This window comes from Longimicrobium sp. (genome assembly GCF_036388275.1).
Classification (GTDB): Bacteria; Gemmatimonadota; Gemmatimonadetes; order Longimicrobiales; family Longimicrobiaceae; genus Longimicrobium.
The window spans coordinates 57,672-106,557 of the sequence record NZ_DASVSF010000102.1; the positions used below are offsets into that span (position 1 = coordinate 57,672).

General features: G+C 68.7%; 47 protein-coding genes and 2 pseudogenes (1 of these 49 running past the window's edge). 45 read left to right on the forward strand and 4 right to left on the reverse strand.

What is annotated here, in order from left to right; genetic code table 11:
• Positions 1 to 308, reverse strand: the 5' portion of a protein-coding gene (locus tag VF632_RS22625) for an RNA polymerase sigma factor (protein ID WP_331025203.1). The gene continues 232 nt to the left of window position 1, outside the view; only the first 308 of its 540 coding nucleotides appear in the window; the start codon lies at positions 306 to 308; the stop codon falls past the left edge of the window.
• 232 nt (positions 309 to 540) lie between these two features.
• Here VF632_RS22625 and VF632_RS22630 point away from each other — a divergent pair, with 232 nt between their 5' ends.
• From VF632_RS22630 to VF632_RS22725, 20 genes are all read left to right on the forward strand, one after another.
• Positions 541 to 1,674, forward strand: a complete 1,134-nt coding sequence (locus VF632_RS22630; protein WP_331025204.1) for a citrate/2-methylcitrate synthase — start codon at positions 541 to 543, stop codon at positions 1,672 to 1,674.
• Positions 1,675 to 1,774: 100 nt separating this feature from the next.
• Complete coding sequence (gene icd, locus VF632_RS22635) at positions 1,775 to 3,031, forward strand: NADP-dependent isocitrate dehydrogenase (protein ID WP_331025205.1); 1,257 nt, start codon at positions 1,775 to 1,777, stop codon at positions 3,029 to 3,031.
• 116 nt (positions 3,032 to 3,147) lie between these two features.
• Positions 3,148 to 4,668, forward strand: coding sequence for a leucyl aminopeptidase (locus VF632_RS22640; RefSeq protein ID WP_331025206.1), 1,521 nt, complete (start codon positions 3,148 to 3,150; stop codon positions 4,666 to 4,668).
• Complete coding sequence (locus VF632_RS22645; protein ID WP_331025250.1) at positions 4,668 to 6,602, forward strand: TonB-dependent receptor plug domain-containing protein; 1,935 nt, start codon at positions 4,668 to 4,670, stop codon at positions 6,600 to 6,602. The genes VF632_RS22640 and VF632_RS22645 overlap by 1 nt, the downstream gene beginning before the upstream one ends.
• 517 nt (positions 6,603 to 7,119) lie before the next feature.
• Positions 7,120 to 8,013 (forward strand): YicC/YloC family endoribonuclease, encoded by an 894-nt coding sequence (locus tag VF632_RS22650; RefSeq protein ID WP_331025207.1) that lies wholly within the window; start codon positions 7,120 to 7,122, stop codon positions 8,011 to 8,013.
• Complete coding sequence (gene gmk, locus VF632_RS22655) at positions 8,010 to 8,657, forward strand: guanylate kinase (RefSeq protein WP_331025208.1); 648 nt, start codon at positions 8,010 to 8,012, stop codon at positions 8,655 to 8,657. The genes VF632_RS22650 and gmk overlap by 4 nt, the downstream gene beginning before the upstream one ends.
• 37 nt (positions 8,658 to 8,694) lie before the next feature.
• A complete protein-coding gene (gene rpoZ / locus VF632_RS22660; RefSeq protein ID WP_331025209.1) occupies positions 8,695 to 8,937 on the forward strand; it encodes a DNA-directed RNA polymerase subunit omega in 243 nt (80 codons plus the stop codon).
• Positions 8,938 to 8,942: 5 nt separating this feature from the next.
• A complete protein-coding gene (gene coaBC / locus VF632_RS22665; protein ID WP_331025210.1) occupies positions 8,943 to 10,181 on the forward strand; it encodes a bifunctional phosphopantothenoylcysteine decarboxylase/phosphopantothenate--cysteine ligase CoaBC in 1,239 nt (412 codons plus the stop codon).
• Positions 10,178 to 11,101, forward strand: a complete 924-nt coding sequence (locus VF632_RS22670) for a uracil-DNA glycosylase family protein (RefSeq protein WP_331025211.1) — start codon at positions 10,178 to 10,180, stop codon at positions 11,099 to 11,101. Before coaBC ends, VF632_RS22670 begins: the two co-directional genes overlap by 4 nt.
• 78 nt (positions 11,102 to 11,179) lie before the next feature.
• Positions 11,180 to 14,065 carry a replicative DNA helicase gene (gene dnaB / locus VF632_RS22675; RefSeq protein WP_331025212.1) on the forward strand — a complete coding sequence of 962 codons (2,886 nt, stop codon included), beginning with the start codon at positions 11,180 to 11,182 and terminating at the stop codon, positions 14,063 to 14,065.
• A 21-nt stretch (positions 14,066 to 14,086) separates the two neighbouring features.
• The gene (radA, locus tag VF632_RS22680; RefSeq protein WP_331025213.1) at positions 14,087 to 15,469 is read left to right on the forward strand and encodes a DNA repair protein RadA; all 1,383 of its coding nucleotides are present in this window, start codon (positions 14,087 to 14,089) and stop codon (positions 15,467 to 15,469) included.
• Positions 15,444 to 16,151 (forward strand): 2-C-methyl-D-erythritol 4-phosphate cytidylyltransferase, encoded by a 708-nt coding sequence (ispD, locus tag VF632_RS22685; RefSeq protein WP_331025214.1) that lies wholly within the window; start codon positions 15,444 to 15,446, stop codon positions 16,149 to 16,151. Before radA ends, ispD begins: the two co-directional genes overlap by 26 nt.
• A gap of 208 nt (positions 16,152 to 16,359) precedes the next feature.
• On the forward strand, positions 16,360 to 17,769 hold the full coding sequence (locus VF632_RS22690) for a competence protein CoiA family protein (RefSeq protein ID WP_331025215.1): 1,410 nt from the start codon (positions 16,360 to 16,362) through the stop codon (positions 17,767 to 17,769).
• 102 nt (positions 17,770 to 17,871) lie between these two features.
• The gene (locus VF632_RS22695) at positions 17,872 to 18,399 is read left to right on the forward strand and encodes a low molecular weight protein arginine phosphatase (RefSeq protein ID WP_331025216.1); all 528 of its coding nucleotides are present in this window, start codon (positions 17,872 to 17,874) and stop codon (positions 18,397 to 18,399) included.
• Positions 18,396 to 19,250 (forward strand): shikimate dehydrogenase, encoded by an 855-nt coding sequence (aroE, locus tag VF632_RS22700; RefSeq protein ID WP_331025217.1) that lies wholly within the window; start codon positions 18,396 to 18,398, stop codon positions 19,248 to 19,250. The genes VF632_RS22695 and aroE overlap by 4 nt, the downstream gene beginning before the upstream one ends.
• Positions 19,251 to 19,303: 53 nt before the next feature.
• On the forward strand, positions 19,304 to 19,963 hold the full coding sequence (locus VF632_RS22705) for a hypothetical protein (protein WP_331025218.1): 660 nt from the start codon (positions 19,304 to 19,306) through the stop codon (positions 19,961 to 19,963).
• Complete coding sequence (locus VF632_RS22710) at positions 19,960 to 20,676, forward strand: hypothetical protein (protein WP_331025219.1); 717 nt, start codon at positions 19,960 to 19,962, stop codon at positions 20,674 to 20,676. The genes VF632_RS22705 and VF632_RS22710 overlap by 4 nt, the downstream gene beginning before the upstream one ends.
• 37 nt (positions 20,677 to 20,713) lie before the next feature.
• Positions 20,714 to 21,685: an isoprenylcysteine carboxylmethyltransferase family protein gene (locus VF632_RS22715; RefSeq protein ID WP_331025220.1), complete on the forward strand. Its 972-nt coding sequence runs from the start codon at positions 20,714 to 20,716 to the stop codon at positions 21,683 to 21,685.
• Positions 21,682 to 22,068 (forward strand): VOC family protein, encoded by a 387-nt coding sequence (locus VF632_RS22720; protein WP_331025221.1) that lies wholly within the window; start codon positions 21,682 to 21,684, stop codon positions 22,066 to 22,068. Before VF632_RS22715 ends, VF632_RS22720 begins: the two co-directional genes overlap by 4 nt.
• A 7-nt stretch (positions 22,069 to 22,075) precedes the next feature.
• A complete protein-coding gene (locus VF632_RS22725; protein WP_331025222.1) occupies positions 22,076 to 22,438 on the forward strand; it encodes an MmcQ/YjbR family DNA-binding protein in 363 nt (120 codons plus the stop codon).
• Positions 22,439 to 22,443: 5 nt separating this feature from the next.
• On the opposite strand, the gene VF632_RS22730 is transcribed toward VF632_RS22725, so the two are convergent.
• On the reverse strand, positions 22,444 to 22,725 hold the full coding sequence (locus VF632_RS22730; protein ID WP_331025223.1) for a hypothetical protein: 282 nt from the start codon (positions 22,723 to 22,725) through the stop codon (positions 22,444 to 22,446).
• 121 nt (positions 22,726 to 22,846) lie between these two features.
• Here VF632_RS22730 and VF632_RS22735 point away from each other — a divergent pair, with 121 nt between their 5' ends.
• From VF632_RS22735 to VF632_RS22775, 9 genes are all read left to right on the forward strand, one after another.
• Positions 22,847 to 23,251, forward strand: a complete 405-nt coding sequence (locus VF632_RS22735; RefSeq protein ID WP_331025224.1) for a hypothetical protein — start codon at positions 22,847 to 22,849, stop codon at positions 23,249 to 23,251.
• Between the two features lie 57 nt (positions 23,252 to 23,308).
• The gene (locus VF632_RS22740; protein ID WP_331025225.1) at positions 23,309 to 24,004 is read left to right on the forward strand and encodes a TIR domain-containing protein; all 696 of its coding nucleotides are present in this window, start codon (positions 23,309 to 23,311) and stop codon (positions 24,002 to 24,004) included.
• Between the two features lie 14 nt (positions 24,005 to 24,018).
• Entirely contained in the window at positions 24,019 to 24,486 is a 468-nt protein-coding gene (locus tag VF632_RS22745; protein ID WP_331025226.1) for a hypothetical protein, read from the forward strand.
• A gap of 186 nt (positions 24,487 to 24,672) precedes the next feature.
• Positions 24,673 to 25,074: a GntR family transcriptional regulator gene (locus tag VF632_RS22750; RefSeq protein WP_331025227.1), complete on the forward strand. Its 402-nt coding sequence runs from the start codon at positions 24,673 to 24,675 to the stop codon at positions 25,072 to 25,074.
• Complete coding sequence (locus tag VF632_RS22755) at positions 25,071 to 26,000, forward strand: ABC transporter ATP-binding protein (protein ID WP_331025228.1); 930 nt, start codon at positions 25,071 to 25,073, stop codon at positions 25,998 to 26,000. Before VF632_RS22750 ends, VF632_RS22755 begins: the two co-directional genes overlap by 4 nt.
• On the forward strand, positions 25,997 to 26,896 hold the full coding sequence (locus VF632_RS22760; protein WP_331025229.1) for a hypothetical protein: 900 nt from the start codon (positions 25,997 to 25,999) through the stop codon (positions 26,894 to 26,896). Before VF632_RS22755 ends, VF632_RS22760 begins: the two co-directional genes overlap by 4 nt.
• A gap of 92 nt (positions 26,897 to 26,988) precedes the next feature.
• A complete protein-coding gene (locus VF632_RS22765) occupies positions 26,989 to 27,897 on the forward strand; it encodes an ABC transporter ATP-binding protein (protein WP_331025230.1) in 909 nt (302 codons plus the stop codon).
• Positions 27,897 to 31,463 (forward strand): hypothetical protein, encoded by a 3,567-nt coding sequence (locus VF632_RS22770; protein ID WP_331025231.1) that lies wholly within the window; start codon positions 27,897 to 27,899, stop codon positions 31,461 to 31,463. Before VF632_RS22765 ends, VF632_RS22770 begins: the two co-directional genes overlap by 1 nt.
• 38 nt (positions 31,464 to 31,501) lie before the next feature.
• Positions 31,502 to 32,983, forward strand: coding sequence for a serine hydrolase domain-containing protein (locus VF632_RS22775; protein ID WP_331025232.1), 1,482 nt, complete (start codon positions 31,502 to 31,504; stop codon positions 32,981 to 32,983).
• Between the two features lie 62 nt (positions 32,984 to 33,045).
• Here VF632_RS22775 and VF632_RS22780 read toward each other — a convergent pair whose 3' ends face one another.
• Positions 33,046 to 33,219 (reverse strand): hypothetical protein, encoded by a 174-nt coding sequence (locus VF632_RS22780; protein ID WP_331025233.1) that lies wholly within the window; start codon positions 33,217 to 33,219, stop codon positions 33,046 to 33,048.
• 196 nt (positions 33,220 to 33,415) lie between these two features.
• Here VF632_RS22780 and VF632_RS22785 point away from each other — a divergent pair, with 196 nt between their 5' ends.
• From VF632_RS22785 to VF632_RS22815, 8 genes and pseudogenes are all read left to right on the forward strand, one after another.
• A complete protein-coding gene (locus VF632_RS22785) occupies positions 33,416 to 33,652 on the forward strand; it encodes a hypothetical protein (protein ID WP_331025234.1) in 237 nt (78 codons plus the stop codon).
• Between the two features lie 114 nt (positions 33,653 to 33,766).
• A pseudogene (locus VF632_RS28315) lies at positions 33,767 to 34,453 on the forward strand (metallophosphoesterase family protein); the annotation flags it as partial.
• Between the two features lie 408 nt (positions 34,454 to 34,861).
• Entirely contained in the window at positions 34,862 to 35,101 is a 240-nt protein-coding gene (locus VF632_RS22795) for a hypothetical protein (RefSeq protein ID WP_331025236.1), read from the forward strand.
• Positions 35,098 to 36,231 (forward strand): GTPase-associated system all-helical protein GASH, encoded by a 1,134-nt coding sequence (locus VF632_RS22800; protein WP_331025237.1) that lies wholly within the window; start codon positions 35,098 to 35,100, stop codon positions 36,229 to 36,231. The genes VF632_RS22795 and VF632_RS22800 overlap by 4 nt, the downstream gene beginning before the upstream one ends.
• Entirely contained in the window at positions 36,228 to 37,271 is a 1,044-nt protein-coding gene (locus tag VF632_RS22805; RefSeq protein WP_331025238.1) for a TRAFAC clade GTPase domain-containing protein, read from the forward strand. Before VF632_RS22800 ends, VF632_RS22805 begins: the two co-directional genes overlap by 4 nt.
• A complete protein-coding gene (locus VF632_RS22810; protein WP_331025239.1) occupies positions 37,264 to 38,148 on the forward strand; it encodes a TRAFAC clade GTPase domain-containing protein in 885 nt (294 codons plus the stop codon). Before VF632_RS22805 ends, VF632_RS22810 begins: the two co-directional genes overlap by 8 nt.
• Positions 38,145 to 38,450, forward strand: a pseudogene (locus VF632_RS28320) (hypothetical protein); the annotation flags it as partial. The gene VF632_RS22810 and the pseudogene VF632_RS28320, both read left to right, overlap by 4 nt.
• A gap of 528 nt (positions 38,451 to 38,978) precedes the next feature.
• Entirely contained in the window at positions 38,979 to 40,277 is a 1,299-nt protein-coding gene (locus tag VF632_RS22815; protein WP_331025240.1) for a hypothetical protein, read from the forward strand.
• A 536-nt stretch (positions 40,278 to 40,813) separates the two neighbouring features.
• Here VF632_RS22815 and VF632_RS22820 read toward each other — a convergent pair.
• Entirely contained in the window at positions 40,814 to 42,091 is a 1,278-nt protein-coding gene (locus VF632_RS22820) for an amidohydrolase family protein (protein ID WP_331025241.1), read from the reverse strand.
• Between the two features lie 461 nt (positions 42,092 to 42,552).
• Between VF632_RS22820 and VF632_RS22825 the strand changes: the two genes are divergently transcribed.
• The 8 genes from VF632_RS22825 to VF632_RS22860 form a co-directional block, all read left to right on the forward strand.
• Positions 42,553 to 43,326, forward strand: coding sequence for a hypothetical protein (locus tag VF632_RS22825; RefSeq protein ID WP_331025242.1), 774 nt, complete (start codon positions 42,553 to 42,555; stop codon positions 43,324 to 43,326).
• A gap of 53 nt (positions 43,327 to 43,379) precedes the next feature.
• Entirely contained in the window at positions 43,380 to 44,387 is a 1,008-nt protein-coding gene (gene gap / locus VF632_RS22830; protein WP_331025243.1) for a type I glyceraldehyde-3-phosphate dehydrogenase, read from the forward strand.
• Positions 44,388 to 44,404: 17 nt separating this feature from the next.
• On the forward strand, positions 44,405 to 45,607 hold the full coding sequence (locus VF632_RS22835) for a phosphoglycerate kinase (protein ID WP_331025251.1): 1,203 nt from the start codon (positions 44,405 to 44,407) through the stop codon (positions 45,605 to 45,607).
• Positions 45,604 to 46,371 (forward strand): triose-phosphate isomerase, encoded by a 768-nt coding sequence (gene tpiA, locus VF632_RS22840; protein ID WP_331025244.1) that lies wholly within the window; start codon positions 45,604 to 45,606, stop codon positions 46,369 to 46,371. Before VF632_RS22835 ends, tpiA begins: the two co-directional genes overlap by 4 nt.
• Before the next feature lie 70 nt (positions 46,372 to 46,441).
• The gene (secG, locus tag VF632_RS22845) at positions 46,442 to 46,957 is read left to right on the forward strand and encodes a preprotein translocase subunit SecG (protein ID WP_331025245.1); all 516 of its coding nucleotides are present in this window, start codon (positions 46,442 to 46,444) and stop codon (positions 46,955 to 46,957) included.
• 209 nt (positions 46,958 to 47,166) lie between these two features.
• Positions 47,167 to 47,892 carry a hypothetical protein gene (locus tag VF632_RS22850; RefSeq protein ID WP_331025246.1) on the forward strand — a complete coding sequence of 242 codons (726 nt, stop codon included), beginning with the start codon at positions 47,167 to 47,169 and terminating at the stop codon, positions 47,890 to 47,892.
• Between the two features lie 151 nt (positions 47,893 to 48,043).
• Positions 48,044 to 48,502, forward strand: coding sequence for a hypothetical protein (locus VF632_RS22855; protein ID WP_331025247.1), 459 nt, complete (start codon positions 48,044 to 48,046; stop codon positions 48,500 to 48,502).
• Positions 48,503 to 48,673: 171 nt separating this feature from the next.
• The coding region (locus tag VF632_RS22860) for a hypothetical protein (protein ID WP_331025248.1) at positions 48,674 to 48,886 on the forward strand (213 nt) is incomplete at its 3' end.

Genomic DNA, 48,886 nt, shown 5'->3' on the forward strand with positions numbered 1-48,886 from the left:
GGGGCGGCGTGGGCGTCGTCCACCAGGGGCACGTCGCGGCGGCGGCGGCTCTTCAGCCAGTCCTTGCAGCGGTTGCGCAGGATGCGGAAGAGCCACGCCGCGAACCGGTCGGGGTCGCAGGTGCCCAGCCGCGTGTAGGCCTTGACCAGTGAGTCCTGCACCAGGTCGGCCGCGGCGTCGGCGTCGCCCACCATCCCTAAGGCGTGACGGAACAGCGATTCCTGGTACCGCCGCACCAGGACCTCGTAGGTGGGCGTGTGGCCGCCCAACACCCGCTGAACCAGCTCCGCGTCGCTCGCCGCCTCCACCGCCGCCCGTGGTTCGCCCGTGTGCTGGATGGCCGCCGCTCCGGCCGCCGGAGAAGCGCGTGCGTGCCCCGCCCGTGCACTCCGCAACCCGCACGCCGCGGCGGCTTGCGGGCGTCGCAGGCCGTTGCTATGTTGGCGCTTCCGTTGGCCCGGACCGTGCTGCGAGGCACGCCATTCGTTCCGGCGGCGGAGCCGGAAAGTCGTCACGGAATCGCGTTACGAGAAAGCTGAAATGGCTGCCAAGGGTCTCGAGGGGGTCGTCGTCGCACAGTCTCGGCTGAGCGACATCAACGGCGAAGTGGGAGAGCTGATCTACGCGGGGTACGACATCGACGACCTCGCCCGCAATTCCACCTTCGAGGAGGTGTGCTACCTCCTGTGGAACGGCGAGCTCCCCAACCAGCAGCAGCTGGAGGAGTTCCGCGCCCAGATGGAGCCGCAGTACGTGCTGCGCCCCGAGGTGCTGGAGATGATCCGCAACTATCCCAAGGACGCCGACCCCATGGCCGCCGTGCGCACGGCCGTGTCGGCGCTGGGGATGTTCGATGCCGACGCCGACGACATCTCGCCCGAGTCGGTGCGCCGCAAGGCGATGTTCCTCACCGCGCAGACGCCCTCCATCGTGGCCGCGTTCGACCGCGTCCGCAACGGCAAGGAGCCGCTGCAGCCCAAGCCGGGGCTGAGCTTCGCGGGCAACTTCCTGTACATGCTGAACGGCGAAGAGGCCAACGACACCCGCTGCCGCACCATGGACGTGGCGCTGGTGCTGCACGCCGAGCACGGCATGAACGCCAGCACCTTCGCCGCGCGCGTCACGGCGGGCACGCTGTCGGACGTGTACAGCGCCGTCACCTCGGCCATCGGCACCCTGAAGGGGCCCAGCCACGGCGGCGCCAACGTCGAGGTGATGAACATGCTGCGCGAGATCGACGAGAGCGGCCAGGACCCCCAGGAGTGGGTGCAGAACGCCCTGTCGAGCGGCAAGAAGGTCATGGGCTTCGGCCACCGCGTGTACAAGGCCACCGACCCGCGCGCCACCGTGCTGCGCGAGCTGGCCGACAAGATCATGGCCGAGGCGGGCGAAACCCGGTGGCTGGACCTTTCCGACCGCATCCGCGCCGTCATGGCCGAGGAGATGGAGCGGAAGGGCAAGAAGATCTACCCCAACGTCGACTTCTTCTCGGCGTCGGTGTACACCACGCTGGGCATCGGGATGGACCTGTTCACGGCCGTGTTCGCCATCGCCCGCATGCCTGGGTGGACGGCGCACCTGATGGAGCAGTACGTCGACAACCGGCTGATCCGGCCGGGGAGCGACTACATCGGCCCGCGCGACCTGAAGGTGCGCCCGATTTCGGAGCGCTGACGGGCGGCGCGATTCGCGCTTCCGGGGCGCGGCGGGCTCCCCGCCGCGCCCCGGTTTTCGTTTTTTGGCACCATTCACCTCCACTGACGCAGATACAGCAATGGCGAGCGACTGGAAGCCCACCGTCCCGCAGGACGGCGAGCGCATCACCATCCGGGACGGCAAGCTGCAGGTTCCCAGCACCCCCGTCCTTCCCTTCATCGAGGGCGACGGCACCGGCCCCGACATCTGGGCCGCCTCGCAGCCGGTGTTCGACGCCGCGGTCGAAAAGGCCTACGGCGGCGAGCGCCGCATCGTGTGGATGGAGGTGCTGGCGGGTGAAAAGTCGTTCAACCAGACGGGCGACTGGCTGCCCGCGGCCACGCTGGACGCCTTCCGCGAGTACCTGGTGGGGATCAAGGGCCCCCTGACCACGCCGGTGGGCGGCGGCATCCGCTCGCTCAACGTGGCGCTGCGCCAGGAATTGGACCTGTACGCCTGCGTGCGCCCCGTGCGCTGGTTCGAGGGCGTGCCCTCGCCGGTGAAGGCGCCGGGCGACGTGGACATGGTGATCTTCCGCGAGAACACCGAAGACATCTACGCCGGCATCGAGTTCGAGGAAGGCACCGAAGACGCGGCGAAGTTCCGCGCGCTGCTGGCCGAGAACTTCGGCCCGCGCTTCAAGAAGGTGCGCTTTCCCGATACGTCGGGCTTCGGCATCAAGCCCGTGTCGCGCGAAGGGACGGAGCGCCTCGTCCGCTCGGCGCTGGACTACGCGTTCGCCAACGGCCGCTCGTCGCTGACGCTGGTGCACAAGGGCAACATCATGAAGTTCACGGAGGGCGCCTTCCGCGACTGGGGCTACGAGCTGGCCAAGCGCGAGTACGGCGCCGTGGACTATGAGGGCGGGCCCTGGCAGGTGATCCGCCGCGACGGCCGCGAGCTGATCGTGAAGGACGTCATCGCCGACGCATTCCTGCAGCAGATCCTCACCCGGCCGCGCGACTACGACGTGATCGCCACGCTCAACCTGAACGGCGACTACGTGTCGGACGCGCTGGCGGCCCAGGTGGGCGGCATCGGCATCGCGCCGGGCGCCAACATCAACTACCTGACCGGCCACGCCATCTTCGAGGCCACGCACGGCACGGCGCCCAAGTACGCGGGCAAGGACATGGTGAACCCGGGCTCCGTCATCCTGTCGGGCGAGATGATGCTCCGCTTCCTGGGCTGGGGCGAGGCGGCGGACCTGATCATCAAGGGGCTGGAGAAGTCCATCACCCAGAAGACGGTGACGTACGACTTCGAGCGGATGATGGAGGGCGCAACCAAGGTCTCCTGCTCCGAGTTCGGCCGGAAGATCATCGAGAACATGTAAGGGCAGTGCCGAGTACAGAGTGCCAAGTACCAGGGAAAGACCCGGTACTTGGCACTTTGTACTTGGAACTTGGTACTTCGTCGCACAGACTTTTTTTCATCACCGGACCCGTGCCCATGAAGATCACCGCGCTGCGCGCCGACCCCGCCGGCCATGCCGCCCCGCTGCTCGCCCTTCCCGTGCTGGAGGGCGGCGACCAGGACGCCGCGTTCACCGCGCTCGACCAGGCGCTGGGCGGGCAGCTCGCCGCCCTGCGTACCCGCGGCGACCTCCGCGGCACCATCGGCGAGGCGGTGCTCTTCTTTCCCGCCGCGGGCGCGGTCCCGGCCGAGCGGGTGCTGCTGGTGGGCATGGGCAAGCCGGCGGACCTGACCGCGGAGCGCCTGCGCCGGGCCGCCGGCTCCGCCGCCAAGCAGGCCGCCAAGTCTCGCGCTGCGTCGCTGGCCTTCGCCCTTCCCGCGTCGGTGATCGCGGACCGGGTGGCGGCGCGCGCCGTGGCCGAGGGGCTGGTGCTGGGCGCCTACGAGTTCCGGGAGATGAAGTCCACGGACGACACGAAGCCCGCTCCCGTCTCGCTCGACGAGGCCGCGATCCTGCTCCCCGAGGGCGCGGACGCGGATGAGGCCGCGGAGGGGGCGCGTGTGGGCGAGATCGTCGCCCGGGCGGAGAACCTGGCGCGCACGCTGGGCAACCTGCCCGGCAACGTGGCGACCCCTGCCTACCTCGCGCAGACGGCGGAGCGCATCGCCGGCGAGCGGGGGCTGCGGGTGACCATCCTGGGCCCCGAGGAGATGCGCGCCGAGGGGATGGGCGCGCTGCTGGCCGTGGCACAGGGAAGCGAGCAGGAGCCGCGGCTGATCGTCCTGGAGCACCGGGGCGGGGCGGAGGGCGACAAGCCCCTGGTGATCGTGGGCAAGGGGCTGACGTTCGACGCGGGCGGAATCTCCATCAAGCCCGCGCAGGGGATGGAGGACATGAAGTTCGACATGTGCGGCGGCGCGGCGACCCTCGCGGCCATGCAGGCCATCGCCGAGCTGAACGTCCGCGTGAACGTGGTCGGCGTCGTCCCCTCGTCCGAGAACCTGCTGGGCGGCGCGGCCATGAAGCCGGGCGACATCCTTCACGCGCACGGCGGCAAGACCATCGAGGTGGTGAACACCGACGCCGAGGGGCGGCTGATCCTGGCCGACGCCATCTCCTACGCCAAGCGCTTCGACCCGGCCGCCATGCTGGACGCGGCCACGCTCACCGGCGCCTGCGTGGTGGCGCTGGGCCACGCGGCCACGGGGGTGATGGGCAACGACCAGGCGCTGGTCGACGAAGTGCTGGCCGCGGGCGAGGCCACCGGCGAGCGCTGCTGGCAGCTGCCGATGTTCGACGAGTACCGCGAGCAGATCAAGAGCGACTACGCCGACATCAAGAACTCGGGCGGACGCGCGGCGGGGACCATCACCGCCGGCTGGTTCCTGCGCGAGTTCGTGGGCGACTGGCCGTGGGTGCACCTGGACGTGGCGGGTACGGCGTATGGGGACGGCAAGGTTTCGTATCTCACGAAGGGCGGCACGGGCGTTCCCACGCGCATCTTCGTGGAATGGGTGATGGGCCGCGCCGCGGCTTCGGAGCAGCCGTCCGCGTGATGCTTCGGCGTTCTCTCGTCGCGCTGCTGGGGTCCGCCGCCGCCGTCCTGCTGGCTGCCGCGGACCTTCGCGCGCAGGATCCCGTTCCGCGCGACAGCACCACCATCGCCATTCCCGGCGAGGCGGTGCGCTCCGACACGCTCCCCGACCGCCGGCCGAAGCCTGACAGCGTCCCGGCCGATTCCACGCTTCCCGCGCCGAACTTTCCGCTCTTTCCCGAGGGCCGGGTGGAGGGGTTCGGCGCGGGGATCTGGGTGTTCGGCGCCGAGGAGCTGGGGCGCTTCCACGGGCTTTCGCTGCTGGAGCTGCTGGACCGCATTCCCGGGCTGGTGATCACCCGCGAGGGAAGCCCCGGCCGTCCCGCGGGGGTGGCCAGCTACGGTGGCGGCGGTGGCCGGCTGCGCGTGTTCATGGATGGGTGGGAGCTGCCGGCCCTGGGCGCGTCCAGCCCCGAGCTGCAGCGCATTCCCCTGGTGGACGTCGCGGAGGTCCGCGTCACCCGCGGGCTGGCCGAGACGCGGGTGGACATCCAGACCATCCGCCTTTCCGACCGGCGCCCGTTCGCGCAGATCGACGGCGGCGAGGGCGACCTCGGCACGCGCGTGCTGCGCGGCCTCTTCACCCGGCCGCTCGGCGGCCGCCTGATCGGCGCGGTGGGGCTGGACCTGGTGGAGACGCGCGGGTATCGCAGCGCCGAGCCGTTCAACGAGAACACGGTGTTCACGCGGCTGAGCTATGCGTTCACACCCAACCACGCGCTGCAGCTGGACTATCGGACGACGGCGATCACCTCCGGCCGAACACTCGTGCTCTTGGGCAGCGACAGCCTGCCGCGCGAGGAGTACGACCGGGGCGAGCTGCTGCTGCGCGGCCGCGGGCGGTTCTTTGGCCGGGTCTGGCTGGACGGGGCGGTGGGCCGCAGCTGGCAGACGACGACCGACGACGTGACCCTCGAGCGCGAGGCCGTGCAAGCGTACGCGCGGGCGGCGCTGGACGTACCGCTGGGCACAGTGACCGGCGCGTTCCGCTGGCGCCAGGTGGATGCCGAGGGCTTCACGGCGAACGGCACGGAGCTGTCCGCGCGCGCCGAATTGGCGCCGCTGCCCTTCGTCGCCGCCTGGGGCGAGGTGCGCGCCACCTCGTGGGGCGGCGTCACTGGGCTGGAGCTGGAGGCGTCGGGACGGGCGGGGCCGTGGGGGGGGCTGTCGGTCTTCGGCTCGGTGGCGTCGGGGAACCGCGGGATCAACGCCTGGGTGAACGACACCAGCATCGTCCGCAACCTGGGGCACGTCGTCAACCCCGAGCTGCCCGAGTTCGACACGCTGACGGTGGTGCGGTTTCCGGGGATCGACGCGCGCGTCAACGGTGTGCGCGCGGGCGCCGAGTGGTCGCGCGGCCCCCTGCAGGCGGGTGCCGCGTTCGTGGCGCACGACCTGAGCACCGTGGCGCCCTTCGGCTTCTGGTTCGACCGCGGGCAGCCCGCCGTCAGCGGGGGCACGGTCTCCGGAATCGAGGCGTACACCAGCTTCCCGGTGCTCGTGCGGCAGATCCGGGCCGACGTGCAGTACACGGACTTCTTCATCACCCCCGAGCGGCCGTACACGCCGGCTCGTTTCGGGCGGGTGGCGCTGGAGTACCACTGGGTCTATCGCGGTGGCAACCTGGAGCCAACGATCCGCGTGGAGATGATTGGGCGCGATGCGGCGACGCTGCTCAACCCGGAAACGGGCGCGCCGGACCTGCAGACGCCGCGGTACGCGCTGATGAACCTGTTCGTGCAGGTGCGGGTGCTGGACGTGCGGGCCTTCTGGCGGCTGGACAACCTGACGAACTACAACTCGGCGTTCGACGTCGTTCCGCGGGACCTGACTGGCGTGGCGGGGCTGCCTGGCGTGCGTGCCTTGTTCGGCGTGAGGTGGTTTTTCCGGGACTGACGGGCTGGGTGCGTGGAGCCGGGGTCCGGTGCCACGGCGGGCGCCCCCCATCCCCAACCCTTCCCCCGCAAACTGCGCGGGGGAAGGGAGTCAGTAGAGTGCGCGGGGCCAGCGGACGTGCACTCGAATTCTCCTCTCCCCCATGGGGTTTATGGGGGAGAGGCCGGGAGAGGGGGGTGGCCGCAGCATGCGCCACTCTCAGCCGAAGCGCGATTCAGGTCTCCCCCTCCCCTGCGAAGCGGGGGAAGGGGGCCGGGGGGAGGGGGCTCCCAACGCATGCGAGGCACCCAGTCGAACCCAACCCGAACTTCTCCCCTCTCCCGCGCTGTTTGCGGGGGAGGGGCCGGGGGAGGGGGGACCAAGGAGCGCGGGGGAGGGGCACCCGCCCGCAACATCCCCAGTCCCCGCCCCGAATTCTCATCCCCAGACCCCGCCGACACTTGCAAGTGGCCCGTTGTCAACGGATTGACGCGCCCCGCGCACTCCGGTAAACTTCCGGGTCCCTGACGGAGGCGCGATGATCCGGAGCATGACGGGGTTCGGGGAGGCGGAGCGGGAGACCGAGGCGGGTACGCTCCGCGTCGAAATCCGGACCGTAAACCACCGGCACCTCAGCGTAAACTTTCGCACCCCCGCTTCGCTGGCGAAGTGGGAGCCGCAGATGCGCGAGTGGCTGCGCACCCAGCTTTCGCGCGGCCACGTGAACTGCGCGGTGCGGCTGGAGCCCTCGGGCGCGGCGGGCGCCGCGGCGATCGGGCTGGCGCTGGACGAGGAACGGGTGCGGGCGTACTTGGCGCTGTTCGGTGAACTGCGGACGCGCTTCGGCGTGGGGGGCGAGCCGGACCTGGCGTCGCTCCTTCGCTTCAACGACGTGATCGTCCGCGACGACGACGGCGCGCGCGCCGAGGTGCCCGTGGACGATCTGCGGGCCGTGGTGGAAGACGCCGCGCGCTCTACGACATCGATGCGCGAGGACGAGGGGCGGCGCCTGGCGGCGGACCTGGACGGGCGCATCTCGGCGATCGAGACGGCGCTGGACGCCATCGCCGAGCTGGCGCCTTCGCGGCTGGCGGCCGAGCGCGACCGGCTGCGCGAGGCGGTGCGCGAGCTGGCGGGTGGTGTGGCCGTCAGCGAAGACCGGCTGGCGCAGGAGATCGCCTACTTGGCCGAGCGCTGGGACATCAACGAAGAGCTGGTGCGCTTTCGCTCGCACAACGAGCTCTTCCGCGAACTGATGGCGGCGAACCCCGAGGAGCCGGTGGGCAAGCGCCTGTCGTTCCTCGTCCAGGAGATGCACCGCGAGGCCAACACCATCGGCTCCAAGGCCAACCACGCGGGGATCGCGCACCGCGTGGTGGCCATCAAGGAAGAGGTGGAGCGGCTTCGCGAGCAGGTGGAGAACGTGGAGTGAGCGCCCGGCGGACCTTTCCGCTGGTGCTTTCGGCCCCGTCCGGCGCCGGCAAGACGACCATCGCCAACCGGCTTCGCGAGTGCAGGCAGGACGTGGCGTTTTCCGTCTCCGCCACCACGCGGACGCCCCGCGAGGGCGAGCGCGACGGGGTGCACTACCACTTCGTGAGCGCCGACGAGTTCCGGCGGATGATCGCCGCCGACGAGCTGATCGAGTGGGCCGAGGTGCACGGCAATTTCTACGGCACGCTGCTGCGCGAGGTGGACAAGGCGCGGGATCGCGGCGAGTTCCTGCTGCTGGACATCGACGTGCAGGGCGCGGCGCAGATCCGCCACAAGGTGCCCGACGCGGCGCTCGTCTTCATCCTTCCGCCCTCCGGCGAGGTGCTGGTGCAGCGGCTGGTGGGGCGGGGAAGCGACGCGGCCGAGGTGGTGGCGCGGCGGCTGCGCAACGCGCGCGACGAGATCCGCGAGGCGCCGCGGTTCGACTACGTGGTGGTGAACGACGACCTGGACGCGGCGGTCGGAGACGTGGAGGCCATCATGGACGGGCGCACGGACCACCTTCGGCCTCACCCGCCGCTGGACGTGCTGGCCGACCGGATGGCGATGGAGATCGACAGGCACCTGCGCCCGTCTGCGTGACGGGCACGGGGCTTTTACTTCAGAGGGAGCGGAACAGATGCGAGTGGTAACTCCGGGCCAGGCGGCCCGACACACCGGCAGCAAGTACCTTGGCGTCCTGGTGGCCGCTAAGATGGCGCGCAACCTCAACGAGCTGCGCCGCAACGAGCTGGCGGAAGACCCCACCGTTTCCGGCGACGAGCCGCGCGAGAAGCTGACCACCATCGCCATCGAAGAGGTGCGCGAGGGCACGGTCAAGTTCACGCTGACCTCGCGCCAGCGCCCCATCATCCCCTCGTAGTCCCGATGCCCGGGTCTCGCGCGCCCCGGCGCCCCTTCGCCGGGCGCCGCGTGGTCCTGGGCGTCACCGGCGGAATCGCCGCGTACAAGGCCATCGCCGTCGCCCGCGACCTGACCCTCGCGGGCGCTTCCGTCGACGTCGTCCTCACGGAGGGGGCGATGGAGTTCGTGCGTCCCCTGTCCTTCGAGGCGCTCACCGGCCGGCCCGCGCACGCGTCCATGTATCCCGCCGGCGACCCCCTCCTCCACATCCGCCTGGCGCGCGACGCGGACTGCATCGTCGTGGCGCCCGCGACCGCCAACTTCCTGGCCCGCGCGGCCAACGGCATGGCCGACGACCTGCTGACGGCCACGCTGCTGGCCACGGAGGCGCCCGTCGTTCTGTGCCCGGCGATGAACGACCGCATGTTCGCCCACCCCGCCACGCAGCTCAACCTGGCCCGCCTGGGCGAGATCGGCTACCACATCGCCGGGCCGGCGGTCGGGCCGCTGGCGTGGGGCGAGGGCGAGGGCCCCGGGCGCATGCTGGAGCCGGAGGAGATCGTCGCCCACGCGGGGCGGGCGCTGGAGGGGGCCACGGGCCTCGCGGGGCGCCGCGTCGTCGTCACGGCCGGGGGCACGCGCGAGGCCATCGATCCCGTGCGCTACGTGGGCAACCGCTCGTCGGGGCGGATGGGATACGAGATCGCCGCGGCGGCGTGGCGGCGCGGCGCGGAGGTGGTGTTGGTCGCCGGCCCCTCGCACCTGCCCGTCCCTCCCGGCGTGCAGCTGCGGCGGATCGAGACGGCGGCGCAGATGCTGGACGCTGTCCGCGAGGAACTGCCCCGGGCCGACTCGCTGGTGATGGCCGCCGCTGTCGCGGACTTCCGCCCGGGCGATCCCGCGGCGAACAAGATCAAGAAGGAAGCGGGTGGCGTTCCCGAGATTCGCCTGGAGGCGACGGACGACGTCCTCCGCGCCACGCGCGATGCCCGCCCGGTGGGATGCGTCGTCGTGGGGTTCGCGCTGGAGACGGCGGACGCGGTGGAGAACGGGCGCCGCAAGCTGGAAGGGAAGGGGCTGGACCTGCTGGTGGTGAACGATGCGACGGAGCCCGGCGCGGGCTTTGAGGTCGACACCAACCGCGTGGTCCTCCTCGCGCCCGGGATGCCGGACGAGGCGCTTCCGCTGATGCCCAAGTCCGAGGTGGCGGACCGCATCCTCGACCGCGTGGAGCAGGTGCTGGCGGCGGGGCGCGGCGCGTGAACGACGCGCGCGATCTCCTGCGCTCCTGGTTCCAGCAGCGCCGCGAACTGGGCGACGACGAGCTGGTGCTGGACCAGCTGTCCGTCGCCGAGCTGCGCGAGATCGTCTCCGATCGGCCGGCGCGCGTGGCTCGCCCGGTGGATGCCGTGGAGCCCGCCCGACCGGCGCGGCCCAGGGAAGCCGCAGAGCCGCGTAGTCCCGTCGAAGTTGCGGAGCCCGTCCCCGCATCCGCAGCCTCCGTCGACGCGCCGGTGCCTGGCATCGTGGAGACGCACCGGCGCGCGGGCGCTCCCGTTCCCGGCACCACCGCGCATCCGCCGTCGCCGCTGGCTCCTGCCCGCTACGCGTCCGCGGAGGAGATCGCCGCGCTGCCGGTGCTGAACGCCGTGCGCGAGATCGCCCTCGGCTGTCCGCGGTGCGGGCTGGCGAAGACGCGGACGCACGTGGTGTTCGGCGAAGGCAGCGAGACCGCGGACGTGATGGTGGTCGGCGAGGCGCCGGGGCAGGAGGAGGACCGCAGCGGCCGGCCGTTCGTGGGGCGCGCGGGGCAGCTGCTGGATTTGCTGCTGCTTTCCTCCGGCTTTCAGCGGGCGGACGTGTACGTTTGCAACGTCCTCAAATGCCGCCCGCCGCAGAATCGCAATCCGCAGCCGGACGAGGTGGATGCCTGCTCGCCCTACCTGCTCAAGCAGGTGGAGCTGGTGAAGCCCCGGGTGATCCTGGCGTTCGGCGCCTTTGCCGCGCAGACGCTGCTGGGCACGGACATCACCATCGGCAAGCTGCGTGGCCGCACGCATGAGTACCGGGGGATTCCGCTCGTTCCCACCTATCACCCGGCCGCCTGCCTGCGGCACCCGGCGTGGGTCCGCTCCGTGTGGGAGGATCTCCAGCGGGCGCGCGACGTTCTCGAGGCGGCCTAGGCCGCGGACCCGACCAAGCAGTGATCCGCTGACGCGGAATCTTCTGATCGAATCGCTCTTTAGCAGTACCGGAGCCGCATGTCCATCGCATCTCCCTTCGTTCCCAAGGTGGCCGCGCCGCCGCCGCCTCCATCGGCGTTCGCGGACCGCTCTCCCCCGTATTCCGCCGAGGCCGAGCTGGCCGTGCTGGGCGGAATGCTGATCGACGCCGACGCGCTGACCAAGGCCATCGAGGTCGTCGACGACACGATGTTCTACCGCGAGGGGAACCGCCGCGCCTTCCGGGCGATGCAGCGGATCTTCGAGCGCGGAGACGTGATCGACGCGCTGACCCTGGCCGAGGATCTTCGCAACCACGGCGACCTGGAATCCGTGGGCGGCATGCAGTTCATCGCGTCCATCATGGACGCGGTGCCCACGGCCGCGAACATCGAGTACCACGCCAAGATCGTCCGCGAAAAGGCGCTGCTGCGCCGGCTAATCGAGGCGGCGACCACCATCATCCAGGACACGTACGACAACCCGGGAGAGGTAGACGAGCTTCTCGACAAGGCCGAGCACAAGATCTTCGAGGTCGCGCAGACGCACGACCGCAAGGGCTTCGTATGGATCAAGGAGATCCTGTGGCCCACCTTCGAGAAGATCGAGGCGCTGCAGAACAACAACTCCTCGGTCACCGGCGTCCCCACCGGCTTCGCCGACCTCGACGAGCTCACGGCCGGGTTCCAGCCCAGCGACCTGATCATCGTCGCGGCCCGTCCGTCGATGGGGAAGTGCCTGTCGTGGGATTCCGAGATCGTGCTCGCCGACGGCAGCGTCGCCACCATCCAGGAGATCCACGACCGCCGCGAGGCGCGCCTGCTGACGCTGAGGGAGGACTGGAAGCTGGGGATCACCGAGCCCAGCGCGTTCGTGGACGATGGCGAGAAGCCCGTGTTCCGCGTCACCACGCGCCTGGGGCGGAAGATCGAAACCACGCTGACGCACCCGTTCCTGACGATCGGTGGATGGAAGCCGCTGGGCCAAATCGGCGTGGGCGAGCACGTCGCGGTGCCGCGCACCATTCCCGTCTTCGGAACGGGCGAGATGCGGGAGTCAGAGGTGAAGCTGCTCGGATACCTGAGCGGCGACGGCGGGCTTACCGGGACCAATCCGCGGTTCATCAACTCCGATGCACGCGTTCGCGATGACTTCGCCAGCGCCGTAGCGGAGTTCGGTGGCGTTGCAGTCACGATGGAAGATTCGCGCGGCACGCGGACGCCGTACCTGAGCGTGCGTCGCGACCGCACTGTGACGCATGCGGCGCGCGAGTCGGCGCTGGCTTCCGTCGTGGCGATGTTGCCTGGCGAGCGTGGGACGGGCGTGCGCGTCGCCGCCGAGGTGGGCGTCAGCACGGCGTCGGTGAGCCACTGGGCGCGCGGACGATCCGTCCCGAATGCGGCCAAGCGGCGGGCGCTGGCGGCCGCGGTGGGTGTCGAAATCGCGGCGGATGGACAGCTCGATCGCAATCCGCTCGTCTCGTGGCTGGACGAGTTGGGGCTATGGGGGAAGGGCGCGGCGCAGAAGTCCGTCCCCGGAGCCGTGTTCTCCCTGCGCGCCGACTTGGTCGCGCTCTTTATCAACCGTCTGTTCGCGACGGATGGCTGGGCGATGGTGCTGGCGAGCGGCCAGGCGCAGCTGGGCTACGCGTCCGTCAGCGAACGCTTGGCGCGTCAGATCCAGCACCTGCTTCTTCGATTCGGCGTGATCGCCAGCCTTCGCAAGCGGATGGTGCGCTACCGCGAGGGGCGCCGTCCCTCGTGGCAGTTGGACATCACCGACGCGCGGTCCATCCGCACGTTCGCCCGCAAGATCGGGATCTTCGGTAAGGAAGCGGCGCTGGATGCTGTCGTTCGCACCGCGGAATCCAAGCGCTACCAGACGAACCGCGACCTGGTCCCGGTCGGCGTGTGGGATCGCATCGAGCGTGCGAAAGGTGGCGAGTCGTGGTCGTCGCTCGCGCGTCGTGCGGGGATCGTAGGATGGACGAACATCCATGTGGGAGAGCGTGCGCTTTCCCGCGACCGGCTCGCCAAGCTTGCGGATGCGCTGGACGACGCGGAACTGCGCTCGCTGGCGGCAAGCGACGTGTACTGGGACGAGGTGGTGTCCGTCGAGCCGCTGGGGCTCAAGCAGGTATACGACCTGACGGTGCCGGGCACGCACAACTTCGTGGCGAACGACGTGTGCGTGCACAACACAGCCTTCACCCTCAACATCGCTCAGCACGCGGCCATTTCGGCGAAGAAGCCGGTCGCGTTCTTCTCGCTGGAAATGAGCAAGGAGTCGCTGGTGCAGCGCGTGCTGTGCGCCGAGGCGCGCGTGGACGCCAGCCGGCTGCGGCGCGGGCGCCTGCTGGACGACGAGTACGCGCGCCTGGCGACCGCTGCGGGCTACCTGAACACCGCGCCCATCTACATCGACGACTCCGCCGGCATCTCGGTGCTGGAGATGCGCGCCAAGGCCCGTCGCCTGAAGTCCGACCGGCAGGACCTGTCGCTGATCATCGTCGACTACCTGCAGCTGATGACCGGCGGCAAGGGTAAGACGGAGAACCGCCAGCAGGAAGTGTCGGAGATTTCGCGAGGGCTCAAGGCGCTCGCCAAGGAGCTGGACGTGCCCGTGGTGGCGCTCTCGCAGCTCAGCCGAGCCGTCGAACAGCGCCCCGATAAACGGCCCATGATGAGCGATCTTCGTGAGTCAGGAGCCATCGAGCAGGATGCAGACCTCATCATGTTCCTCTACCGCCCCGAGTACTACTTCGGGCCGACGGACAAGGAGGGGAACAACATCGAGGGGCGCGCCGAGGTCATCATCGGTAAGCAGCGCAACGGCGCCACCGGCACCGTTCAGATGATGTTCCTCAAGGAGTTCACGCGGTTCGAAAGCTACTCGCCGCGCAACGACGGGCCGCCGGAATACTGAGCCGCGGCGGAAACTGACGGAATGGCGAAGACGAAGACGGCGTACTTCTGCCGCGAGTGCGGCAACGAGACGGCGCGGTGGCAGGGGCAATGCCCCGGCTGCCACGAATGGAACACGCTGGTGGAAGAGCCCACCGCGCCCCGCAAGAGCAAGGGGGGGGCGGCGGGCTCGTCCGTGCGCGTGGCGGGCGCCAGCATCTCGGCGCCCGTACGGCTGCGCGACGTGGAGGGTGCCGAGCGTCCGCGCTGGGCGACCGGGCTGGCGGAGTTCGACTTCGTCTTGGGCGGCGGCATCGTGCCCGGCTCCGTCGTGCTGGTGGGCGGCGAGCCCGGCATCGGCAAGTCCACCATCCTGCTGCAGGTGGCCGGCCGGGTGGAGGGTGCCCAGCGTAGCACGCTGTACGTGTCGGGAGAGGAATCTGCCCACCAAGTGAAGCTGCGCGCTGACCGGCTGGACGAGGCGGCGGGATCGGTGACGCTGCTGGCGGAAACGGACCTGGACGGCATCCTCATCCGCGCCGCCGAGCTCAACCCGGCTGTGCTGCTGATCGACTCCATCCAGACCGTTTACACGCCGGAGCTGGAGGGCGCGCCCGGCAACGTGGGCCAGGTGCGCGAGTGCGCGGCGCGGCTTCAGCGCTTTGCCAAGCAGACCGGGACGGCGGTGTTCCTGGTGGGCCACGTCACCAAGGGCGGCGGCATCGCGGGGCCCAAGACGCTGGAGCACATCGTCGACACGGTGCTCTACTTCGAGTCCGCCGGCGGGCTGGACAACCGCGTGCTGCGCGCCACCAAGAACCGCTTCGGCGGGGTGGACGAGATCGGCGTGTTCCGCATGACAGCGGCGGGCCTTTCGCCCGTCGGCAATCCGTCGGAGCTGTTCCTGGGCGAGCGTTCCGACGCCGTCCCCGGTTCCGCCGTCGTGGCCACGATGGAGGGCACGCGGCCGCTCCTCGTCGAAGTGCAGGCGCTGGCGGCAAAGGCCGCCTACGGTGCGCCGCAGCGGGTGAGCACCGGCATCGACCAGAAGCGGCTGGCGCTGCTGCTGGCGGTGCTGGAAAAACGTGCGGGCCTTCACTTCGGCCAGCTGGACGTGTTCCTGAACGTGGTTGGCGGGCTGCGGCTCACCGAGACGGCCACGGACGCGGCGGTGGCCGTGGCGCTCGCGTCCAGCGTGTTCGACCGCCCGGTTCCGTCGGACACCGTGGTCATCGGCGAGCTGGGGCTGGGCGGCGAGCTGCGCCCGGTCGGACAGATCGAGCGGCGGCTGACCGAGGCCGCGCGCATGGGCTTTCGCGCGGCGTACCTGTCGCCGCGCGCCGTTCCGCAGTCGGTGCCGCCCGGCATCCGCGCCATCCCCGTCGAGGACGTCCGCACCCTTGTCGACCGCATCTTCGCCGCCTGACGCGCCCCGCGCCGCCGCCGTGATCGTCGCCGGCGGCTCCGGGCTACGCTTCGGCGGGCCCGTGCGCAAGCAGTACCTGGAGATCGGCGGCGTGCCGGTGCTGCTGCGCGCCCTCCGTGCCTTTCTCGCGCATCCCCGCATCGTCCAGGTAATCGTCGTCCTCCCGGCGGAGGACGTGCTGCACGCGCCCACCTGGCTGCTGGACGTTCCTGTGCGGATCGTGGCGGGTGGCGCGGAGCGCGGCGACTCGGTCGCGAACGGGCTGGCGGCGGTGGAGGATGCGGAATTGGTGCTCATTCACGACGGCGCGCGTCCATTCGTCGATGGCGGGATCATAGACCGCGTGCTGGATGGATGCGTTGCGGGCGGAGCCATCGCCGCCGTGCCGGTGACGGACACCATCAAGCAGGTGGATGCAGAAGGCGCTATCACCGGCACGCCGGACCGGCGTACGCTCTGGCAGGCGCAGACGCCGCAGGGATTTCCGGTCGCCGCGCTACGGGATGCTTATCGGCGCGCCGCGGAGGAGGGCGTCGGGGCCACGGACGACGCGGCGCTGTACGAGCGCTACGTGGGTCCGGCCCGCGTCGTCATGGGATCGTACCGCAACCTGAAGGTCACGCGCCCGGACGACCTCCCAATCGCCGAGGCCATCGCGGCCGAGACGCGGGACGCCACCTGATGCACGGAACTCCACGCTGACCGACACGCCCGAGCCGAGCCCCCGCGCGGGGCGGCCGCGCGAGGCGCGGCTCGCCTGGGCGTACGTCGCCGAGGCGGAGGCCGGTGCCGCCGCGGCCCACGCGCCCCGCCTAGCCTCCGCCCGCCAGCGGTTCCGCCCGGGCGCGGACCGGCTGGACTCCACCGGCCCGGACGCTGCTTTCCTGCTGGTGCCCATCACCAGCTACGCCCACCTCCCCCGAGGCCAACGCCCCGAGGCGTTCTGCCCCGTCTGCCTGGAGCGCGTGTTTCTGCATCTCGGCACGCGGATGCGCCATCATTACGCGCACCGCCCCGAGGCGGAGTGCGCCGCGGCCCGGGGTGAAGGCGCGCTGCATCTCTCGGCGAAAATCCACATCGCGGAGCAGCTGGCCGATGGCGGGAAGGGGCTGACGGTCCGGCCCGTCTGCGCGCGCGTGCCGGAGGACCGCAGCACTGAGCGCTGCCCGCCCGCACCACTGGATACCTGGGATGTCGAGTGGGACGACGTACGGGTGGAGAGCACGTTTCCGTCGCTGCGTGCGGACGTGATGCTGTTCCGGGAGGGCGTGGAGGTCGGCGCGATCGAGATCTACGCCCATCACACGGTGGATGCGGAAAAGGCGGAGAAGTATCGCCGGCTGGGGCTGCCGTGGATCGAGGTTCCCGCGCGGGGCGTGATCTCCGAAGCGGGCATCGGCTGGACGGTCGATAAGCCGCTGGCGGTGCTGCAGGACAGCCGGCATCCGGAACCCTGGCGCTGCGGCCGGCACGAGGCGCTGCACGTGGGGATGCTGGAGCACGAGCGCTCGGGTGTGCACCGGATGGCGGGTCGCGTGGTCCACATCTACCGCTCGGACGGCGGACGGTCGAAGGGCGAGACGCGGGTTCGCGCCACGGCCGTGTACATGATGGAGCGGCGCGAGGACGGCGAGCTCGCCGAGGCCTGGCTGGAGCGAGACGATACCGAGGGGCGCATCGGCTTTCCCATGCGCACGCGGGACCGCGACGACGCCCGCCGCGCGCTCCACTCGCAGTTCGCCGGGTGGGTGCGGTGGATGCGCGAAAACCAGGGTGCCACGGTCGATTCACCCATGCGCTGGACGCCGCCGCGCACGCTGGAGGGGTGGAAGAAATCCACCTCCTTTCCCCAGCGCCTGCGGTGGGACCCGCACCAGGGCTCGTTCGCCGCTGTCCCCAACCTGCCGACGAGCTCCTGGCCGCGTGTGCCGCGGGCAGATCCGTACGTGGCCGATCCCGTCCTGGGGCTGGATGGCTGCACGTGGACGCAACTCCATCCCGGGAAGCCGCCGGTGATGCATGCCGTGGCGGGTGCGGTCTGGGGCACGCTGCGCGCTCAAGCCGGGCGCACCGGGGCGGGTGAGGAGACCGCGTACCTGTCGGCCTGCGTGCACGACGGGGAGCGCTGGCGCACGTGCGATGGCGCTCCGTACGTGGCGACGCTCGCGCCGGAGCCGGACCAGGACTGGGTGCAGCTTCTCCAGGAGTGGGTGCGGCGACTGGCGGAGCTGGAGCCGCCGGCCGTCCAGGACGGGCAGGCGGCCGTGGACGTGCTCGGGGCGTTGCGGTCCGGCTGCTGACGGGATTGGCGCTTTGTCCCGCGGAAGCGTACGCCGGGTTGGACGCGGCGGGCGAAAGCCTGTAGATTGGCGGGCTTCCATGGCCCGGCGCGCGCCGGGCCCATGCCACCGGCCGCGAGCGTGGGACTGCAGATGACGGAGCAGGCGAGCCCGCCCACCACCACCTACAACCTGCTGTTCGTCTGCACGGGCAACACCTGCCGCTCGCCCCTGGCGGAAGGCATCGCCCGGGCCGAGCTGCAGCGCCGCGGCTGGGCGAACGTGCAGGTGAAGTCGGCGGGAGTGTCGGCGCACCCGGGCGTGCCCGCGACGATGGAGGCGGTGACGGTGGCGCGGCGCCAGGGCGTGGACCTTTCCGCGCACGCCAGCCAGCCGCTGACGCCCTCGCTGGTGAGCTGGGCCGACGTGGTGCTGACGATGGGCCCCTCGCACCTGCCTAGCGTCGACCGGATGGGTGGGGCGGAAAAAGCCGGCACACTCGGCGATTTCGCCGCGGGCGGCGAAGGGCTGGGCCCCTCGGTGCCCGACCCGTTCGGCGGGCCCGAAGCCCTGTACGAAGAAACGTTCACCGAGCTCCGCAGGCTGGTGAGCGCCGCGCTGGACCGGCTGGCGCCCATCCTTCACCCGTGACGCCCACGGCCGCCACCCGCCCGTTCGCCCTCCTGGGCGACCCCGTCGGCCACTCGCTTTCTCCCGTCTTCCAGAACGCCGCCATCCGCCACCTGGGGCTCGACGCCGTCTACGTCGCGCTCCGCTGCGCCGCGGACGATGCGCCCGGCCTGATCCGCTCCCTTGCTCGTGCGGGCGGTGGCGGGAACGTGACCGTGCCCCACAAGCAGGTCGCCGCGCGCGCCGTCGACGTCGCCAGCGACCGCGTCGTCCGAACCGGGGCGTGCAACGCGTTCTGGTTGGCCGACGGCCGGGTGCATGGCGACAACACCGACGTGGCGGGGGTGGATGGGGCCATCCGCGCGCTCCTGGGCCGCTCGGCGGCGGGCGCGTCCGTGCTCCTGCTGGGGGCGGGCGGCGCCGCGAGCGCGGCCGTCTGCGCGCTGGCGGATGCGGGCGCGGAGCGGATCGTCATCGTCAACCGCTCCCCGGAGCGCGCATCGGAGCTGGCGGAGCGGTTCCGCACGCCCGCCGTGCGCATCGACACGGCCGCCTCCGCGGACGATCTGCCGGGCGAGCAGTTCGACCTGGCGATCAACAGCACCTCGCTAGGCCTGAAACCAGGCGATCCGCTCCCGCTCGATCCTCACGCGTCTACTTTGACGCTTGGCGCCGCGCTGGATCTCGTATATTCGCCCGGTGAAACACAGTGGGTGCACCAAATGAGGGTGCGCGGAATCCCTGCGGCGGACGGCAAGGAGATGCTGATCCAGCAGGGCGCCGCCGCCTTCCGCCACTGGTTCGGCGTGGACGCGCCCGTGGACGTGATGCGGGCGGCGCTGCGGGAAACATCCGGGCGAGACGCGTCGTAAGGCGTGGCCGGTGTGCCGTTGGGCACCCGGCAACACAGTCCATGGATGGAACAATGAGTACGGAAAGCGGAAGTTCCGATCCGCGGCGCTTCGGCCGGGGTTTGCAGACTCGCGCGGCGATCATGATTGCGGTGTGCGCGACGACCGCCCCGATGGCGGCGGCCGGGCTGTGGGGCGAGTCCCTGGGCCTGCCGACGGCCATTAGCGTGCTCCTCGCGGCCGTGGGGCTGATCGGCGGCGCGTGGGCGATATTGTGGGGATCGGAGCCGTTCCGCCGGCAGGAACTGCGGGAGAACGTCGGAAAGCCGGCCCCTGCATTCACCCCGCGGCTCGTCTTGGCGCTGCTCGGGCCGATGCTCCTTGTGCCTGTCGTGTGGCATTACACGGTGGGGATGCCGTGGCGTGCCGGATGGTCGCTCGCCGCTGCCTTCGTACTCTACTTCGCGATCTTCATCCCGCTGGGGCGGCTGCAGAAGCGTGGCATTTCGCCGTACTTCCGGCCTGCCTGGTACGGCTTTCCCGCGGCCGGTGTCATCGCGGGCCTCGCCTGGTCGGCGCTCGCCCCGGGGGCCGCAGTCGAAGGCGTCGGCAACGGAATCATCTGGTCGTTGATGCACTACGCCTACGTGCGCTGGGCCATGCGTGGCGCCAGGTCCATCGACTCCGCCCGCGCGGCTTCGCCCCCGTCCGCCAGCCCCCATCGAACGCCATGAACGCCCACCACACCCGAACCGCCGCCGCGCTGGCGTTGCTGGCCTCCTTGTCCGCCTGCGCATTTCCCTCCATGCCGCCGATGCCCGTTCCGGAGGCGCTATCCACCACCGAGGAGTGGCGGGTGGAGATGCGCCACGATCGGCCGACGGTGCGCTACAGGTTCGGCCCGTACCGCGTGGCGGACGTGCGCTGGCACGACATCCGGCAGCGCGGCGGAGTGGTGGACGCGATCAAGGGAAAGCGCGAGTACCAGGAGCGCTACGAGTTCGCGCTGCGTGATTCCACCGAGGGGAGCGCCATCACGCGCGTGGAGTGCGACAGCCGCGACAGGGATCGCGGTTTCTCCATCGGGTCGGTGGACATCGAGCTGGAATCGGGGCTGTCGCTGAACTGCCGCGTGTTCCCGGACGCCGATTCCGCCGCCCTATCCGGCACGCTGACTCTCGCTGCGCGTAACGACAACGTACCTCGTGGAACCATCGAGCGAGGCGAGGTGAAGTTCGAGATCGTGGGGGAGCGCGAGCGCGGTGATGATGACGAACAGCTTCCGCGCGCGTACCTGGTACGCCGGGGCGAGACGCTCGTGGGGATGGTCGATCGCACGCATCCGGGCATCATCCGCGTTTCGCCGTCGCTGCCGCGCGAGGAACAGGACCTGGTCGCGGCCACGCTGATGGCGCTGCTGATGCAGCGGAAGCTGATCGAGTCGTAGGCTGATGGAGACGCCCGCCACCCCCCGCGCTCCCATCGTGAAGATCCGGCGAGTCACGGCGGCGTACTTCGCGTTCCAGGGCGTGGCGATCGTCGCCTGGTGGATCGTGCTGTGGCGGGTTCCGTCTGTCCGCGGGTGGTTCGAGGCGCCAGGCTGGACGGAGTCGTCCCTCCTCGCGTTCTGGGTGCCGGACCTGGTGATCGGCGGCGCGGGATCGATGCTCGCCGCGTGGCTGGTATTGCGCGCCAGCCGGTGGGCGGGCGCGGCGCTCTGGCTAGTCGCGGGCGCGATGCTTTACGCCACCCTCTACTGCGTCGCAGCGTCGTTCGCGGCCGGCGGCGCGTGGCTGAACGTGGCGCTGATGACGCCCGCGGCGCTCGCGAGCCTGGCCCTCGCCGGCCTGAACGCGCTTCCCGCCGGTCGGCTCATGCGCCCCGCCGCGCCCGCGAGCGCCGGGCAGAACGTCGCACGCACGCTCGCGCAGTGCACCGTCGTATGGGGCGTGACGCTGGCGCTGCTGCCTGCGCTGCTGCTGATCGTCGACAGGCACTTCCGTCTGCCGCGGCTCGCATTGCCGGCGCAGCTCGGGATCTCGATCGCGATCTTCATCGCGTTCAGCGCGCTGAACCTCTGGACCGGAATGACCCTCGCGATGCGTGGCGAGGGCACGCCGCTGCCGCTGGAGGCGCCGCGTCGCCTGGTGATCTCCGGTCCGTACGCGTGGGTTCGGAATCCCATGGCGGTGGCGGGGCTGGGGCAGGGGATGGCCATCGCGCTCGCGTACGGATCGTGGCTGCTGATGGCGTACGTGATCGCGGGCGGCCTGCTGTGGAACTCCGGCCTGCGCCCGCCGGAGGAACGCGACCTGCTGGACCGCTTCGGCGCGGAGTACGAGACGTATCGCCGCGCCATCCGCTGCTGGATTCCGTCCCTGCGACCGTACCGAACTGCCAGCAGAACGGCGGGCGCCTTCCCGATCACCCTCGAAGAAACGAGCATCGGTCGATGAGTGCATCCCACAAGCCCGAGGGCTACAGCACGGTTTCGCCCTACCTGATCGTCGATGGCGCGAGCGAGACCATCGAGTTCGTCGTCCGCGTGTTCGACGGCGTCCCGTTGCGCCAGTTCGCGGACGAGTCCGGAAAGCTGGTCCATGCAGAGGTGCGCATCGACGACACCGTGGTGATGGTGGCGGATGCGGTGCAGGGGTGGCCGCCGGTGCCGTCGCACGTGCACATCTACGTGGCGGATGTGGATGCGACGTATCGGCGGGCGCTGGAGGCCGGCGCATCCTCCGTCCAGGAGCCGGTGCAGCGGGACGATCCGGACAAGCGCGGTGGCGTGAAGGACGCCGGTGGCACCACGTGGTGGATCGCCACGAAGGTGGGCTGAGCCCTCGATGAGTGACGACGCCCTCGGCCGGGTGCGCCGCATCTGCCTGGCGCTTCCCGAGGCGTTCGAGCAGGAGGCGTGGGGCCACCCGACGTTCCGCGTGCGGAAGCGGATGTTCGCCATCTATTCCGATTCGATGGACCCGGACGGGCCACCTCGCCCGGGCCTGCGCTGCAATGCGCCGCTGGGCGTTCAGGGCTACCTGGTGAGCTCCGAGCCGGAGAAATACTACGTGCCTGCGTACGTCGGCGGCAAAGGCTGGGTGGGCGTGTTCGTCGAGGCGTGCAGCGACGACGAGATCCGGGGCTTGGTGATCCAGGCCTACTGCATGATCGCCCCGAAGCGTCTCCAAGCGCTGGTGGCCGAGTAGAAGCCCTACGCGTCGTCCTCGTCGGTCTCCGCGAGGTTCAGCCCCGGGCCGAGTCCCCTGGCGTCGGCCCACTCCAGCGCCGCGCGATAGGCCTGCTTGAGGTCGTCCCTGAACTCGAGGATGGCCTCGGCGGTGCCGCGGTCCATCGGCAGGCCGTTCTCCGGACCTTTGCGGCTCAACTCCAGCGAAGTCGTCGCGATCGCCACGAACGCGCCGAACCGGAACTCCAGCATCTCCAGCAGCCGCAGCGGCGACGCGAGGCCGCCCTGTTCACTTCGCGTCCTCATCGCCGATCCTCCTCGCTGTCCCTTGTAGCGCGATAGGGCGCGCCCTACCTTGTCCAGTGTACATTCTGTCAAAGCGATCAAAGTGACCAGGCTAGTTTAGGCCTGAACCGCCGGAGAGTCAATGCCCCCCGGTGAGCCGCGCATTTCCGTGCGCGTGCTGCGGCAGGCCGCACGCGAAGCGATGGAGCGCACCTCGTCGCGCTCCGTCGCCCGGGATGTGGACATGTCGCCCCTGGGCCTGCGCGAGTTCATCGCCGGCGCCGAGCCAAGAAGCGCGACGATCCGCAAGCTGACGGCGTGGTACATCCGCCAGCGCGAACACGGGAGCGACGCGCCGGTCGATGCAGAAACCGCCGAGGCCGCCATCGCGTTCCTGCTGGAGCACATCTCGTCGCAGCATCGGAATGAGGTCCGCATGGCTGTGATCGGGTTGATCGACAGCGAGGGAAAGCGTCGTGGCGCGGTAGAGCCGGCGTGGTTAGCGGAAATCCGAGATCCCGCGCCGGGGGCACGTGAGAACAGCTGAATCCTGGTGCGCGTACCTCCCACATCCGTACGAGTAGGAATACGCCTTGGAGGATTGATGAACGACGTCCAAGTTTTTGATCGTCAGAAGTTTCGTAAGACCTTCCGCGCGACGCGGGAGCGGCTGGGGCTTACGCAGTCAGCTTTCGCCAATTTGCTTGGCATTAATCAGGGCTATGTGAGTAAGCTGGAATCTGGGAAGCTCGTGCCTCGCCTGCCCTACATGGTGAAAATCACTTCAGCATTGAATCTCCCGCTTCACGAATTCGCTCCTGATCTGAAGCCGAGTGCCTCCCCTGCCTCCACACGGTATTACTCCTTGTATGTCATTTATGGTGAACCGGATGAATCCTTCACACGCGCTCTCGATACGTCTCTACAAGCAAAGGGAGTCACCACATGGTTTTTTCCTGACGCGGGAGTGTACGGGCGGCGGCTTCACAGGACGATGCTTGAAGGCGTGAATGAGCATGATCGAGTTCTGGTCATCTGTTCCAAGGCTGGCCTAACGCGCTCGGGCGTGCTGAATGAGATCGAGCTAGTGCTTGCTCGCGAGGCAAGGGAGGGTGGCACAGAAATCCTCATTCCCATCACGCTCGATGATTTCGTGTTTGACGAATGGTCCCCGGAGCGCCACGACATCGCTGTACAGATCCGTGATCGCGTGGTGGGAGATTTTCGCAACAAGGTGCCTGGCTCTGACGAGTTCGTCGCTCGCGTGAATAGGCTTTTAGACGCGCTACAGCGGCCTTAAAACCTGGGAATCTCTTGCGGATCGCTGATCGGCTGCTCGTCGTCGGTGGGGTGCTCACGGCCGGGGCGGCCCTGCTGCACGTTGGCATCATAATCGGCGGTCCCGACTGGTACCGCTTCTTCGGGGCGGGCGAGCGCATGGCGCGGATGGCGGCGCGCGGCTCCATGCAGCCGGCGCTCGTCACCGCCAGCATCGCTGCGCTCCTCGCTGTGTGGGCGCTCTACGCGTTTTCGGGCGCGGGTGTCATCCGCCGCCTCCCGTTCCTGCGCCTGGCTCTGACGCTGATTGCGGCGGTGTACCTGGCCCGCGGCCTTTTCGGCGTTCCAGCCGTGATGCTCGTGGATGACGTGTACACGAATCAGTTGAGGGCGAAGCTGACGTTCATGGTGGTCAGTTCCGCCATTTGCATCGTGCTGGGCGTGTGCTATGCGATTGGTGCCGCGCAGGCCTGGAAGACGGCACCTGCGCTTCGTCCCGAGTAGCCGAGTCTGGCGCAACCGAACGGCCGTGGCTGAGCAGGATCAGCCGCGGCCTTCTTGTTTGTACCTTGCTGCTGCAGGCCTGATTCGCCGCTCCTGCCCATCGCCCCCGACAACAAGACCCTTGCGCAATCCACTACTCCCGATGTAGTGTTGCGCACGAGTACATCACCGCAGCACGGGACTGTGATGCTGATCAACCTGGACCCACGCGACGCACGGCCGCTGTACCTCCAGATCATGGACGAGGTACGGCGCGCGCTCGTGGTGGGCACGCTCCGGCCGGAAGACCCGCTTCCCTCCGTCCGCGAGCTGGCCGCCGAACTGGTGGTGAACCCGCGGACGGTGTCGCAGGCCTACCACGAGCTGGAGCGCGAGGGCGTGGTGTACGTGCGCCGCGGCCAGGGAACGTTCGTGTCCGCCGGCGCCCAGGCCAACAGCGAAGAGCGGCAGGCGCTCGTTCGCGCGGTGGCCAGGCGGGCGCTGCTGGAGGCGCGGCGCAGCGGGGTGGACGTGGAGGAACTCGTGACGATGATGCGCGAAGTGGCGGCCCAGGAAGAGGCCGCCGCCAACCAGGGAGCCGAGGCATGAGCCCGTCGATCCACTCTGAGCCAACACCGGGCGCGTTCGCGGTGGCCACGCATGGTCTTGTCAAGCGGTACGGGCGCGAGACGGCGCTCGGCGGCATGGACCTGCGGGTGCCCGAGGGCGCGGTGTACGTGCTGGTGGGCGCCAACGGCGCGGGAAAGAGCACCACGTTCAAGATCCTGATGAACCTGGAGCGCGCCGACGCCGGCACGGCCACCGTCTTCGGATTGGACAGCGCCGAAGACGGGCCGCGGGTGCGCGCGCAGATCGGCTACGTGCCGGAGCACCACGCGCAGAGCTACCGCTGGATGACGTGCGGCCGCGTGCTGCAGCATGCCGCGGCGTTCCATCCGTCGTGGGACGCCGGGTACGCCGATCACCTGTCCCGCAGCCTGGGCCTGCGGCTGGACCGGCGGATGGGCGGGCTTTCCAAGGGCCAGACGCGGCGCGTGCAGCTGGTGCTGGCCCTGGCCCATCGCCCGCCGCTGCTGCTGCTGGACGAGCCCACCGACGGGCTGGACCCCGTCGTCCGCCGGCGCACGCTCACGCTGCTCGCCGAGCACCTGGCCGACACGCCCACGACCGTCCTCGTCTCCACCCACCACGTGCACGAGCTGGATACCCTGGCCGACCACGTGGGGGTGCTGAACGAGGGACGGCTGGTGGCGCAGATGCCCCGCGAGGACCTGCAGCGCACCGTCCGCCGCTACCGCATGGAGGTGCCCGAGGGATGGGTGCCGCCGCCCGAGCTCCAGCCCGGGGAGCTGCGCCGCTCCCGCGCCGGCCGCGACGCGCAGTGCACGCTGGTGGGCGAGGAGCGGAACGTGGTGGAGCGGCTGGCGGCGAGCGGCGCGAACGTGCGCGACGTGCTGCCGCTGCAGCTGGAAGACGCGGCGCTGGCCTTTCTGCCCGACGAGGTGACGCAATGACGGACCTGGCCCTTCATTCCACGCCCGGGCTGCGCGTCGTGGCCTGGGAGCAGGTCCGCGCGGTGGGCCTTTCCCTGCGGCTGCCGGCACTCGCCGGGCTCGCACTGCTGGTGCTGGCGACGCTGTTCGTCGGGGGCGAGGTGGTGCGGCACGGCGCTCGGATCGGCTTTCATCCCGAGCGGTGGATGCTGCCGGGGGTGCTCGGCGCGCTGCTGCCCCTGGCCGTCTGGTTCGGCGAGGACCGCTTCGGCGGCGCGTTCCTGTGGACGCTCCCCGTGGACCGCCGCGCCCACGCGCTCGCCAAGGTGTTCGGCGGATGGGTGTGGCTGATGGCCGCCATCGCCGTGTTCGTCCTGTGGCTGCTCGTGTTCGCGCTGCTTTCCGGCGGCAACGTGCTGGGCGCGGAGACGCTTCACATGGCCACCCCGGCCACCAGCCTGCAGGCGTTCGATCCGGCCACGCTCCGGACCGTACAGTGGGTGCCGCAACCCGTGCTGTGGCTGGTGCCGTTCACCGCCGCGACAGGCACCTACCTGCTGGCCAGCGCCCTGGTCCTGGGCCCGCGCCAGCCCTGGCGGTGGGTGGCCGGGACCATCGCGGCCTTCTTTCTCCTGACCATCGCCATGGAAACGTCCACCACCCCGTGGCTGCGCGGCCCGCTTTCGGACGTGCTGGAGGCCGTGTTGTTCGGCCCGTACGGGCTGGAGGGGCTGCTGATCGCGCACACGGAGGCGCTCCGGGTGGAAGCCGACGTCCGCCCCAACCAGGCGATCATCTACTGGCAGGCTCTTCCCGACCCGGGTGGCTGGGCCGCGGCCACGCTGGTCTGGCTGGCCGCCGGCGCCGCCGCGCTCTGGGCCGCCGCCTCGCGCCACCGCGAGCGACGACGCCCCTGACTCCTCTCTCCTGAAACACTTCCGACCCTTCCGGGGCGTCGCCGCCATGGCGACGCCTACCCGGCCGCGTCCTTACCGCAGGGATGGCATCCATGGAACTGACGATCCGCGACCTCTCGAAGACCTACGCCAACGGCGTGCAGGCCCTGAAGAACGTCAATCTCACCATCCCGCGCGGCATGTTCGGGCTGCTGGGACCCAACGGGGCGGGAAAGTCCACGCTCATGCGCATTCTGGCGACGCTGCAGGAGCCCGATTCCGGCACCGCGCACCTGGGCGAGATCGACGTCGTGAACCAGAAAGACGAGCTGCGGAAGACGCTGGGCTACCTGCCGCAGGAGTTCGGCGTGTATCCCGGCGTGACGGCGGAGCGGCTGCTGGACCATTTCGCCGTGCTGGAGGGCATCACGCAGCGCGCGTCGCGAAAGGCCGTCGTCGAGGCGCTGCTGCGGCAGACGAACCTGTGGGATGTGCGCAGGCAGAAGCTGGGCGGATACTCCGGCGGCATGCGGCAGCGCTTCGGCGTGGCCGTGGCCCTGCTGGGCAATCCCACGCTGCTGATCGTCGATGAGCCCACGGCGGGGCTGGACCCGGCGGAGCGCGTGCGCTTCCTGAACCTGCTTTCGGAGCTGGGCGAGAGCGCCGTTGTCATCCTCTCCACGCACATCGTGGAAGACGTGAGCGAGCTGTGCACGCGCATGGCCATCATCAACCGTGGCGAAATCCTGCTCAAGGCCGAGCCGCTGCGGGCCATCGACCAGCTGCGTGGGCGCATCTGGCGGAAAGTGATCGCGCGGAGCGAGCTGGTCGGTGTGGAGGAGGCGTTCCCGGTGATCTCCACCAAGCTCCTGGCCGGGCGGTCCGTCGTGCACGTGTACGGCGAGGTGCAGCCGGAGCCAGGCTTCGACGCGGTGGAGCCGGACCTGGAAGACGTGTACTTCAGCACCATGGCCGGCCACGTGGGTCCGCGCGCGGAGCGGCAGCTGGTGGAGGCGGCGTGATGAAGCTCTGGGAAGTTTTCCGCTTCGAAATCGGCCACCAGGCGCGCCGCTACAGTACCTGGGCGTACGCCGCGGCCCTGCTGGCGCTCGCACTGCAGATGGCGACGGAGGTGTACATCGCCGGCGCGCGGGACGGCCTCTACCTGTACAACGCGCCGTTCGTCATTGCGTCCGTCACCCTGATGGGAAGCATGCTGGGGCTGGTGTCCGCCGCGGCGCTGGCGGGCGATGCGGCCGCCCGCGACGTGCAGCTGCGGATGCATCCGCTCTTCTACAGCGCGCCCGTCGGCAAGGGCGCGTACCAGGGCGGGCGGTTCCTCGCCGCGTTCGCCCTGAACGCGCTGCTCCTGCTCGCCATTCCCCTCGCCGTGCTGCTCGCGGCGCCGCTGTGGGGGCTGGAGGCGGAGTTCAGGGGCCCGTTCCGCATCGGCGGCTACGTGGGTGCGTACCTCGCCATCGCCCTGCCGAACGCCTTCGTGGCCACGGCGCTCGGCTTTGCGCTCGCCGCCCTCACCCGTCGCGCCGTCGCGAGCTACCTGGGCAGCGTGCTCCTGTTCTTCGCGATGATGTTCAGCTGGCAGTTCCTGGCCGCGCAGATGGGCCGCTGGCAGCTGGCGAAGTACCTGGACCCCATCGGCATCACGGTGCTGAGCGAGGCAGGCAAGTCGTGGACGGCGGCGGAGAAGAACACGCTCTACATCGGATTGCAGCCGTCGCTCATCACCAACCGCCTCCTGTGGATGGGGATCGCGATGGCCGCGCTCGCCATCACGTACCTGCGCTTCCGCTTCGCGCATCCGCCGGTGGGTGGCCGCTCGCGCCGGGCGATGCGCGCCGCGGAGGCCGTCGGGGCCACGCCCAGTGCGCCCGTCGTGGTGCCGATCGTCCCGCGTGCGTTCGGCGTCCGGACGCGTCTCCACCAGGTGCTCGCCGTCGCCGCGGAGTCGTTCCGGCTGATCGTGACCAGCTGGGGCGGCGCCGCGCTCGCGTTCCTCACCATCGTCCTGGTGCTGACCGGTCCGGAGTGGATGGAGCACATGGGCGTGCCGCTGGTCCCCACCACGGACCTGGTCGTCGGGCCCCTGGGCGACTTCGGCGAGCCCATCTGGATGATCATCCCCGTGATGATCGTCTTCTACGCGGGCGAGCTGGTGTGGCGCGAGCGCGAGGCCGGCCTGGGCGAGATGGCCGATGCCGTGCCGGTGCCGGACTGGGTGTCGTTCGTGGGCAAGTTCGCCGGCTTGGCGCTGGTGCTCGCCGCGCTCCAGGTGCTGATGATGGCCGGCGCGATGCTCGTGCAGGCGAGCCTGGGCTATCGCGACTTTCAGCTTGACCTGTACGTGCGCATCCTCTTCGGGCTGCAGCTGGCGGATTACCTCCTGTTCGCCCTGCTCGCGTTCGTCATCCACGTGGTCGTGAACCAGAAGTACGCGGGCCACCTGGCGCTGGTGATGGCGTACGCAGTGATGGCCTTCGGCCCGTCGATGGGGATGGACAACCACCTGCTCGTCTACGGCTCCGATCCGGGGTGGTCGTACTCGGACATGCGCGGCTTCGGGGCGTTACTGGGCCCCGTGGTCGTCTACAAGCTGTACTGGGCGGCGTGGGCGCTGATGTTCGGGGTCGCGGCGCGGCTGCTGTGGGTGCGGGGCAGGGAAGCGGGATGGGTGTCGCGGATGCGAGTGGCGCGGCGCCGGTTCACGCATCCGGTCGCCCGCGTGGCGGCGGTGGCGATGGCGTTGATCCTGGGGCTGGGCGGATTCGCGGCGTACAACACCTACCTGCTGAATGACCACGAGTCCGATTCCGCCGCCACCGCCGCGCGTGCCGAGTACGAGCGGCGCTACGGGCGATACGAGGGCGTCGCGCAGCCGCGCCTGACTGCCACGCACCTGCACGTGGAGATCCATCCCGGCCGGCGCGAGGTGGAGATCCGCGGCAGCTACCGCCTGGTGAACGCGGGCGCGGTGCCGATCCGATCCGTGCACGTGGCCACGGCCTCGGAGGTGGAGACCGGGACCATCGGGTTCGATCGGCCGGCCACGCGCAGGCTGGCGGATGAGCAACTGGGGCACCGGATCTACGCGCTCGCGCAGCCGCTGCAGTCGGGAGACTCGCTGGAGATGCGCTTCTCCATCCGCCATGCCCCGCGCGGGTTCAGCGACGACGATGCGGTGGCGGTGAACGGCACGTACTTCATCGGCCGCGATTGGCTTCCCGCGATCGGCTATCAGCCCGGCCGCGAGCTGGCGAACGCGGCGGACCGGCGGGCGCACGGCCTCGCGCCCCGGCCCGTCCGCGCGCCGGGCGACGTGGCCGCGCGGATGGAGCTGCCGGAGCCGCGGATCGGGTTCGAGGCCATCGTCGGCACGGCTGCGGGGCAGACCGCCTTCGCGCCCGGCACGCTGCGGCGCACGTGGATGAAGGATGGGCGGCGCTACTTCCACTACTCCACCGACGCGCCCATCCGGAACGACTTCGCCATCTTCTCCGCCCAGTACGCCGTGCGCCGCGGCCGGGCGGGCGGCGTGGACGTGGAGGTGGTCCACCATCCCGGGCACGCGTGGAACGTGGATGGGATGGTCCGCGGGCTGGCCGCGTCGCTGGAGTACCACACGAAGCACTTCGGGCCGTATCCGCACGCCCAACTCCGACTGGTGGAGCACCCCGGCGACGGGCTCTCGCTGCACGCGTACCCCATCAACATCAGCTACCAGGAGAAGTTCGCGCTGATGGACCCGCGGCACGACGCGCGGGAGGTCGACTTTCCGTTCGCCATCGTGGCGCACGAGGTGGCGCACCAGTGGTGGGGCAACCAGGTGATGCCCGCACGGGTGGATGGCGCCCCGCTGCTGAGCGAAAGCCTGGCGTGGTACTCGGCGCTGGGCGTGGTGGAGGCGACGTACGGCCCCGAGCACCTGCGCCGCCTGCTGGGATTGATGCGCGAGGCCTACCTGACGCCGCACTCGCGCGCCGCCGCCCCGCTGCTGCGCGCGGACGACTGGTTGCTGTACTCCCGCAAGGGCCCGTTCGCCATGTACGCCCTGCGCGAGTACGTGGGCGAGCAGCGGGTGAACGGCGCGCTCCGGCGCTTCCTGCAGGTGCACGGCTCGGGCGTGCCGCCGCTGCCGACTTCGCTGGACCTGTACCGCGAGCTGCAGGCGGCCACGCCCGATTCCCTGCGCCCCCTGCTGGCGGACCTCTTCGAGCGGAACACCTACTGGGAGCTCGCCACGGAGCAGGCCAGCGCCCAGCTGCTACCGGACGGCACCTGGCGCGTTACGCTCGACGTGCAGGCGCGCAAGGTGGTCGTCGACAGCGCGGGCGGCGAGCGCGAGCTGCCGATGGACGACCTGGTGGAGATCGGCGTCTACGCGGCCTCGGCGGATGCAAAGCCCGGCGAGCCGCTGTACCGGCGGATGCACCGCGTCCGCTCCGGCGAGCACCGCATCACCGTGATCGTTCCCCGCAGGCCGGCGCGGGCCGGCATCGACCCGCGCATCCTGCTGATCGATGACGAGCCCGGCGACAACCTCGCGGACGTGGCGGTTCGCACGCCGCGATGAACATCAACCCGAATCTCCGTCCATCCACCGAGGATATCATGCACCGAACCAAGCTGTTCCTGGTGTTCGCGGCCCTCGCCGCCTGCGCGCCCAAGCCACCCGCCGCCACGGTCCCCGCGGCCGCCGCGCAGGACACGACGCGCATCGCGAACCTGTTCCGCGACCTGCGCCCACCGCTGGAGATCGTGGGGCGGCCCGCCGTGCGCTGGACGCTGGAAGAGCGCATGGCGGTCCACAAGGTGCCCGGCGTCAGCGTGGCGCTCATCGAGAACGGCCGGATCGCGTGGGCGGGCGGCGTGGGCGTGCTCGAGGCGGGCAGGCCGGACCCGGTCACCCCGGCCACTCTCTTCCAGGCGGCGTCCATCAGCAAGCCCGTCGCGGCCACGGCCATGCTGCGGCTGGTGCAGCGCGGCACGCTGGATCTGGATGCCGACGTGAACGGCTACCTCACGTCGTGGCAGGTGCCGCGCAACCGCTTCACCGAGGCGCAGAAGGTCACGCTGCGGCGCATCGTCAGCCACAACGCGGGCCTTACCGTGCACGGCTTTGGGGGCTACGCGCAGGGCGCGGCCGTGCCCACGACCGTGCAGGTGCTGAACGGCGCGGCGCCCGCCAACAGCAAGCCTGTCGTGGCGGATACGCTCCCGGGCGCCATCGGCCGGTACTCCGGCGGCGGCTTTACGGTGATGCAGCAGCTGCTGGAAGATGTATCCCGCCAGCCCTTCGCCGACCTGATGCAGCGCCAGGTGCTCACCCCCGCGGGGATGCGGAGCAGCACCTACCAGCAGCCGCTCCCCGCGTCGCGCCACGCCCAGGCGGCGCGCGGGCACCGGCCGTCCGGCGAGGTGATCGCGGGCGGGTGGCACATGTATCCCGAGCAGGCCGCCGCCGGGCTGTGGACCACGCCCACGGACCTGGCCACCTGGCTCATCGCCCTTTCCGACGCCTCCGCCGGGCGCTCCACATCGCTGCTCTCGCGCGAGATGGCCACGCAGATGCTCACCGTGCAGAAGGACGGCTTCGGCCTCGGCATGCAGCTGTCGGGGAGCGGCGACAGCTTCGGCTTTGGCCACAACGGCAGCAACGAGGGATACCGTGCCTTCGCGTACCTCTTTCCGGGGACGGGCTCGGGGCTGGTCGTGATGACCAACGGCGACAACGGCGGCCCGCTGGCCCAGGAGCTCATCCGCGCCGTGGCCGCCGAGTACGGCTGGCCGCGGTTCCAGGCGGACAACCTGACTCCCGCCGTACTGGATTCGGCCTCCCTGGCCGGCCTCGTGGGCCAGTATACGCTCGGCGACCCCAGCCGCACCGCGGAGGTGCGCCTGGAGGGCGGCAGGCTGGTGCTGCACGGCCCGCCCGGCACCGTCCAGGAGCTGGTACCCGTGAATCCGACGCGCTTCGTGACGGCGCAGACGTACTGGCGCGTCGACTTCACCCGCGACGCCACGGGCCGGGGCACGACCATCAAGGTCTTCCGCACCGGCGGCCCGCCGCTGGAGGGCCCGCGCGCGTCCTGAGCGACGGGGCATCGTGGACGAACGGCGTGACCCCCGGCGATGCGCTCGCCGGGGGTCTCGTCTCATGCGGCGGTCAGCCGCCGCACCACTTCCTGCGCGCCCTTCTTGTACAGCGTGATGCACACCAGGGCGCCATCCGGGGCAATCACCATCCAGTTGCGGTCCCGCTTCTTGATTACCCACACGCCGGGCGGAGGTGGCGGGGGAGGGAAGGGCGACTTTGGCTTGCGAGGCATGGGTCGGCTCCGTGTCTCTTGACCCTTGGGCCGCGGCAGGGCACCTTTGGCGAGCGAGGCGGCCTTCGGGTCGGTTCGTGAACGAGGCTGGTCGAGGCTTCTTTCCGGGAGATTCGGCCAGCCTTGCTTTTCGCCCTGCTGGATAGAATAATATGTCCAACCCGCTGGTTTGTCAAGAGCGCTCTATCCAGATCGGATGATGGATTTCAAGGAAGCCACCGACATCCTGACCCGCCGCATCACCGCCGACGAGATCGCCGAAGCGGCCGGCGTCTCAATCAGCTCGATCGCCCGTGCCCGGCTGGACCCGGCCAGTTCCGCGTACCGGACGCCGCCTGAGAACTGGCGGCCAGCGCTGGCCCAGGTGGCGCGCGAGCGGATTAAGATGTTGGACGCACTGCTCATCGATCTAGACGTTAGTGGTAGGGGCTAGCGGAAATCTTTGTACACAACGACCTTCAAGTGGTGATCGCCGTTAGATTGTGCTATCACACTACTGTGCGTGCTGCGACAATAGCGACACTGTCCACAAGACCTTGGACACGCGATGCTCAGATTCGTGGTTCTCAGTGACATCCACTTCCGGGCGGGGGTTGCTGGGGAAGTTTGGGATCAGGACCATGACGTTCGCGCCCGGCTCGTTGAGGATCTCCAGTCGATCCGCGTGAGACTCGGCGAGTTTTCTGGCGTGCTCGTTAACGGCGATATCGCCTTTGCGGGCGCAGAGGCTGAATACGATTACGCGCGAAAGTGGTTCGACGAGGTTTGCGACGCCGCAGGATGTGCTCGTGATCAGGTCTGGACCGTTCCGGGCAACCATGACGTGGAAAGGTCCGCTGTTCGAAACGACCCCGCGATCCGGGCACTTCATCGAGACTTGAGAGATGGTCCGGCTCACCAAATCGATGCTGTAATCGCGGAGTATCTACGATCAGGGCGTAGGACTCTGCTCTTCGATCACATCGAGCGCTATAATGATTTCGCTGCAGCTTACGGGTGCAACATCTCTCCCGAGCAACCTGTGTGGCAGCACTCGATGGGCTTGGATGCCGTGTGGACCTTGAGATTGGTCGGCTTGAACTCGACACTCTGCTCCGATTCAGATGACACATCACTGAATGATCGAGGCAAGCTCGTGCTAGGGACTTTGCAGGCCACTGCTGCTCAACCAAAGCCGGCGACCGTGCACCTTGCTATGTGCCACCACCCTCTCCGCTGGTTGCGTGACGAAGCGGCTGTTGAAAGAGTCTTGTGCAGCCGACACACCGTGCACGTCTTTGGACACGAGCACCGCCAAGACCCTCACGTGAATCGCGGTAGCCTCTGGTTGCACTGTGGGGCAGTTCATCCAGTTAGAGAGGAAGCGGGCTGGATCCCCACCTACAACATCATGGAACTGGATGTCCAAGGGGCAGCCGAATCCCCGGTGTTGGCAGTCCGGCTATATACACGCATTTGGAGCGACAACCACAGGTTTCGGGCGGAATGGACCGACGATGGGAAGGAGGCCAGAACAGAGCTTCTTCCCCTTCCTGGCATAACACCCGCAGAGGTACGACGCCCGGCGGATAGGTTCGAGCGATCCGGTGTGAAGCGCTCGCTTCCCGTGGAACCTTCCCCCGCTCCTGAGCATGCGCCGGCTATGGAACCGAAGCGCCGCCTCGCTTACCACTTTCTGACGTTGCCGCACCATGAGCGCGTCGACATTTCCGTGCGGCTCGGGTTAGTACGGGATGAAGACGAGGGAGTCCGTGACCGCGACCTCTTTGGACGCTTCTTCCAGCGCGCGAGTGACGAACACCGGTTGGCGGAGTTATGGGCCGAAGTAGAACAACGTCACCCGGACGGAAAGCCGGAGCCAAACCCGTTCACATTAGAATGATCATGCTCACTCAATTTCCTGACTGGTACCGCACTGTCCATCCCGAGCCGTCATCCGAACTCCTGAAGCGGAAGTGGAAGGTGGTCGACGCACTCCGACGGAGAGACCGCGTCACGCTCGTGCCAGACATGATCCGGCTTGCCTTTGGTCGTAGCGTGTTGCCGGGCGGGGCCGGTTCGTCCTTCAGCGTAGCGCTTCGTAAAAACGAACTAGATCTGAAACCTGAGGATGTGGCTCACGAGACCAGGGTTATGGCGGGAGCGGCCCTGGCCGCGTTTATCGAATCGGACGAACGCGAACTCGCTGACCGCGCGGCGCTCGCGGTACTTTGCGTCACGTGCGCAGGGCTTGGCCCGAAGCCCTTGCCGGCAGATCTGCCAATCATCGCCGAGAATTATCTCCTTCGCCGCCGACGTTTGCGCTGGGCAAAGCGCGAGCGATTACCGTTCCAGAGTAGCGCCACTTTCCCGGGAAATTATCAAGCGCAACTTGCTTCTGTTATCAAGAACCCCCAGGAGGGATACTTGGGGGGGCAGGCCGCAGCCGTTGTGAAGAGCATCGCCTCCGGCGTGGCTGCGGTTTCTGCGGACACGGCCTCGCTCGGTCAATCGACTGCTCAAGCCTTTGAGACAGTCTGGCTAGAGGTGCGGCGCCTTCGCGAAGAAACAATCATCCTGTGGTGGATGTTCGGAGAGCAGAGTTCTCTAGTCGGCAAGTTCTTCCGAGAGTTTGGGCGAGCCTCGGCGGTACTTCAGGTAGCTCTGGAAATGGCTGAACTCACCGATGGACCTCCCGGGCCGCTTGCAGCACCTGCGTTCCTCGCTCGCGTATTGCAACTGACTCAGGCTACCGAGCATCCAGTGACCATTGAGGCTGCAATAGCCGGCTCCGATCCGTCCAGTATCACTAAGCTTTGCGAGCCAGTTTCTGCCGAATTGGTAGAGCTCACCCCCGTTCACGCGGCGGCGCATACGTGGGTAGAATTTCAGGGGGATGCAAGCTGGACGAAACTCGTCCAGACCCGCTACGGCATCGATGTGTCGGCCGAGGTGGCTGACGTTACTCTCGCGCTCCAATGTTATCATGAGCGGTTGCTTCGAGAACTCCTCCAACCGCTCGCGGCCGAATGACTGACGTAGCCACCATCCCGCAATGCCGACTTGCAAATTGCCCGGTTGCTGCTTCAGGCTTGTGCTTAGAAGGTTTCTCGGCGCCTGACACTCAGTGCCCGAATTTCGGACTTGTCCAAGTTAGTCCTCCAATCGAAACGGAACCGGCGGTTTCGGCTGGGGGGGAGAGCCCCGAGCGGGGGTGGCAGACGTTGCATTCAGGGCTACAAATCGATACTGCGGGCGCGTTCGGTTTGATGAGGAGAAGTGGGGCGCGCATTATTGTACTCGCCGGCGATGTTGAGAGCGGGAAAACAACTCTGCTGGTCAGTCTTTTTGAGCGGTTCCATGAAGGGCCGTTCTGCGGGTACGACTTCGCCGGCTCACGATCGCTCCTTGCGTTTGAGCAGCGTTGTCACGACTCCCGTGCGGCATCACAAGCCGAGGTTCCGGAGACCCAGCGCACCGAGCTTTCGACCTCCGGATTCCTGCACGTGTGCGTTCGTGGTGATGATCGCCGAAGACATGAGTTGTTGTTTTGGGACTTCACAGGGGAGGTCTACCAGCGGGCGCGGGATTCGCTGCTCGATGCTGAGCAGCTTCAAGTGGTCGGATCTGCAAATCACTTCGCACTGATATTGGATGGAAATCAACTCGCACAGCCGCGGCTGCGTGCGGTAGCTGTCACCCATGCGCGGACACTTCTCCGGAGCCTCGTCGAAGCGGGCGTACTCGCTTACACCACGCCCGTTGATCTACTTGTTACTAAATGGGACGAAGTGGTTGGTAGCGATCCCAGAGATGAAACGGTCATTTTTACCGAGGCTGCAGTTGCTCGGCTCCTGGCGGAATTTGGGTCGCAATTCGCGCACATACGGGTCTACCGAGTGGCTGCACGGCCCCAAGCAGCGGATCTGCCATTCGGGTTCGGCTTGGATGACTTGTTCGCGCACTGGTTGGATGATGGACCAAGGCCGGTTAGTAGAACTGCCGACGCGCCAGAGCCGGGGCTGATTTTGACCCCGTTCGATAATTTCAGATTTGAGCGTGACCATGGATAACATTGAGAACCGTTTCCTGATGCTCGGCTTACCCGGAAGCGGGAAAACAACGTTTCTGGCGGCTTTCTGGCACGTTGTAGCAGATGCGGAGGGAGGCCGTCTTTCTGCAGCTGCGCTGCCCGCAGATCGGCGGTACCTAAACGCCATCCGAACTCGGTGGGAGCAAGGCCTGCCCGCAGAGCGGACACTCTTCACGGCGGATCACACGGCCTCCATGCGGGTCCGGGATCAAGTTAGCGGGGGCGAGGCGGATTTGCTGTTTCCTGATCTCTCCGGTGAACACTTTGAACGTCAGTGGACCGAGCGTCACTGCCTGAATTCATACTTGGACATGGTTCGGGAATCAGCGGGAGCTCTGCTGTTTCTCCATCCAGATCGGGTGATACCGCCACTTCGCCTAGAAGAAGTTTTTGCCTTGGCAAAAAGCCTCGGTGCGCCGGTCTCCGCACCGGATGCTCGTGTGAAGCCAATCCCATTCACACCAAGTAGTGCCGCTACGTCCGCACAACTGGTTGACGTTCTGCAAGTGCTTGCAGACCATGCGCCGAAAGTCTCCTTTCCGCTCGGAATCGTCATCTCTGCGTGGGACAAAGTTCGCGGGATCCATGCACCGCCCGCACCTTCCGAGTGGCTAAGTAGGGAACTTCCGCTTTTGGAGCAATACCTCCGGAGCAACGATGATCGGTTCTATATCCGAGTATTTGGAGTGAGCGCCCAAGGTTGGGATTATCCGGGCGATGACCAGCTACTCCGGTCGACTCCGAATCCTTCCGACCGGATCACCGTTGTAGCTGACAACGAAGAGCCCCACAGAGACATCACGTCGCCGGTTTCATGGTTGCTGAGTACATCTCAGGCGAGACGTGAGGAAACGTGACTACGATCTCGCTCGACCAAGTCCTTCACGGTTACGCTCACGGCCACCGCCGTCTGGCTGGGTCGGTCACTCTTTCGATGGATGCGGAACGGTCCCTACTATTTCTGAGTGACTTGTCTGGCGCCGGGCGAGTACCTGAATTCGACTCGTACCTGACCGGGTATGCGCTTGCTAGCGCATCGGTCTTTGCTTTCGCCCGGACGTGGTACGCGGAAGAGATGCCGCGTCCTGGATGTGTCTGGACACACACATTGTTGATTCCTTTCGCGGAACTTGCGCGTATTCCGGACCTCCGGATTCTACTGGACATTTTTCGGCGGCCAATTCTGAACGATGATCTGCTCGCGTACTCGGAACCGCTTACGCTTACGGTGGACTCTCGGCACGCAGCAGCGGCGTGGCGAAGGATGGATTTAGATCGAATCGTTCGGACCACGGCTATTGCGGCGCTAAATGCCTTGTACTCTACGCCAGAAAGACATCTTGTGGTGCCGGCATCCGAAGGGGCGGCTTTTGAAGAGTTGACATTGCTTGTTTGGAGCCAGCAATGGCCGCGGCTCCGGCGCGAATTCCGGTTCTGCACTGGCGCGCTTGGGCCACGGGCAATTCCCGTTGAAGGATTCGATTTACAAATCGTGCCAGAGAGCCGTACCTTCGCGTTTCGAGACATACCGGATCACCTTGTTCTCTCCCCCCCCTTCGAGCACCTGTTGGAGGACATAAGCGCGCACTGGAGCCGTCTCCTGTGGGCAGATCTATGCGGACCCCCGACCGAACTCCGGAGGTACCTCTGGGCGTATGGGGCAGATGTGAGCGGCGGACGAGGCGGAATGCGCAGTCTCTGCACAGTGCTCCTTAAGGCGGGTGAGAAACCGGAGGGCGGGCACGATTTGGCTTCGCTATTGGACGAAATAGCAGCGGTTTTCCCGTCTCCCGATGAGGCTGGAAGGCTGAAACGCGCCTTGTTCGGCGGGCCGGCGGTCCGCCGGGATGCTGGATTCGTCCAAGCCTCCGACTCGACCGTCCTCCAAGCACTCACAACTGCTGTAGCCGGTTCCGCAATCGCTCCGGGAACCCTCGACTTGGATACTCGATGCGGCACCCTTCTCGTCGAAGATCCTGCGGCCGCAAGGATATTGTTCTTATCGGCGTTGGAAGCACGAACGGACATCGGCCGATGCATCGTGACGGCGATGGTAGATCGAATGCCTGCGAGCATGCTTGCCGAAGTCTTGAGTGCGCATCCGGCACTCGCGGCTTCACTGATCAAGCTGCGACCGGATGCCGTGCATGAGCCGGCGTTTTGGTGGGTTTCGGAAGATTTGCGACGGACGCTGGTTGAAGTGTCGTTCAGGGCTGCGTCGACTTCCGGTGAACGTGCTCAGCTGGTCCGAACCGTCTTGAATGCCGGTCTCTTCGAGCTTCCTCCCGGAACGACACGCCAGTTGGGCGCAATCGGAGCTACGGCTCTGCTGGATTGGCTTCAAGCAAACAGCGGCAATAGTTTGCCAGCGCTTGGTACCGGCTGGACTGAGCTTCTACGAGCCCATCCCAGACGTGTCACTGATTGGTTGACCCGCGTTGCTCTACCAGCCACCAGCGTCTGTTCGGTACTACCTGATATCTTGGATCCGACACGTATTTACCGGGACGATAACGCCTCCGTGGCTTGGCTCGGGCTGATCCGGGCGTCAGCGAGGCGGGGTGAAACGCACACCAATGCTTTCGTGCGCAGTTGCGCATTCGGCTTTGCGTTGTCGAAGCTGGACCAGTCCCACGACGGAGCTGTGCTGATGGCGACCGTTTTTCCGTCTTTGCACCGAGCGCTAGCAGCTAATAGCTACGATCACCGAACTTGGACCCTTATCGAAAGCTACTTGCCGCATCTGGGCTTCCTCTGGGATTGGGATCGCTGTGAGAGGTTACGCCGAGCGTTCATCGAGAGCTATGTTGAGAATGATTGGCCGCCGGAGTACTTCCTCGCTGCTGCACAAGCCGCGAGTGTACGGCCCGCGCTTGAGGCATTGCTCGGAGAAGTGCGCAATGGGAAGGCGTTCCGAAAGCGAGTTCGGGCTGCCGTGACCGAGGCGCGAGACGCTGCGAAGGTGCTTTCGCTCACTGAAAGATGATGAGACATCCTGTTCGGTGCCGAATTGACGTGAATAACGCTTTTAGTCGTGCGCCCGCGGGCGCCAACCAAGTGTCAGGGTTCAGGTGCAGGCCAGATTCGAGACCACTGAGTAGTGGAGCCGCTGCGCACCCGGCTCGTCGCCACTTCGCCTCGATTCGCCACCACCGCTCTCCTGCTGTTGTTCGCACGCCATTTCGCCAGCCCGGCGCGTCATAGCGCCGGCCTTTGGGTTCACTTGCCACGGCCCAGCAGATCCCCCGCCCGCGACACACTGCAGACTCATGTCCGGGTCGTGTACATCACGATTGATCAATGCAATTCGCTGCTCCTTCGCTAGCCGACCGGATTGGTTAGCCAAAATTGTGTTGGGGCACTAATGCCGTCGTGCGCCGGTGCGCAGTACGGCGTAGCCGCCAGCGCCGGTCTACTGAGCGGCGGCGTTCCACGTCGTTCGCGTCGAGGCGGCATGGGTCAGTTCGTGAAGGCACGGGAGTACGTTTGAGTGCGGTAGGGGCGTCGTATGCCGCCAGCCAATCAGCGGAGGTACGGCGCCACGTTGTCCGCGATGTCCTGCAGTTCGGCGTCGGTCAGCCCCAGCCGGTGGCGGAGCTCCGCCCAGCGCTGCGCGATGCGCGCGCCGCCGGCCGTGGTGGCGTCCGAGCCGTAGAGCACGCGGTCCAGCCCGATCTTGCGGATTGTCTCCGTGATCTCCCGCAGCGCATCTTCCGAACCCAGCGCCCCCGGCACGCTCTCCGCCAAGTCGAAGTACAGGTTCCGCGTTCGGGGGTCGCCCGCGGCGATGGCGGCCGCGTAGACGGCCAGCGGCTCCGCACGGTACTGGTTGCCGCCCCACAGGTGGGCGATCTGCACGGGCACGTCCGGCGCCGCCGGCAGCAGGTGGTTCAGGAACGCCTCCGCGTGTGCCCGCGCGTACTCGCCGCGTGCCTCGGAGTGCACCACGATCGCCAACCCCTCCTCGTTGGCGGCCTGGAACACGCGGCGCACCTTCTCCAGGTGCTCGGGGTTCAGCACGTCTACCCTGCTGCCGCGGAAGTGCATCTTGATCCCCTTCATCCGCAGTTCGCGGGCGCACCGCCGCACCTCGGCCACGGCAAAGTCCAGCAACGGGCGAACGCCGCAGAAGCCCACCAGCCGGTCCGGGTAGCGCCCCACCTGCGCCGCCGTCCAGTCGTTCTCCGCGCGCGTGGTCGCCTCGTCGCTGTGCCAGTAGCCGACCGAGAGGACGACGGCGCGCTCGATCCCCGCCTCGTCCAGGTTGTCGATCAGGTTGTCCGCCGTAATCACGCGCTCGAACGCCCACTCGGGGATGCGCATCAGCAGCTCCGTGGCGATGCGCCACCTACCCCCGGCATCCCGCCGCAGGCCCATGGAAAAGGCCAGGTTCGTGCGGCCGGACTGCACGCTGAGAACCTCGCCAGCAACGTGCGCGACGGTCCCATCCACGGAAACCGCGTTGGCGACGAACCGTCTGCCCGGCTGCATCCCATCCACCGCGGCGGCCGCCGCCTCGCGGCCCCGCACCCACGGCAGCGTTTCTTCCGTGAGATCCACCACCTGCGCGTCGTCGGTGTAGAGGGCGCCCGCGTCGGCGCTGCCGCTCAGCCGGCCGCGCTCGCGGAGCAGCGAGTCCAGCGCCGCGGGCAGGGCGACGGCCGGGAGCGACGCGGGACGCTTGGTGACCGAGGCCGGCCCCACCAGGTGCTGGTGATGGTCGACGAGCGGAACGATCCGGGCCCGCTGCGCGCGAGGCGGCGAGGCAGCCGACGTTTCGCTTGCGGGCGAAGCGGGCATGCTCGAACTCGCAGGTGCGGCGCAGCCCGGGGCGATCGCGAGGATGGCGGCGACTGCGAAGGCGGATGTCCATCGCGTGGAGGTCGGGCGACCGGAGTGGCCCTGCCGCGCCAGGACGGCGAATGCGGGAGAAGCGGACTGCGGCGGTACGGATTGGAGCGATCGCGGGATCATCAGGCAGCAGGCAGGGGTGAGATCTTGCTTCAAGACAGGTTTGATGCCGGCGGGGCGGCAAACGTTTGCAGGCCGAGTCGCATCCACGGCGGCGGTGCCGCGAGCCATTCCCGTTCGCGTCGCACGGCAGCGAGCGGCTTGCCGCGCCGAAGCAGAAGAGGGGCCGGACCTCCGAGAGGGGTCCGGCCCCTTTTCCCGCGTTGGATACTGGATGCCCGGGGTTGCGTGGACGGGGGCGGCGCGTACCATTCAGGGGCTGTTCACTCCGTCTACTCGCATCCCGTCCGATGCTCATCATCCCGCAGCTCGCGCGCGACGCCTGGGCCGGCGCGCTGGACCTGGTGTTCGCGCCCGTCTGCGTCTCCTGCCGCGCGCCCGTCCCCACGACGCTCCCGGACCGCGTCGTCTGCCAGGTGTGCTGGGCGCGCTGCCGCCCCCTCCCCGCGCCGCGGTGCGACCGATGCTGGGGGCCGGTGCCGGCGCGCGAAGACCCGCGCCCCAAGTGCCGCACGTGCGGCGACTGGCCCGCGGCCGTCCGCTCCATCCGCTCGGCGTACGTGATGGACGACGTCCCGCGCGACCTGGTGCACGCCCTCAAGTACCAGGGGTGGGAAGCCGCCGCGGGACCCATGTCCGCCCGGATGGCCCGCATCACCTGGCCGCGCGACGTGAGCGACGAGGCGCGGCTGGTGGTCGCCGTGCCCACCAGCAAGGCGCGGCTGCGGGAGCGCGGCTACAACCAGGCGGCGCTGCTGGCCGCCGGGTTCGCCGCGCGCACGGGCCGCGTCGCCGCCCCGGAACTGCTGGAGCGAACGCGCGCCACGGCCACGCAAACGGCCTTGCATCCCAGCGAACGCCGGGCTAACGTAGCGCGCGCTTTTTCCGTCCCCGCCAGGCAGGCGCCACGGGTTCGCGGCGAGCACCTGATGCTCGTGGACGACGTGTGGACCACGGGTGCCACGGCGCTTGCATGTTCGCAGGCGCTGCTGGAGGCGGGGGCGCGCGTGGTGAGCGTCGCGACCTTCGCGCGCGTCATCCCGGAGCTGGAGCGCCTGGGCTGAGAAAGCCCGGCGCTCCGCCGATTTTTTTCCATATTCACCACACGAGCGAGCACATGCCCATTCGCGTCGCCATCAACGGGTTCGGCCGCATCGGCCGCAACGTCCTCCGCGCGGCCAAGCAGGCGGGGGCCACCGACATCGATTTCGTGGCCGTCAACGACCTGACGGACACCAAGACCCTCGCGCACCTGCTGCGCTACGACTCGGTGCACGGCAAGTACCCCGGCACCGTCGAAGCCCGCGAGAATTCGCTGCTGGTGGATGGCGACGAGATCCGCGTCTACGCCGAAAAAGACCCGTCGGCCCTGCCGTGGCGCGACCTGGAAGTCGACATCGTCATCGAGTCCACCGGCCGCTTCACCGACCGGGCGAGCGCGGCCAAGCACCTGGAGGCGGGCGCCAGGAAGGTGATCATCAGCGCGCCGGCCAAGGGTGAAGACATCACCATCGTGCTGGGCGTCAACCAGGACAAGTACGACGCGGCCAACCACCACGTGGTCAGCAACGCCAGCTGCACGACCAACTGCCTGGCCCCCGTGGTCAAGGTGCTGCTCGACAACTTCGGGTTTGAGCGTGGATTGATGACGACCATCCACGCCTACACCAACGACCAGAACATCCTGGACCTCCCCCACAAGGACCTGCGCCGCGCCCGCGCCGCCGCCCTGTCGATGATCCCCACGACGACGGGCGCCGCCAAGGCCACCAGCCTGGTGATTCCCGAGGTGAAGGGAAAGATCGACGGGATGGCCGTGCGCGTGCCCACCCCCGACGTCTCCGTCGTGGACCTGACCTGCGAGCTGGGCCGCACGGTGACCGCCGCCGAGGTGAACGACGCCCTGCGCGCCGCCGCCGAGGGGCCGCTGAAGGGGATCCTGGCGTACGAGGAGCAGGAGCTGGTGTCCATCGACTACACCGGCAACCCGGCGTCCTCCATCATCGACGCGGCATCCACCAGCGTGGTGGCCGGCCTGGTGAAGGTGGTCGCCTGGTACGACAACGAGTGGGGCTACAGCTGCCGCTGCGTTGACCTGGCCCGCTTCATGGGCGAAAAGCTGTGAGCCAGCGCAAGGCCACCATCGCCGACCTCAAGGACGAGGACGTCCGCGGCAAGCGCGTCCTCGTCCGGGTGGACTACAACGTCCCCATCGAGGACGGGCGGATCACCGACGACAAGCGCATCACCAGCACCCTTCCCACGCTGGATGCGCTCCTGCAGCGCGGCGCGCGCGTCGTCCTGCTGGCCCACTTCGGCCGCCCCAAGGGCAAGCCGAACGCGGAGATGTCGCTGCGCCCCGTCGCCGCGCACCTGGAAACGCTGCTGGAAGGCCGTAGCGTCCGCTTCGTCGAGGAGACCGTCGGCCTCCAGGCCGGCGGCGCCGTTTCGCTGATGCAGGACGGCGAGGTGCTGCTGCTGGAAAACACGCGCTTCCTCCCCGGCGAGGAAAAGAACGACTCGTCCCTGGCGGAGGAAATGTCCGCCCTGGGCGACGTGTACGTGAACGACGCCTTCGGGGCGGCGCACCGGGCGCACGCGTCCACGGCGGGCGTGGCCATCGCCATGAAGGCGTACGGCAAGCCCGCCGTCGCCGGCCTGCTGATGGACCGCGAGCTCCAGTACCTGGGCGGCGCACTGGCCGAGCCCGAGCGCCCGTTCGTCGCCATCCTGGGCGGCGCGAAGATCTCGGGGAAGATCGACGTCATCCGCAGCCTGCTCCCCAAGGTCGACCACCTGCTGATCGGCGGGGCGATGGCCAACACCTTCTTCCGCGCGATGGGGCTCGCCACGGGCACGTCGCTCGTCGAAGACGACCGGGTCGACATGGCGCGCGAGCTCCTGGCCACCGCGGGCGACAAGCTGGTAATCCCGGTGGATGCCGTCGTCGCGCCCAAGCTGGAAGCGGGGCAGACCACGCAGACGGTCGCCCGCGAGTCCATCCCGTCCGACCAGTCCGTCCTCGACGTCGGCCCGAAGACGGTGGAGGAGTTCCGCCGCATCCTGTCCACCGCGCGCACGGTGCTGTGGAACGGGCCGATGGGCGTGTTCGAGATCGCGGAGTTCGCCGCCGGCACCCGCGGCGTCGCCGAGGCGGTGGCGGAGGCGACGGACCGCGGCGCGACCACCATCATCGGCGGCGGCGACTCGGCCGCGGCGGTGGCGGAGCTGGGGCTGGAAGCGCGGATGTCGCACGTCAGCACCGGGGGCGGCGCCTCGCTGGAATTCCTGGAAGGCAAGGAGCTCCCCGGCGTGGCCGCCCTGAACAACGCGGTGGCCTCGTGACGGCGCCGAGGAAGCCCATCCTGGCGGGCAACTGGAAGATGAACCACGGGCCGTCGCAGGCGGCCCGCTTCTTCGCCGACTTCCTGAACCTCGCCGAGCCGGGAGACGATCGCACCATCGCCTTCTTTCCCCCGGCCATCTCCTTCGCCGCCGCGCGCGAGGCGCTGCAGGGCCGGCCCGACGTGCGGCTGGGCGTGCAGAACGTGTACTGGGAGGAAAGCGGCGCTTTCACAGGCGAGCTTTCCGTCGGCATGGCCAAGGACGCCGGGGCGGAGCTGGTGCTCGTGGGCCACAGTGAGCGCCGCCACGTTTTCGGCGAGACGAGCGAGGAAACGGCCAGGAAGGTGCGCGCAGTGCTGGACGCCGGCCTGGTCCCCGTGCTCTGCGTGGGCGAGACCATCGACGAGCGCCGGGCGGAGCGCGCCGAGGCCGTCGTCGCCGAGCAGCTGGCTCCCGTGTTGGAGATCGTCCGCGCGGACGAGGTGGGCGAGCTGGTGATCGCCTATGAGCCGGTGTGGGCCATCGGCACGGGGGTAACGGCCACGCCGGACGACGCGCGGACCATGCACGCGGCCGTTCGCGAGCGGCTGCGCGCCGCGTACGGCGCCGAGGCGGCGGACGCGGTGCCCATCCTGTACGGCGGCAGCGTGAAGCCCGACAACGCCGCCGAGCTGATGTCGCAGCCCGGCGTGGACGGCGTGCTCGTGGGCGGAGCGAGCCTGGACGCCGCCGGATTCGCCCGGATCGTGAAGGCCGCGGGTTGACACCGCGGCCCTTCGCCCTCAATTTAGACGATTCTCCGTCGCAATCTTCCGCCAGTATTCGGGCTCATCCGTGTTCACGTTCCTGCTGACCCTGCTGATCATCGACGCGCTGGTCCTTCTTACCGTCGTGCTGTTGCAGGCGGGGAAGGGCGGCGGCCTTGCGGCCATGGGCGGCGGCGGAGGCGGCTCCGACTCGCTGTTCGGCGGCCGCCAGGCGGCCACGCTGCTCACCCGCATGAGCTGGTGGTGCGGCGGCGCGTTCATGTTCCTGGCCTTCTGCCTGTCGATCCTGTCGTCGCGCCCCGCGGGCTCGTCGTCCATCCTCCAGGAAGAGTTCCAGCGCGGCGGGCGTACGACGCCCGCGCCCACGGCCCCGGCGCTTCCCGGCGCCCAGCAGGGCCCGATCGGCGCCCCCGCGACCGGCGCCCCGGCCACCGGCACGCCCAACCCGCTGACGGGGAACGCGCCCGCGACCGGTGCCGCTCCGGCTCCGGCCACCGGAACGGCGCCCGCCCCGGCGGCGGGCGGCACCCCGGCACCCGCCGCGGGCACCACGCCCGCTCCGGCCACGACGCCGCAGCCGTAGGGCTGGACGAACGCTTCGCCCCGACGGCCCCCTCCCGGTACTCCGGGAGGGGGCCGTTTGCGTTTCCGCCCCCGGACCCTCGCCCCAGCACCGAAGGGGGAATGGAACTTGCTTCCGCGCCACCGCGAACGCCCCGGTACGCGGAACGTCGGTTCTCTTGGGACTATGACGCCGGGGCCTGCACACTCGGAAGAACGGAGACGCAGCCCGTGGCCCTGACTCGGAAGATCTCGCGCGCGATGCAGCGGCAGGTGGACCTTACCACCGCCGTCTGCCAGGAGCGGCTGCTCTCCACGCACGTTCGCCACGTACTGGCGCTGGTAGACCTGGTGCACGAGGAGCTGCCCTTCGACAGCGCCCTCGACATCTACGCGCGCATCCTGCGGCTTACGCCGGAACAGGCGCGCAACGTGGGCAGCCGGGCGCTGGCCGCCATCGGCCGGCGCACGGGGCTCACCGAGGCCGAAGAGCTGAACCTGGACCTCGAGGACGACGAGGACGACGAGCTCGCGCATCGTCCGGGCGAGGACGGCGGGCGCTTCGACGCCGTGTTCTCGCGCGTCCGCCGCCGCATCAAGGGCCGCGTGCACGACGACCTGCGCCAGCGCATCAACCTGGCGGCCGCGCGCGCCGAGGACTCGCTCTTCGAGACGCACGTGAACAACGCCCTGGTGTTCGGCAAGGCGCTGGCCGAAGAGGTTCCGCTGCACGAGGCGGTAGACCTGTACCTGGACGTGATGACCATCCCCGAGGGGGTGTCGGACGTCATCTTCAACCGCGCGCTGCGCATCGTGGCCGACGACGTGCTGCCGGCGCTGGAGCCCGCGCGCGTGCCGCGGCGCGACACCGATGGCCGCGCGGCCACGACGGCCGCCACCACGACGACGGCCACGACCGTGGACGCCACGCCGCCCGCCACCGGCGCGGCGTCGTAGCGGCAGCGCGAGTGACCCGGCGCGCGGCATGAGCGTCAGGTAGCGGGGCACGACGGCCGGCCGCGCCGCGAGGGCGCGGCGGCCGGTGGGGAACAGGGCGGGGCGGCGCACCGAAGCGCCATCCCGAGCGGACGCGGAAGGGGAGGCTGGGTTGTCCTGGAGCGCCATCATCTGGGCGGGTTTCGTGGCCACGGTCCTGTCGGCCTGCGTGTTCTGGCTGTTCCGGAGCTTCGAGTGGACGCGGTTCAGCCCCACCACCCAGCTCGGCTGCCTGTTCTTCCGCGAGCCGAACGTTCCGTTGACGGAAACGGTGGGCTTCCTTCTCTTCCTCGCGCTCGGCGTTTTGCTGGTGCCCGGGGTGTACGCCCTGATGATGGGCGTGCTGGGCGGGGCGGGGTGGGGAACGGGAACCGTCGTCGGCTTCCTGAACGGCGCTGCCGTCGCGGTGGCACTGCCCCTGCTAGGGCGGGTCAGCGCGTGCGTGCGAGAGGGGCGGCTTCCGCCCCCCGGGCGCTACGGGCTGCACTGGGGCAAGGCCACGCCGTGGGCGGTGCTGGCGGGGCACGTGGTGTACGGGGCCGTCATGGGCGGCATCCTCAAGGCTTTTTAGCGCGGTCCCGGGCCGGGACCTTCACACGGGCGCAGGAGGTGTCAGCGGCAAACGCGCAACGTTTGCCAGGGGGAGCAGCCTCGAGGGCTGCCGGTCCCCCGGGTCGTGACGGTGGGATGGTCACATGGATGGTTCGTAGGAAGCGATGCACACCCGGTTCGGAGAGACTCCATGAAGCGATTGCTGACAACCGCCCTTGCCGGCGCCGTAGTGGCGGCAGGGACGGCAGGGGAAGCGCGGGCCCAGGACATGATGGCCCGGCGCGCGAGCGCGTTCGAGCTCGGCATCTATGGCGGTGGAGCGTACACCACGTCCTGGTTCACCACGCCCGGCACCGCCACGGCGGGTGACGAGGACATCGATTGGGCCCCGGGGCTGTCGCCG

What these genes read in the sequence shown, in the direction of transcription:
- VF632_RS22630 (WP_331025204.1), top strand. Translation starts at nt 541, where the DNA reads ATGGCTGCCAAGGGTCTCGAGGGGGTCGTCGTCGCACAGTCTCGGCTG.
- icd (WP_331025205.1), top strand. Translation starts at nt 1,775, where the DNA reads ATGGCGAGCGACTGGAAGCCCACCGTCCCGCAGGACGGCGAGCGCATC.
- VF632_RS22640 (WP_331025206.1), top strand. Translation starts at nt 3,148, where the DNA reads ATGAAGATCACCGCGCTGCGCGCCGACCCCGCCGGCCATGCCGCCCCG.
- VF632_RS22645 (WP_331025250.1), top strand. Translation starts at nt 4,668, where the DNA reads ATGCTTCGGCGTTCTCTCGTCGCGCTGCTGGGGTCCGCCGCCGCCGTC.
- VF632_RS22650 (WP_331025207.1), top strand. Translation starts at nt 7,120, where the DNA reads ATGATCCGGAGCATGACGGGGTTCGGGGAGGCGGAGCGGGAGACCGAG.
- rpoZ (WP_331025209.1), top strand. Translation starts at nt 8,695, where the DNA reads ATGCGAGTGGTAACTCCGGGCCAGGCGGCCCGACACACCGGCAGCAAG.
- coaBC (WP_331025210.1), top strand. Translation starts at nt 8,943, where the DNA reads ATGCCCGGGTCTCGCGCGCCCCGGCGCCCCTTCGCCGGGCGCCGCGTG.
- dnaB (WP_331025212.1), top strand. Translation starts at nt 11,180, where the DNA reads ATGTCCATCGCATCTCCCTTCGTTCCCAAGGTGGCCGCGCCGCCGCCG.
- radA (WP_331025213.1), top strand. Translation starts at nt 14,087, where the DNA reads ATGGCGAAGACGAAGACGGCGTACTTCTGCCGCGAGTGCGGCAACGAG.
- VF632_RS22695 (WP_331025216.1), top strand. Translation starts at nt 17,872, where the DNA reads ATGCCACCGGCCGCGAGCGTGGGACTGCAGATGACGGAGCAGGCGAGC.
- VF632_RS22705 (WP_331025218.1), top strand. Translation starts at nt 19,304, where the DNA reads ATGAGTACGGAAAGCGGAAGTTCCGATCCGCGGCGCTTCGGCCGGGGT.
- VF632_RS22710 (WP_331025219.1), top strand. Translation starts at nt 19,960, where the DNA reads ATGAACGCCCACCACACCCGAACCGCCGCCGCGCTGGCGTTGCTGGCC.
- VF632_RS22720 (WP_331025221.1), top strand. Translation starts at nt 21,682, where the DNA reads ATGAGTGCATCCCACAAGCCCGAGGGCTACAGCACGGTTTCGCCCTAC.
- VF632_RS22725 (WP_331025222.1), top strand. Translation starts at nt 22,076, where the DNA reads ATGAGTGACGACGCCCTCGGCCGGGTGCGCCGCATCTGCCTGGCGCTT.
- VF632_RS22730 (WP_331025223.1), bottom strand. Translation starts at nt 22,725, where the DNA reads ATGAGGACGCGAAGTGAACAGGGCGGCCTCGCGTCGCCGCTGCGGCTG.
- VF632_RS22735 (WP_331025224.1), top strand. Translation starts at nt 22,847, where the DNA reads ATGCCCCCCGGTGAGCCGCGCATTTCCGTGCGCGTGCTGCGGCAGGCC.
- VF632_RS22740 (WP_331025225.1), top strand. Translation starts at nt 23,309, where the DNA reads ATGAACGACGTCCAAGTTTTTGATCGTCAGAAGTTTCGTAAGACCTTC.
- VF632_RS22750 (WP_331025227.1), top strand. Translation starts at nt 24,673, where the DNA reads ATGCTGATCAACCTGGACCCACGCGACGCACGGCCGCTGTACCTCCAG.
- VF632_RS22755 (WP_331025228.1), top strand. Translation starts at nt 25,071, where the DNA reads ATGAGCCCGTCGATCCACTCTGAGCCAACACCGGGCGCGTTCGCGGTG.
- VF632_RS22760 (WP_331025229.1), top strand. Translation starts at nt 25,997, where the DNA reads ATGACGGACCTGGCCCTTCATTCCACGCCCGGGCTGCGCGTCGTGGCC.
- VF632_RS22765 (WP_331025230.1), top strand. Translation starts at nt 26,989, where the DNA reads ATGGAACTGACGATCCGCGACCTCTCGAAGACCTACGCCAACGGCGTG.
- VF632_RS22770 (WP_331025231.1), top strand. Translation starts at nt 27,897, where the DNA reads ATGAAGCTCTGGGAAGTTTTCCGCTTCGAAATCGGCCACCAGGCGCGC.
- VF632_RS22775 (WP_331025232.1), top strand. Translation starts at nt 31,502, where the DNA reads ATGCACCGAACCAAGCTGTTCCTGGTGTTCGCGGCCCTCGCCGCCTGC.
- VF632_RS22780 (WP_331025233.1), bottom strand. Translation starts at nt 33,219, where the DNA reads ATGCCTCGCAAGCCAAAGTCGCCCTTCCCTCCCCCGCCACCTCCGCCC.
- VF632_RS22785 (WP_331025234.1), top strand. Translation starts at nt 33,416, where the DNA reads ATGATGGATTTCAAGGAAGCCACCGACATCCTGACCCGCCGCATCACC.
- VF632_RS22795 (WP_331025236.1), top strand. Translation starts at nt 34,862, where the DNA reads ATGGAACCGAAGCGCCGCCTCGCTTACCACTTTCTGACGTTGCCGCAC.
- VF632_RS22800 (WP_331025237.1), top strand. Translation starts at nt 35,098, where the DNA reads ATGATCATGCTCACTCAATTTCCTGACTGGTACCGCACTGTCCATCCC.
- VF632_RS22805 (WP_331025238.1), top strand. Translation starts at nt 36,228, where the DNA reads ATGACTGACGTAGCCACCATCCCGCAATGCCGACTTGCAAATTGCCCG.
- VF632_RS22810 (WP_331025239.1), top strand. Translation starts at nt 37,264, where the DNA reads ATGGATAACATTGAGAACCGTTTCCTGATGCTCGGCTTACCCGGAAGC.
- VF632_RS22815 (WP_331025240.1), top strand. Translation starts at nt 38,979, where the DNA reads ATGCGCAGTCTCTGCACAGTGCTCCTTAAGGCGGGTGAGAAACCGGAG.
- VF632_RS22820 (WP_331025241.1), bottom strand. Translation starts at nt 42,091, where the DNA reads ATGCCCGCTTCGCCCGCAAGCGAAACGTCGGCTGCCTCGCCGCCTCGC.
- VF632_RS22825 (WP_331025242.1), top strand. Translation starts at nt 42,553, where the DNA reads ATGCTCATCATCCCGCAGCTCGCGCGCGACGCCTGGGCCGGCGCGCTG.
- gap (WP_331025243.1), top strand. Translation starts at nt 43,380, where the DNA reads ATGCCCATTCGCGTCGCCATCAACGGGTTCGGCCGCATCGGCCGCAAC.